General features: G+C 44.7%; 51 protein-coding genes (1 of these 51 running past the window's edge). 26 read left to right on the forward strand and 25 right to left on the reverse strand.

The window, feature by feature from the left end; all coding sequences use genetic code 11:
• Window positions 1–495: 495 nt before the first annotated feature.
• A complete protein-coding gene (locus BTW00_RS04315; protein ID WP_256714002.1) occupies window positions 496–1,182 on the reverse strand; it encodes a DNA glycosylase in 687 nt (228 codons plus the stop codon).
• Window positions 1,183–1,546: 364 nt separating this feature from the next.
• Between BTW00_RS04315 and upp the strand changes: the two genes are divergently transcribed.
• Window positions 1,547–2,206 (forward strand): uracil phosphoribosyltransferase, encoded by a 660-nt coding sequence (gene upp / locus BTW00_RS04320; protein ID WP_058023728.1) that lies wholly within the window; start codon window positions 1,547–1,549, stop codon window positions 2,204–2,206.
• Window positions 2,207–2,279: 73 nt separating this feature from the next.
• Entirely contained in the window at window positions 2,280–3,032 is a 753-nt protein-coding gene (locus BTW00_RS04325) for an SDR family NAD(P)-dependent oxidoreductase (protein WP_075106399.1), read from the forward strand.
• A gap of 19 nt (window positions 3,033–3,051) precedes the next feature.
• On the opposite strand, the gene BTW00_RS04330 is transcribed toward BTW00_RS04325, so the two are convergent.
• Entirely contained in the window at window positions 3,052–3,705 is a 654-nt protein-coding gene (locus BTW00_RS04330) for a hypothetical protein (protein WP_075106400.1), read from the reverse strand.
• 175 nt (window positions 3,706–3,880) lie between these two features.
• Between BTW00_RS04330 and BTW00_RS04335 the strand changes: the two genes are divergently transcribed.
• Window positions 3,881–4,837, forward strand: coding sequence for an alpha/beta fold hydrolase (locus BTW00_RS04335; protein ID WP_075106401.1), 957 nt, complete (start codon window positions 3,881–3,883; stop codon window positions 4,835–4,837).
• A 180-nt stretch (window positions 4,838–5,017) separates the two neighbouring features.
• The gene (locus tag BTW00_RS04340; protein WP_075106402.1) at window positions 5,018–5,854 is read left to right on the forward strand and encodes an alpha/beta fold hydrolase; all 837 of its coding nucleotides are present in this window, start codon (window positions 5,018–5,020) and stop codon (window positions 5,852–5,854) included.
• Window positions 5,855–5,950: 96 nt separating this feature from the next.
• Here the strand turns inward: BTW00_RS04340 and BTW00_RS04345 are convergent, their stop codons facing one another.
• The 3 genes from BTW00_RS04345 to tyrS are packed head-to-tail and all read right to left on the reverse strand — an operon-like array spanning window position 5,951 to window position 8,045.
• Entirely contained in the window at window positions 5,951–6,190 is a 240-nt protein-coding gene (locus BTW00_RS04345) for a DUF1653 domain-containing protein (RefSeq protein ID WP_075106403.1), read from the reverse strand.
• Window positions 6,191–6,213: 23 nt separating this feature from the next.
• Window positions 6,214–6,792, reverse strand: coding sequence for a GNAT family N-acetyltransferase (locus BTW00_RS04350; protein ID WP_075106404.1), 579 nt, complete (start codon window positions 6,790–6,792; stop codon window positions 6,214–6,216).
• Window positions 6,793–6,830: 38 nt separating this feature from the next.
• Window positions 6,831–8,045, reverse strand: a complete 1,215-nt coding sequence (tyrS, locus tag BTW00_RS04355) for a tyrosine--tRNA ligase (protein WP_075106405.1) — start codon at window positions 8,043–8,045, stop codon at window positions 6,831–6,833.
• Between the two features lie 143 nt (window positions 8,046–8,188).
• Here tyrS and BTW00_RS04360 point away from each other — a divergent pair, with 143 nt between their 5' ends.
• From BTW00_RS04360 to BTW00_RS04370, 3 genes are all read left to right on the forward strand, one after another.
• Complete coding sequence (locus BTW00_RS04360; protein ID WP_075106406.1) at window positions 8,189–9,565, forward strand: anhydro-N-acetylmuramic acid kinase; 1,377 nt, start codon at window positions 8,189–8,191, stop codon at window positions 9,563–9,565.
• 153 nt (window positions 9,566–9,718) lie between these two features.
• On the forward strand, window positions 9,719–11,053 hold the full coding sequence (gene fabF / locus BTW00_RS04365; protein ID WP_075106524.1) for a beta-ketoacyl-ACP synthase II: 1,335 nt from the start codon (window positions 9,719–9,721) through the stop codon (window positions 11,051–11,053).
• Between the two features lie 200 nt (window positions 11,054–11,253).
• Window positions 11,254–12,039 (forward strand): hypothetical protein, encoded by a 786-nt coding sequence (locus BTW00_RS04370; RefSeq protein WP_075106407.1) that lies wholly within the window; start codon window positions 11,254–11,256, stop codon window positions 12,037–12,039.
• A gap of 213 nt (window positions 12,040–12,252) precedes the next feature.
• Here BTW00_RS04370 and BTW00_RS04375 read toward each other — a convergent pair whose 3' ends face one another.
• From BTW00_RS04375 to BTW00_RS04395, 5 genes are all read right to left on the reverse strand, one after another.
• Window positions 12,253–14,070, reverse strand: coding sequence for an aminopeptidase P family protein (locus tag BTW00_RS04375; RefSeq protein WP_075106408.1), 1,818 nt, complete (start codon window positions 14,068–14,070; stop codon window positions 12,253–12,255).
• A 272-nt stretch (window positions 14,071–14,342) separates the two neighbouring features.
• Window positions 14,343–15,845 (reverse strand): peptide MFS transporter, encoded by a 1,503-nt coding sequence (locus BTW00_RS04380; protein ID WP_178379256.1) that lies wholly within the window; start codon window positions 15,843–15,845, stop codon window positions 14,343–14,345.
• Window positions 15,846–16,200: 355 nt separating this feature from the next.
• The gene (locus tag BTW00_RS04385) at window positions 16,201–16,650 is read right to left on the reverse strand and encodes a hypothetical protein (RefSeq protein WP_075106410.1); all 450 of its coding nucleotides are present in this window, start codon (window positions 16,648–16,650) and stop codon (window positions 16,201–16,203) included.
• Between the two features lie 136 nt (window positions 16,651–16,786).
• Complete coding sequence (gene lnt / locus BTW00_RS04390) at window positions 16,787–18,361, reverse strand: apolipoprotein N-acyltransferase (RefSeq protein ID WP_075106411.1); 1,575 nt, start codon at window positions 18,359–18,361, stop codon at window positions 16,787–16,789.
• A gap of 277 nt (window positions 18,362–18,638) precedes the next feature.
• The gene (locus BTW00_RS04395) at window positions 18,639–19,538 is read right to left on the reverse strand and encodes a CBS domain-containing protein (protein ID WP_075106412.1); all 900 of its coding nucleotides are present in this window, start codon (window positions 19,536–19,538) and stop codon (window positions 18,639–18,641) included.
• A gap of 263 nt (window positions 19,539–19,801) precedes the next feature.
• Between BTW00_RS04395 and BTW00_RS04400 the strand changes: the two genes are divergently transcribed.
• The gene (locus BTW00_RS04400) at window positions 19,802–21,100 is read left to right on the forward strand and encodes a DUF4105 domain-containing protein (protein ID WP_075106413.1); all 1,299 of its coding nucleotides are present in this window, start codon (window positions 19,802–19,804) and stop codon (window positions 21,098–21,100) included.
• A gap of 30 nt (window positions 21,101–21,130) precedes the next feature.
• Here BTW00_RS04400 and BTW00_RS04405 read toward each other — a convergent pair whose 3' ends face one another.
• Together BTW00_RS04405 and BTW00_RS04410 are read right to left on the reverse strand one after the other, a co-directional pair.
• Window positions 21,131–21,928, reverse strand: coding sequence for a hypothetical protein (locus BTW00_RS04405; RefSeq protein WP_075106414.1), 798 nt, complete (start codon window positions 21,926–21,928; stop codon window positions 21,131–21,133).
• 45 nt (window positions 21,929–21,973) lie between these two features.
• On the reverse strand, window positions 21,974–22,567 hold the full coding sequence (locus BTW00_RS04410) for a YcgN family cysteine cluster protein (protein ID WP_071002844.1): 594 nt from the start codon (window positions 22,565–22,567) through the stop codon (window positions 21,974–21,976).
• 160 nt (window positions 22,568–22,727) lie between these two features.
• On the opposite strand from BTW00_RS04410, the gene BTW00_RS04415 reads away from it, so the two are divergent.
• The 6 genes from BTW00_RS04415 to BTW00_RS04440 all read left to right on the forward strand — a co-directional run bounded on the left by BTW00_RS04415 (window position 22,728) and on the right by BTW00_RS04440 (window position 31,494).
• A complete protein-coding gene (locus BTW00_RS04415) occupies window positions 22,728–23,465 on the forward strand; it encodes a dienelactone hydrolase family protein (protein ID WP_075106415.1) in 738 nt (245 codons plus the stop codon).
• A gap of 186 nt (window positions 23,466–23,651) precedes the next feature.
• On the forward strand, window positions 23,652–26,747 hold the full coding sequence (locus BTW00_RS04420) for a DUF2339 domain-containing protein (RefSeq protein WP_256714003.1): 3,096 nt from the start codon (window positions 23,652–23,654) through the stop codon (window positions 26,745–26,747).
• A gap of 150 nt (window positions 26,748–26,897) precedes the next feature.
• Window positions 26,898–27,854, forward strand: a complete 957-nt coding sequence (gene ylqF / locus BTW00_RS04425) for a ribosome biogenesis GTPase YlqF (RefSeq protein WP_058023551.1) — start codon at window positions 26,898–26,900, stop codon at window positions 27,852–27,854.
• Between the two features lie 23 nt (window positions 27,855–27,877).
• Window positions 27,878–28,807: a GIY-YIG nuclease family protein gene (locus tag BTW00_RS04430; RefSeq protein WP_075106417.1), complete on the forward strand. Its 930-nt coding sequence runs from the start codon at window positions 27,878–27,880 to the stop codon at window positions 28,805–28,807.
• A gap of 91 nt (window positions 28,808–28,898) precedes the next feature.
• On the forward strand, window positions 28,899–30,167 hold the full coding sequence (gene mutY, locus BTW00_RS04435) for an A/G-specific adenine glycosylase (protein ID WP_075106418.1): 1,269 nt from the start codon (window positions 28,899–28,901) through the stop codon (window positions 30,165–30,167).
• A 46-nt stretch (window positions 30,168–30,213) separates the two neighbouring features.
• Window positions 30,214–31,494: a hypothetical protein gene (locus BTW00_RS04440; RefSeq protein WP_075106419.1), complete on the forward strand. Its 1,281-nt coding sequence runs from the start codon at window positions 30,214–30,216 to the stop codon at window positions 31,492–31,494.
• Between the two features lie 68 nt (window positions 31,495–31,562).
• Here the strand turns inward: BTW00_RS04440 and BTW00_RS04445 are convergent, their stop codons facing one another.
• Together BTW00_RS04445 and rapA are read right to left on the reverse strand one after the other, a co-directional pair.
• On the reverse strand, window positions 31,563–32,465 hold the full coding sequence (locus BTW00_RS04445) for an acyl-CoA thioesterase II (RefSeq protein WP_075106420.1): 903 nt from the start codon (window positions 32,463–32,465) through the stop codon (window positions 31,563–31,565).
• A 373-nt stretch (window positions 32,466–32,838) separates the two neighbouring features.
• Window positions 32,839–35,742, reverse strand: a complete 2,904-nt coding sequence (gene rapA, locus BTW00_RS04450; RefSeq protein WP_178379253.1) for an RNA polymerase-associated protein RapA — start codon at window positions 35,740–35,742, stop codon at window positions 32,839–32,841.
• Window positions 35,743–36,177: 435 nt separating this feature from the next.
• On the opposite strand from rapA, the gene BTW00_RS04455 reads away from it, so the two are divergent.
• Entirely contained in the window at window positions 36,178–37,134 is a 957-nt protein-coding gene (locus BTW00_RS04455) for an NAD(P)-dependent oxidoreductase (RefSeq protein WP_075106421.1), read from the forward strand.
• Here BTW00_RS04455 and BTW00_RS04460 read toward each other — a convergent pair.
• Window positions 37,124–38,749, reverse strand: coding sequence for an NAD(P)/FAD-dependent oxidoreductase (locus BTW00_RS04460; RefSeq protein WP_075106422.1), 1,626 nt, complete (start codon window positions 38,747–38,749; stop codon window positions 37,124–37,126). The genes BTW00_RS04455 and BTW00_RS04460 overlap by 11 nt on opposite strands.
• 83 nt (window positions 38,750–38,832) lie before the next feature.
• Window positions 38,833–39,546, reverse strand: a complete 714-nt coding sequence (locus BTW00_RS04465; protein WP_075106423.1) for an RluA family pseudouridine synthase — start codon at window positions 39,544–39,546, stop codon at window positions 38,833–38,835.
• 393 nt (window positions 39,547–39,939) lie between these two features.
• Between BTW00_RS04465 and trxA the strand changes: the two genes are divergently transcribed.
• The 3 genes from trxA to BTW00_RS04480 all read left to right on the forward strand — a co-directional run bounded on the left by trxA (window position 39,940) and on the right by BTW00_RS04480 (window position 42,640).
• Window positions 39,940–40,266 (forward strand): thioredoxin, encoded by a 327-nt coding sequence (gene trxA, locus BTW00_RS04470; protein ID WP_058023544.1) that lies wholly within the window; start codon window positions 39,940–39,942, stop codon window positions 40,264–40,266.
• Window positions 40,267–40,790: 524 nt separating this feature from the next.
• Window positions 40,791–42,059, forward strand: a complete 1,269-nt coding sequence (rho, locus tag BTW00_RS04475; protein ID WP_058023543.1) for a transcription termination factor Rho — start codon at window positions 40,791–40,793, stop codon at window positions 42,057–42,059.
• A gap of 353 nt (window positions 42,060–42,412) precedes the next feature.
• Window positions 42,413–42,640, forward strand: a complete 228-nt coding sequence (locus tag BTW00_RS04480; RefSeq protein WP_058023542.1) for a glycine zipper 2TM domain-containing protein — start codon at window positions 42,413–42,415, stop codon at window positions 42,638–42,640.
• Window positions 42,641–42,809: 169 nt separating this feature from the next.
• On the opposite strand, the gene BTW00_RS04485 is transcribed toward BTW00_RS04480, so the two are convergent.
• On the reverse strand, window positions 42,810–43,700 hold the full coding sequence (locus BTW00_RS04485) for a neutral zinc metallopeptidase (protein ID WP_075106424.1): 891 nt from the start codon (window positions 43,698–43,700) through the stop codon (window positions 42,810–42,812).
• Window positions 43,701–44,230: 530 nt separating this feature from the next.
• On the opposite strand from BTW00_RS04485, the gene BTW00_RS04490 reads away from it, so the two are divergent.
• Entirely contained in the window at window positions 44,231–44,608 is a 378-nt protein-coding gene (locus BTW00_RS04490) for a hypothetical protein (protein ID WP_075106425.1), read from the forward strand.
• 238 nt (window positions 44,609–44,846) lie between these two features.
• On the opposite strand, the gene BTW00_RS04495 is transcribed toward BTW00_RS04490, so the two are convergent.
• From BTW00_RS04495 to rpmI, 5 genes are all read right to left on the reverse strand, one after another.
• Window positions 44,847–45,146 carry an integration host factor subunit alpha gene (locus tag BTW00_RS04495; RefSeq protein WP_058023539.1) on the reverse strand — a complete coding sequence of 100 codons (300 nt, stop codon included), beginning with the start codon at window positions 45,144–45,146 and terminating at the stop codon, window positions 44,847–44,849.
• A 247-nt stretch (window positions 45,147–45,393) separates the two neighbouring features.
• Window positions 45,394–47,799: a phenylalanine--tRNA ligase subunit beta gene (gene pheT / locus BTW00_RS04500; protein WP_075106426.1), complete on the reverse strand. Its 2,406-nt coding sequence runs from the start codon at window positions 47,797–47,799 to the stop codon at window positions 45,394–45,396.
• Between the two features lie 102 nt (window positions 47,800–47,901).
• Complete coding sequence (pheS, locus tag BTW00_RS04505; RefSeq protein ID WP_058023537.1) at window positions 47,902–48,957, reverse strand: phenylalanine--tRNA ligase subunit alpha; 1,056 nt, start codon at window positions 48,955–48,957, stop codon at window positions 47,902–47,904.
• A 346-nt stretch (window positions 48,958–49,303) separates the two neighbouring features.
• Window positions 49,304–49,660, reverse strand: a complete 357-nt coding sequence (rplT, locus tag BTW00_RS04510) for a 50S ribosomal protein L20 (RefSeq protein WP_011281252.1) — start codon at window positions 49,658–49,660, stop codon at window positions 49,304–49,306.
• Between the two features lie 135 nt (window positions 49,661–49,795).
• Complete coding sequence (gene rpmI / locus BTW00_RS04515; RefSeq protein WP_058023536.1) at window positions 49,796–49,993, reverse strand: 50S ribosomal protein L35; 198 nt, start codon at window positions 49,991–49,993, stop codon at window positions 49,796–49,798.
• A 434-nt stretch (window positions 49,994–50,427) separates the two neighbouring features.
• Between rpmI and BTW00_RS04520 the strand changes: the two genes are divergently transcribed.
• From BTW00_RS04520 to BTW00_RS04545, 6 genes are all read left to right on the forward strand, one after another.
• A complete protein-coding gene (locus BTW00_RS04520; RefSeq protein ID WP_075106427.1) occupies window positions 50,428–50,871 on the forward strand; it encodes a thioesterase family protein in 444 nt (147 codons plus the stop codon).
• Between the two features lie 175 nt (window positions 50,872–51,046).
• Window positions 51,047–51,883 carry a bifunctional phosphoribosyl-AMP cyclohydrolase/phosphoribosyl-ATP diphosphatase HisIE gene (hisIE, locus tag BTW00_RS04525; protein WP_075106428.1) on the forward strand — a complete coding sequence of 279 codons (837 nt, stop codon included), beginning with the start codon at window positions 51,047–51,049 and terminating at the stop codon, window positions 51,881–51,883.
• Between the two features lie 237 nt (window positions 51,884–52,120).
• Complete coding sequence (tatA, locus tag BTW00_RS04530; RefSeq protein WP_075106429.1) at window positions 52,121–52,363, forward strand: Sec-independent protein translocase subunit TatA; 243 nt, start codon at window positions 52,121–52,123, stop codon at window positions 52,361–52,363.
• A gap of 26 nt (window positions 52,364–52,389) precedes the next feature.
• On the forward strand, window positions 52,390–53,049 hold the full coding sequence (gene tatB / locus BTW00_RS04535; RefSeq protein ID WP_075106430.1) for a Sec-independent protein translocase protein TatB: 660 nt from the start codon (window positions 52,390–52,392) through the stop codon (window positions 53,047–53,049).
• A complete protein-coding gene (tatC, locus tag BTW00_RS04540) occupies window positions 53,049–53,936 on the forward strand; it encodes a twin-arginine translocase subunit TatC (RefSeq protein ID WP_075106431.1) in 888 nt (295 codons plus the stop codon). The genes tatB and tatC overlap by 1 nt, the downstream gene beginning before the upstream one ends.
• A gap of 162 nt (window positions 53,937–54,098) precedes the next feature.
• On the forward strand, window positions 54,099–55,595 hold the full coding sequence (locus BTW00_RS04545) for a UvrD-helicase domain-containing protein (RefSeq protein ID WP_075106432.1): 1,497 nt from the start codon (window positions 54,099–54,101) through the stop codon (window positions 55,593–55,595).
• Between the two features lie 28 nt (window positions 55,596–55,623).
• On the opposite strand, the gene BTW00_RS04550 is transcribed toward BTW00_RS04545, so the two are convergent.
• Window positions 55,624–56,019, reverse strand: a complete 396-nt coding sequence (locus tag BTW00_RS04550) for a hypothetical protein (protein ID WP_143506531.1) — start codon at window positions 56,017–56,019, stop codon at window positions 55,624–55,626.
• Window positions 56,020–56,154: 135 nt separating this feature from the next.
• Between BTW00_RS04550 and BTW00_RS04555 the strand changes: the two genes are divergently transcribed.
• Window positions 56,155–57,156, forward strand: coding sequence for a tRNA-dihydrouridine synthase (locus BTW00_RS04555; RefSeq protein WP_075106434.1), 1,002 nt, complete (start codon window positions 56,155–56,157; stop codon window positions 57,154–57,156).
• A gap of 49 nt (window positions 57,157–57,205) precedes the next feature.
• On the opposite strand, the gene BTW00_RS04560 is transcribed toward BTW00_RS04555, so the two are convergent.
• Together BTW00_RS04560 and BTW00_RS04565 are read right to left on the reverse strand one after the other, a co-directional pair.
• On the reverse strand, window positions 57,206–57,634 hold the full coding sequence (locus BTW00_RS04560; RefSeq protein ID WP_075106435.1) for an MAPEG family protein: 429 nt from the start codon (window positions 57,632–57,634) through the stop codon (window positions 57,206–57,208).
• An 11-nt stretch (window positions 57,635–57,645) separates the two neighbouring features.
• Window positions 57,646–57,671, reverse strand: the 3' end of a protein-coding gene (locus BTW00_RS04565; protein ID WP_075106436.1) for an OsmC family protein. It continues 388 nt past the right edge of the window; the window shows 26 of its 414 coding nt (coding positions 389–414); its start codon lies off the right edge, out of view; it ends in the stop codon at window positions 57,646–57,648.

The raw sequence follows: 57,671 nt of genomic DNA on the forward strand, positions 1-57,671 counted from the left end.
TCCACACAAGTTGTTCTTTAGTTATGCTTTTAAATAGTCTCAATCACTGTCGTCCAGTCATCGATATATAGGGTATTTCTTCTGCTATATAACCAATCCGTCTCCGGTTAAGCTATCTAGCGAGCCGACTATCTTATCATAATGATTTGAATTGTCAAGACTTTTTATAATTTGTTTCACCAGGTTAACCGCGTTATTAATGTGTAATTGACACATCTCTCACTGCCAGTCCGTCTGATGAGGGCGTATTATATACGGTTTAACTTTTGTGTCAACCTGTTTTATTAATGTTTTTGGACTTATTTTAGCAGAATATAAAAATGGTAGTTTTTTCAATGGGTTGGAGTTGGTTATTTTTGATGCACTAGAGATGAGTAGATATGTGCTCTTGATTATGTTTTATCCTAGCAAAAATATTTAGTTCCAGTAGATAGATGCGTTTTACTACCTTTTAGCTTCATTCTATATTGGAACAGTCCTCTCTATAGTTATACTTTATAACTTACCCATCCTCTCAAAAAACGCCTTATATGCAGCGACTTTCTTATCCAACGATAGCGGATAAGCGCGCGAGGTCGAAGGCAGCCTATATAAAGTTAAGTCATTAACCATATTGGTTTGGTTGCTGTCTTGCCACTGATAAGGGTAATCCATACTTTGATTGGTTTTTGGATGTTTTGATTTGGCAATTGGCTCATCTAATAACCCAAGTAGCACTTCGGTCGCCTTGCCTCCTGTCGTGAACAATGTCGCTACCTTTGGCACTTGCGGCAAGATACTATCCAAATCAACTGGCGTCACCACGGTTAGGTTTTTATCCGAAGCATTGCCAGTCTCTCGAATAGCCTGCTTGACTGTCGGGCAAGACGCTATACCACGCTCGAACATAAAATTGCGTATGCGCTCAGGATCAAAGCGCTTCTCATCGCCGACTCTAAAATAGTCAACATCATCAAAAAATACCCGGCCATAGATACGCCACATATCATTATAAAAATTGGGATAATGAAAGCTCATTGCCCATTTATCGCTAGTCGGCGGAAACGTACCCATCATCATGATAGTCGCATTTGGTGGTAAAACAGGCGCAAAAGGATGATTTTCAATTTCTCCTGATGAGCTCTCGGTTGCTACTATCTCGTTATTAGCGTCTTCTTGGGTGTTTGATGGTTTTATAGTCATGATATTCTTCATCAGAAAAGCGGTTTTTTTGGTATCATAGCAAGCCTAAACACTACTGCACTTATGATAATTTTATACAGTCAAACTTAGTCGATTCAAATAGTGCGACAATATAATATATAGTCGCTTAGCCTGAGCGGTTTAGGCTTGGCTGCTAATTGTGAGTGTCTAACTGAGCACTTTTGGTGACATTACACTCTTATACAAGTAGCACGTTTATTTGATTTGCATGGTCATTGAGGTTTTTATTTTACTATCAATGAGACCAAACAGAGTTAAAGTGGGGTAAGTGTTTGTATCTTTTTATATTAATAGCAACCGCAATGACTGCGCACGCATCAGACAAAAAACCAAGAGAATACTTATGAGTGATTTAAACAACGATTTAAACATTACGGTCATTGATCATCCATTGGTCCGTCATAAACTCAGCCTCATGCGCGAAAAAGACTGTAGTACTTATAAATTTCGTACATTGACCAAAGAGCTTGCACGCTTGATGGCTTATGAAGCAAGCCGTGATTTTGAAATTGAGACCTTCCCAATGCAGGGCTGGTGTGGCGAAATCACGGGTGAGCAAATTATTGGTAAGACTGCGACGATCGTGCCGATTTTGCGTGCAGGTATTGGCATGCTTGATGGCGTGCTCGATCTAATTCCTACTGCTAAGATTTCTGTGGTCGGTCTACAACGTGATGAAGAAACGCTGCAGCCAGTACCATTCTTTGAAAAATTTGTCAGTCACATGGACAAGCGTCCTGCGCTAATCATTGATCCAATGCTAGCTACGGGTGGCTCAATGGTTGCGACCATCGAGATGCTAAAGAAAAATGGCTGTACTAATATCAAAGCATTGGTATTGGTAGCTGCACCTGAAGGCGTCCGCTTAGTCAATGAAGCACATCCTGACGTGACTATCTATACCGCTGCGTTAGACAGCCATTTGGATGAGCACGGTTACATCATCCCAGGTCTAGGCGATGCGGGTGATAAAATCTTTGGTAAGCAATTATCAAATAGATAAGTCTCATTAGGGTAAATAAAGCCGTCATCAAGGTTATGATAGAAACATGCAGCATCAATAATAAGGATAGATCATGAACGTATTGATTACAGGAGCGAGCGCGGGTTTTGGCAAAGCGTTGGCAGAGCGTTTGGTGGCTAATGGTCATCGCGTGATTGGTTGCGCTAGACGTATCGATAAGCTGAATGCTTTAGCAGAGATTTTAGGTGAGAACTTTTTACCTGTGGTGATGGATGTAAGCGATACGGATTCTATTCCGCAAATCATTGCTGACTTGCCTGATGACTTTAAACACATTGATGTCTTGGTTAATAATGCAGGATTGGCGCTGGGTACAGAGCCTGCTCACAAAGCCAGCCTCGATGATTGGATGCGCATGACCGATACCAATGTTAAAGGTCTAATGTCATTGACTCATGCAGTCTTGCCAGTCATGGTCGAGCGCGATAGCGGATATATCATCAATGTCGGCTCGATTGCTGGTAGCTGGCCATACTTTGGTGGCAACGTGTACGGCGCAACTAAAGCGTTTGTCAAACAATTTAGCCTAAATCTACGTGCTGACCTTGTCGGTACGCAGGTGCGTGTGACCAATATCGAACCGGGCGTAGTCGCGGGTACTGAGTTTTCAAACGTGCGCTACCATGGTGATGACGATAAAGCAGCTAAAGTCTACGATGGCTTTAAGACCATGACAGGTGAAGATATCGGCGATATATTACTGTGGTTGATTGAGTCGCCTGCGCATATCAATGTCAATCGTTTGGAAGTGATGCCAGTCGCGCAAACCTATAACGGTCTAACGGTGGCTAAAAAAGACCGTTAAAAGCGCATCTATTCAATAATCAACGTAACTCGTAAGACCGAAGCAATATAGATGACTCTATATTGCTTTTTTTTATGTCCTCAATTGTTACCTCATTTACCAAGCGTAAATCCTGAAAGTCCATAATCAATACTTCATTACGCAGGCGCTCGCTGGTGCGTTTATTATGACGTATGGGAAACCCTAATACTTGCTTACTGACGATGGTGATTTGATTAACGATTACCTTTGAATGAGAAACCTGATGAGTTGCCATTTTTTGTGCGTTAATGATTGCCGTGGCTGGATTGACGGTGGTGGTGAGTAGCTTTGTTTGTCGTACCACTTTGGACATCTCTCCTGCAAAAAATAATACCTGACCTAATGGCATATATTGCGCATGGCGGGTCAGCTCTTGACGAAACAAGGCGGGCATTTCTACATTAAAACTGTCTTCTGTTTGTTGATAAAACGCGGTAAAGTTGCGATGCAAATACCGTCCAAATACTGTGGTATTGATCCATTCTTGATAAATATCGTTCGCCAGTAGTCGTTTGGTAAAAGTATTGGCATCTATCGTGACCTCATTATTCAACATCGACAATAAAAGCGCCTGTGGACTGGTAAATGTCTGCTGCTCCCAAACTTGTGGATACAAGCTACTATCCAATGACGACAATATCGATTTGCTCATACCCTTCTACCCTTATCAGTTATCGCTACTGCTTTTACCGTTAGCCAAATTCTATGCTATGGTCAGATGACTGCTTCAATATAACAGTCTTTTATTCGCGGTATGAATACGTTTGTAAAAATACATCTTGACCACTCAACCAAGATGGCTTGATAACCAAAAGTGATGTCATTCTATGAAAAACCCCCTTTTTTCTCTACCCGCATCATATCGATTACGAACAATCAATATAAAGACAGCTGATGGTACGGCGCTACCCATATCTGTCATTGGGAATGGTAAACCCGTCATGATGATGCATGCTTATGGTATGGATGCGCGTGAATTTTTACCTTTTATACTGCCACTGATTGGTAAATATGAATTTTACTTGCCGCATTTTCGAGGTTTTGGTGCGGCAAAAGATATTGAGTTGACGCAGTTTGATTTCGTGCATCAGTATGCTGAGGATATTGATACAGTGATTGAGCACATCTGCCTGAGGAGTCACGTAGAGTCATTGCCCGTTGCCGCGATTTCAATGGGGGCGCTCGTCATGTGGTCTTATTTTGAGCGTTTTGGTACAGCCAGAGTCAGTCGCTATCTGAACATTGATCAAAGCCCTGTGATTCACAATCAACCAGATTGGCGAGGCGGATTGTTTGGGGATCGCCAACCAGAGATGTTTGCCGTGTTTCAAGAAATTGTCGATAGGACACTACCGTATGCGCACGTTGAACACTTTACGCACTTGCCGTTTTCTCTCAAGCGCCGCGTGACCGATGTTGAAAGATTGTTTTCTTTACTCTCTGTCAGCCGTCCACGCTCAAAGGCCGTCGTGCAAGCACTTACTTATCAAAACGATCATAAGCTGGCATTTTATAATCACCAAACATGGCAACACAAAATGCGCTGCCTGCAGGCGTATCTCGCCATACCTTATGATTTTCGGGCAGGTATAGAGAACGTCTCCATCCCAGTGGTCAGTCTCATTGGTGGTCAATCAAAACTCTATGATCCCAATTGGCAGCAAGAAATCACACGTATGCTACCCAATGCTCGTGACGTCATCCTACCGCGCTCAGGACATGCCGTCCCTATGGATGAGCCATGGCAATTTCATAAGATACTAAAAGAATTTCTACAAGATTGACTAGTATTTTACACAACCGCTTTATAATCACTACTATAACCTTACAACCTGTCATAGTAATTAGCCTGAGCTGATTCTACACTGAAAAACTGATGGCAATCGCTACTATTACCAATGATAGTCCTTGATAAGCATCGACATAAAAATATACGAATATAATAATACCAAAAGGATCAGATCATGCCCTACGCTACTGTTGCAACTCAAGACGATCAACCGGTCGAACTCTATTACGAAACCCAAGGTACTGGCAAACCTGTCGTACTCATTCATGGGTGGCCACTCAGTGGTCGCGCTTGGGAAGCACAGCTGCCTGCGCTAGTCGAAGCAGGCTATCAAGTGATTACCTATGACCGCCGCGGCTTTGGTCAATCGTCCAAACCATGGAACGGCTACGACTACGATACCCTAGCCCAAGATTTGAAAGGCCTTATGGAGGCGCTCGATCTTCAAGACGCGACCATCGTTGGTTTCTCTATGGGCGGCGGCGAGGTGGCGCGCTATCTGGGTAAATATGGCTCAGAACGTGTCAGCAAAGCGGTACTTGCCTCTGCTGTTCCGCCGTATCTGTTTAAGGCAGATGATAACCCTGATGGCGGTCTTGAAGAGTCAGATATCCAAGGATTCTTGGATGGTGTGAGCGATGATCGTATTGCCTTTTTAAACGACTTTACCAAGAATTTCTTTACGCCAAAAGACGGTAAATTATTGGTCAGTAAACCAATGCGCCTATATAACCGTGATATTGCAGCGTTTGCTTCTGCCAAAGCAACCTTTGATTGCGTGAAATCTTTTAGCTATACGGACTTCCGCGATGATTTAAAAGCGTTTGATGTACCAACGTTAGTCATACATGGTGATGCCGATCAAATCGTCCCGTTTGAAGCAAGTGGTGAACGCTCTTATGAGATGATTGCAGACAGTAAACTGCATGTCGTTGAAGGCGGCCCACATGGTATCAACGTAACGCATAGTGAAGAGTTCAATAAAACATTGATTGCATTTTTAAATAGCTAATTGACTGTCTAGATAAAACATAGATATAGAATAAAAAAACGACCTCAACGGGTCGTTTTTTATTTTATGAAATTAATGTTTGATCGTTATTAAGCACTAACCGCTTAAGCACTGAATCAATTCAAATCTTGGAATCTCTTTACCATCAACGGTGACCGTCTCAGCAAACATGGTAAGCGGGCGTACCCACACGCCATACTCACCGTACAGACAACGATATACCACGAGCGACTCTTCGGTCTCTGAGTGCTGCGCGGTATGCAGCACTTGATAAAGGTTACCTTTATAATGGCGGTAAATGCCTTGGGCTACCGAATTTTGATTTTTTTGAGACATAAACCACTCATTTATATTGATAATTAAAAGATGCTTTGTACTTTTGCTGCAAGCTTGGGTTTTATACCCGCCCATTCAGAATAGACCATACTATACATCACGGTATCTGAAATAACGCCGTCACGGCGTACTCGATTGCCACGAATCACACCATCCTTTTTGGCACCTAAGCGCTCGATGGCTTGTTGTGAGCGATGATTATCGACATCTGTACGCCAGCCTACAGTTTGATATTGTAGCGCTTCAAATATATAAGTGAGCAGTATGAGCTTACAGGTTGTGTTGACATGCGTGCGCCAGTAAGATTTGGCATACCAAGTATAGCCAATCTCTAATCTTTTGGTAGTCGGCAAAATGTCATGGAAGCTGGTTGAGCCAATCGCTTTACCAGTACGCTCATCAATGACGGCAAAAGCTTGCCTATCCGTCATTGAATCTGCAACATTAATATAATCCATAACCTTGTCTGGCTCAGGTACAGACGTCTCGTTTATCTGCCACAGCGCACCATCTTGGCAAGCTTCAATCAAGTCAGTGGCATGAGCGAGCGTTAATGGCTCAAGGGTAATCCCATTGCTTGATAAGGTAACCCGTTCTAGCATTTATCTCTCCTCAAGCCATTATTGATGTGAGCAAGCGCTTAAGCAACCGTCACTTTTGCATAAGCCTTTTTACCTGCTTGAATCACAACTGTTTGACCTGAGGTTAAGCTAAAGCCAGCATTGACCACCTCACCATCGACTTTGACTGCATTGCGCTTGATCATGTCTTTTGCCGCTGCACTATTTTTAGTCAAACCTGCTTGGTTTAATATCTGTGTGATAAACAAGGCCTCTTGACCCTCTTCAAGCGTCAATGTCACTTCTGGCAAATCCACTGGCAACTCACCATCTGCTAGGACATTGCCCGCTGATTTATGCGCATTGGCAGCGGCATCCGCATCATGGAAACGCTCAATTAGCTCTTCGGCTAGGATACGTTTGATTTCTTGTGGATTCCGACCAGCTTCCATTTCCGCCATCAAGCCTTCGATTTCGTCCATTGGCTTAAAGCTCAAAAACTCAAAATAGCGTTGGATTAAGGTATCTGGCATCGATAGGATTTTTTGGTACATGGTGCCTGGTGCATCATAGATAGCAACATAGTTGCCGAGCGACTTGGACATTTTATTGACACCGTCCAAACCTTCTAAGATCGGCACCGTAATACACACTTGCGGCTCTTGACCGTAACGGCCTTGCAACGTACGACCCATCAATAAGTTAAAGGTCTGATCCGTACCGCCTAACTCAACATCCGCTTTTAGTGCGATAGAGTCATAACCTTGTACCAATGGGTAGAGAAACTCATGAATTGAGATAGGCGTCTGTGATGCATAGCGCTTTGAGAAGTCATCGCGCTCAAGCATACGCGAGACCGTCTGCTGGCTCGCAAGCTGAATCATATCAGCGGCGCTCATGTCACTGAACCACTCAGAGTTGAAGACCACGCGGGTTTTTTCTTTGTCCAAGATTTTGAATACTTGCTCAGCGTAGGTCGTAGCATTGGCTTTGATTTGCTCATCAGTCAATGGCGGACGCGTGCTTTTTTTGCCAGAAGGATCACCAATTTTAGCGGTGTAATCACCGATTAGAAAATAAATCTCATGACCCAAATCTTGAAAATGCTTGAGTTTATTGATCAGTACCGTATGACCTAAATGCAAATCAGGCGCGGTAGGATCAAAGCCTGCCTTGATACGTAACGGACGGTTGAGCTTTAGCTTAGCCACTAAGTCGTCTTCAGATAATATCTCTTGCGTACCGCGCTGAATTAGGGCCAGTTGTTCTTCTAGGGTGTAGGTTTGATCGGTCATGATGCTCTCTATATATCGCTTGAATTGGGATTTTTAGGAATATTGGTTACTGGCGCAACCCCTTATGACGTTTAGAAGCTCAAAAGGGCCAAAAAAATGCTAGAATTTGACGGATATACTAGCGTTTTTTAAGGTAAATTGCCATGACCAACCCTGCATCCATTGCTGACACTGAACACAATGCTATCGCCGACTTACTTATGAATAATGGTTTGGATAGTAGTTCAAACGATATTGATGATTTGACCGATGATAATTCGAACTATGCCACACTGACCGATGCCCTTGAGCAAACGGTGTTTGAAAGCTTCGATGATGGCTTATATATCGGCATGATGTCAGGCACCAGTTTGGATGGTATGGACGCGGTTATCTGTCAGTTTAATCATGACATGGGCGATACAGAAAATCCCAGTGATGAAGGCAGTAGCCAACCGCCAATGCAGCTGCTGGCGACGTATAGTCAAGATTTTCCACCACGATTGCGTGAGGTCCTACTGGCATTATGTCAGCCCAATGGTGTGAATCAACTCGTACCAGAGGCCGATGAGCCAAATAGCGAGCTTGACTGGTTTGGTTGGGCAAGTCGCGAATATGCGGAATTTGCCAGCGAAGTGGTCAATACCTTATTACAGCAAGCAGATATCGATGCTGAATCAGTACTGGCGATTGGCTGTCATGGGCAAACGGTACGCCATCGCCCGCAGATGGGTTTTAGCTTGCAATTGGTCGATGCCAATATCATCGCTGAGCGTACAGGTATTAGCGTCGTCAGTGACTTTCGTCGCCGTGACATGGCAGTTGGTGGTCAAGGTGCGCCTTTGGTGCCTGCTTTCCATCAAGCACTGTTTGGCACATCCGATGACACACGCGTGATATTAAATTTGGGTGGTATTGCTAATATAACCGTCTTGCCTGCTGATGGAAAAGATCAGGTTGTTGGCTACGATACGGGACCTGCCAATTTATTGTTGGATGCGTGGACAGCCTTGTATACTGATAATAGCTATGATGCGAGCGGTGCTTGGGCGCAGTCTGGGAAAATTATCGAGCCGCTACTCGAGCAGCTGTTGGCACATCCGTTCTTTACTCAGTCTCATCCCAAAAGCACTGGCCGCGAAGATTTCAACTTAGCTTGGCTACAAGATGAGCTACAAACATTCGATCAGGCTTCTGTCTATACCCACTACTCATCTGCAGATGTACAAGCCACTTTGACTGAGCTAACTGCTATCAGTGCGAGCACGCAAATCAATATGTTTATCAATGCTAAAGAAAACAGCTCGGTGTCTGTCTGCGGTGGCGGTGCATTAAATGACTATTTGATGACGCGTCTGCAAGCCCATCTACCCCACTCTACAGTGATGACCACAGATCATTTAGGGCTGGCACCAACATGGGTAGAGGCAGTCGCTTTTGCATGGTTAGCCCGACAAACATTGATGGGTGAAACTGGTAATCTACCCGCTGTAACTGGTGCCAATAAAGGCGTGGTATTGGGGCAAGTTTGCTTTGCCTGACCAGTTAGATTTTAGTTTACATACGTGCACCAATGTGTTTTATAATAACTTTAAAAACGCCATCCTCTTAGGACCCGTAAGTATAGGACATATCGCATGAGCCAACACAGCACTTCACCTATCGACCAAGCCACCAATGATGACACAAATAATATGACCGCAGCTCCTGTATACAAATCGCGTCAAAAACCCCCTCATTATGAGCGCCCTGATGATACGCGTGTGGTGGTGACTGGTATGGGTGCCATCACCCCGCTTGGTCTAGACGTGGATAGCTCATGGACCAAATTGCTCAATGGCGACAGCGGTATCTCACCGATCACCCATTTTGATGCGACTGGCTACCGCGCACAAATCGCAGGTGTGGTCAAAGATTTCGATGCCAAGCAGTACATGAGCGCCAAAGATGCGCGCCGCTATGATGAGTTTATACATTATGGGATTGCAGCGTCTTCTATGGCATTGAAGAATGCTGGGTTTATCGATGAAGTCAGTGCCGCTGATGCACCCGTACAAGGGGTTGACCAAGATCGCTTTGGTATTATATTGGGTTCAGGTATTGGTGGTATCCAAACCATCGAAAACAGTCGCGATACCCTACACGAAAAAGGGGCTGCCAAAGTCTCACCCTTTATCATCCCAGGCTCTATCGTCAATATGGCAGCGGGATTGGTCGCGATTAAACACAATTTAAAAGGGCCAAATCTTGCGACATCAACGGCTTGTACCACTGCGACTCATGCCATGGGTTTGGCAGCGCGTTTGATTGCTTATGGTGATGCTGATGTCATGTTGGCTGGTGGTAGTGAAAAAGGCTCAAGCCCGCTTGGTATAGCAGGCTTTAGTGCCATGCATGCCCTCTCCACACGTAACGATGAGCCAACCAAAGCATCACGTCCGTTTGATAAAGGCCGTGACGGTTTTGTACTGGGTGACGGTGCTGGCATGGTCGTCTTAGAAAGCCTTGCTCACGCCAAAGCGCGCGGTGCTACCATACTGGCAGAGCTGGTCGGGTTTGGCATGAGCGATGACGCGAGCCATATTACCGCACCACCAGAAGACGGTAGCGGCGCTGCAAAAGCCATGCGTAATGCCCTCAATGATGCTGGGATTAAACCCGCAAGCGTCGGTTATGTCAATGCGCACGGCACCAGTACACCTGCAGGTGATGTTGCTGAATCTTTAGCGATTGAGTCGGTATTTTCGCCAGTGAAAGACAGCATTTTGGTGAGCTCAACCAAATCTATGACAGGACACCTACTTGGTGCAGCGGGCGGCGTAGAAGCCATATTTACGGTGCTTGCCCTACAGCATCAGCACGTACCACCGACGATTAACCTAGAAGAGGTAGAAGACAACTGCAATCTCGATTACGTGGCCAACCAATCACGTAAAGTCGATAACCTGCAATATGCTGTATCCAACAGCTTCGGCTTTGGCGGTACCAATGGATCTTTGATATTTGCACGCTGGCCTGTCAATCAATAACTCGTAGCCAAAAGCATATCGTGCGATACGATACCGCTTTATCGTATGATCACTTTGTCACTTTGTCACTTTGTCACTTTGTCACTTTGTCACTTCGCTACTTTGCCACGTTGTAACGTTGGTGTCAGTTTGGCTACGTTTGTCCACTTGCAGCCCCTTATCGTACTTGCGTATGATAAGGGGTAATTTTTGGAACATTTATGGAAGATACCATGTCAAGCTACTCATTTTCCCATCAGTTTTATCAACATTGGACGTGTGCACCTGAGACCGTACGCGCAGCCATTACCCAAGAGCTAAAAGACATCACGACCCTACTACAAGCAGAGACTGTATTTGAGAGCTTTGAGTTCAATACACATGATTTGGATGCGTATGTGGATGAGCTGTATGACAACTATAATGCCGAGCAAGCCATTGCCAAAGCGATCATAGACAAACAAGAACAAGAACGCGCGGCGGCTGAAAAGCAGCAGTTGGAAGAAGCCCAGAAGAAAGAGGCCGAAGAGACGGCGCGCAAAGCAGAAGCAGCTCAAAAAGAACAAGAAAAAAATGAGGAGCTGGCTGCAAATAAAACCCATAATAAAAAAGACAATCTAACCGAACAAGAGGCTGTAGACGATGCGGTGGATCACCTAAAAACTGAGAAAGTCAGCACGGGCGCAGCAAGTGATGAGAATAACAACAGCACTGACAGTCAGACGATTAGCAAACAGGATGCTACCCTGAGTGATAAACCCATCAAGAATATACCAGACAACGCCAATACCACGATCAACTTGGTACTAGAAGACAGTGAGCTGGATGCGACGGATCGGACACTGATTCGTGAGCTTGAAAACCAAATCGACGACTACTTGAGTGAGCAAATGATGCTGATGTCTGAAAACCTAAAATCTTGGCTACGTGCCGAGATGACACAGCATTTCAGTGAGCAAAACGCGCCTGCTCCTACTGAAAACACCTCTACAAAAAACATTCACTAACGGTAATGCACTATCTGTCCTGAAAAATCAGGCAGCATAAACCGCGAAAAGCCCCATAAATCATTTATGGGGCTTTTTAATGTTTGCTTGAAAATTATTGATCTGACTTTATAGCATTTTTAAAAATCTAAGTAGCGACGCCAATGAGCGAAAGACAACGTTTAGTAAACGAAGCGATATTGTCACCGCTCATTATGTTTTTTTAGAGTAGTATTAGATCGCTTTGGTACGTTCAGTCAGCCACTCAAGGGCAGCGCCTTCCACTCGATCATTCAGCTCAGCATACACTTGGCTATGATAGTCATTGAGCCAATCGATCTCGGTTTGATCCAGTAGTGATGGCTCAATCAGACGCGTGTCGATTGGGCAATAAGTGATGGTTTCGAAGTGTAAGAATTGACCAAACTCTGTCTCAGTAGGGCTAGGAACTGGTGTATTCACAACCAAGTTTTCGATACGGATACCCCATTTGCCCTCGCGATACAAACCTGGCTCATTACTTGAAATCATACCGACTTTCATCGCACGCTCTTTTGGTGTGCTGGCGCTATAAGCAATGACTTGCGGGCCTTCATGCACGTTTAAGAAATAACCAACACCGTGACCAGTACCATGACCATAGTCCATCTGAGCTTGCCACAATGGTGCGCGGCAAATCGCATCAATCAATGGGGAGGCAATGCCATCAGGGAAGTGAGCACGAGCGAGCGCAATATGGGCTTTGAGTACGGTCGTAAAGTCACGTTTGTGCTCAGCGGTAACTTGGCCAATACCGACCACGCGAGTGATATCTGTCGTACCGTTTTGGTACTGAGCACCTGAGTCAATGAGTAGTAAACCACCTTCACCCTCAGCCACATCAAGATAACTGAATTTCTCTGGCGTTGCGCGGTAATGCGGTAATGCCCCATTTTCATTGAAACCCGCGATGGTTGGAAAGCTTGGCGATACATAATGCGGCTGACGGCTACGCACCTCTATCAGCATACTATCTACATCCAGCTCACTCAGGCGCTCGCCTGCTGCTAGACGCTGTTCAAACTCAGAAAAGAATTCAGCTAAAGCCGCGCCGTCTTGACGCATTGCCTCACGCACATGATCGATATCTGAGTCAGACTTGACAGATTTGAGCAGTGTACTCGGTGCCATCTGCTCAACAAAGCCAACATCATCTGCCATTTTGGACAAGGTACCTACTGCGACTTTACTTGGGTCTAACAGTAATAAATCTTCTGGTGTTAATGAGCTTAATGCATCCTGTACAGCAGAGTAATCAGCCAATGTGATACCGCTATCTTTTAGACTTTGTGCAATATCTTCGCTCACTTTATCGGTATCAACAAATAACGTTGCGCTGTCTGTATCAATCAGCATATGTGCTAAGAACACTGGGTTGTAATCAACATCAGCACCGCGCAAGTTCGTCAACCAAGCGATATCGTCTAAGCTTGAAAGTAAATGATGGGTCGCACCTACTTTTGCCATGCCTGCACGTACTGCCGCAAGTTTTGAAGTCGCAGACTGCGCAAGAAACTGCTCATCATGTGCATACAACTTAGCATTTGGCAGTGCTGGACGATCTGTCCAAACGCTCGTCAATACATCACGTTCAGTGATCAAGGTAATATCATTGGCATCAAATGCCTTCAATAGTCGATCTTGCTCAGCGATAGAAAGCACATTACCATCAACTGCCACGCTATCTCCTTCTTGCAAATGATCGGCTAGCCAGTCGATATGATTTGGTTGACCAGGTTCCAGCTTCTCCAAAGTGATACCCGTACCCTCTAGCTGCTCAGCGGCATGTACCCAATAACGACTATCCGTCCATAGACCGGCAAAATCAGCCGTCACGACAAGCGTCCCTACTGAACCCGTAAATCCTGATAGCCACTGACGGGTTTGCCAATACTCTGGCAAATACTCAGACAGATGTGGATCGGCAGAGGGTATGATGATCGCAGTGAGGTCTTGAGCCACTAGCGTTTTGCGTAGCGTATCGATACGCGCTTGGATGATTTGTTTGTTCATTGAATGTGTCCTTATTTATTTTAGATAAATTATTTAGAAATCGAGAGGTGAGTAGCAACTATGAATAGTCGTCTTATTAGATGCTGCTTGATAGTATTGCAGTAGAACATAACTAGATGTTTGGGCAGAATGTAGGCTTTCAATAGCCTAAAAAATATCTCACTGATTGAAATAATAAAACGTGCTGCCAGTTATGGTAACACGTCTTATCATGAGTTATGGACTGATTCTAAGGGCATGATAGAGGATTTGTATACACCAGTTATCTGTCTTTATTGGCTTACCTCATCAGCATGCTCACTTTTTTGCAGCATATTATTGATAGGCTTGGCCAATACCAACAGTATCACGGCAGAGACTACCAAGAAAATCGTCATAGTGGTAAATAAAGTCGGCAAACCTTCGATTTTGTCCGCTGAAACATGACCACCAAAGAATGCCGCAACCAAGTTACCCATCGCAATAGAAGCAAAGAAAAGCCCCATCATCTGACCTTGCATGCCTTTTGGTGCAAGCTTGGTCATTGATGACAGACCTACCGGGCTAAGCGCAAGCTCGCCAAGGGTCAATAGCAGCAGACTTCCCACCAACCATAAAGGTGATGCTAAGCCAGCACCAGGCGCTAAGATGCTTTTTGAGGCAAAAATCATGAGAGCAAAACCAGCGGCAGCAAGTAGCATACCGAGTGCAAATTTCGCCATGCTGCTCGGCTCAAGACCTCGGTTACCCAGCTTGACCCAGATAATACTAACGATAGGCGCCAATATTAAAATAAATAATGGGTTCAGCGACTGAAACCAAATGCTTGGTATTTCAAACCCCATAACATTTAGATCCGTATAACGATCGGCAAATAAGTTAAAAGAGGTTGGCTGCTGCTCAAAACTTGACCAAAACAGCGTCGAGCCAATGATTAAAATAAAGCAGATCAGCAAGCGCAGTTTGTCCGTCTTATCCAACCGCGGTGAAATAAACATAATGGCAAAGTAAAGGATAACGACGGCAGCAATGATATAGGTCATATACTCCGCCACCATCTCAGGGTTGAATGACACCATACCTGTAGAGATTAACAGCACCGCAGCGACCAACAATGCAACAAAACCACCCACCCAACGGCCAATGTTTTTGTATTGATCATTGGATTGCTCCCATTCAGCATCGACACCTTTGGCCTGCGCATAACGCGTCAAGTTCTTGCGGGCGACAAAACGATAGATAAGCAAAGACACTAGCATCCCCAAACCACCGACGCCAAAGCCGACGTGCCACATACCTTTTTCTTTAAACACGCCGACGATAAGTGCAGCCAATAGCGCGCCAATGTTGATACCCATATAAAACAAGGTGAAGCCGCCATCACGGCGAGAGTCACCCTTAGGATACAAAGCGCCAACCATCACTGAGATACAGGTCTTAAATAGCCCTGACCCCAAAACGATACATATCAATCCAACGAAAAATAACGCCATCCCGAACACAGCGGAGAGTGCAATACATAAGTGACCAAGGGCAATCACAATACTACCCCACCACAGTGCACGCTCTTGACCCAGCCAGTTATCTGCTAGCCAACCGCCCGGTACGGCTGCCAAATATAATGAACCGGCAAAAATACCATAGATAGCAGACGCCGTGACTTCATCAAACCCAAAACCACCACTACTCACTGTTGCTACCATAAATAGCACGAGTAGCGGACGGATACTATAGTAAGAGAAACGTTCCCACATCTCAGTAAAAAACAACGAGCGTAATGGCGCAGGGTGTCCCATAAAGCCATTGTCTAGTGCTTGCAGCTCAGCCGCACTAGCTTCTGATTTTGATTGTGTACTCACAACTTTATTCCTTTAAAGGTTATTTTGGTAATGACCAAATGCCTAATTATTCCGATAAGCGGTCATATAGGCGGAACATTGTTTCACTTGGTTATACCCAAGTAAAGAAAAAGTTGGCTAAAACTTACACAAACACCCACAAAAAAGCTCGCTCTCAATCGCTGAGAACGAGCTTTTTTGTGGTCTTCAATGCAGTCCTACCGTATTGATATTACTGCTAGTAGAGACTTTGATAGCCACTCATTTAAGAGTCGTTTTTTGCTATATAAACAATCGATCGTAATGTCAAAAATTACTGTGCTGCTGTCTCATCAGCGGCGGTGCCAGCATCCCCAGCATCTAAGTCACCATCCGCTTGCTCAGCAGTTAAGTCAGCATCGGCAACTGCCGCTTGGCTTACTGTACCAGAAGCGGTCGCTGTACCTGCTTCTGCAGTGACGACTGCACTATCCGCCGCATCAGGTGCTGGCGTCACAGTGGCATCTGCAGCTGCATCGGGCGCCGCGGCTTCTGCGATTGCAACATCCGTATCTGCTTCAATAGCCGTGTCTTCAGTCGCCACGACTTCTGCCTCATCAGCCGCTTCTGATGCTTCCGTTGGCGTCGCCGTGATGTGCTCGCCTGCTGGACGCAAAAACGCAGAAATACCAATAAGTAAGACAATGCCTAAAAACAAGGCAATGCCGCCTAAAGCATATAACAGCTCTTTTTTTGGATTGTTATTGACGATACCTTCTGACATACCTTATCCACCTTGCACAAAATATTTGAAATATTGACCTATTATATCGCAATTTATACTGATTTGTGAAAACCCTTAAGTATTTAAAGGGATTATTATCGACAATTTTACTATTCGCTTTTAGCGTTGATGACAGTTATTTACCCAAACGTACTAATTTCTTAGGACGCTTACCCAAGTAACTCAGTATCAGCAGTAGCGCCATAATAAACAAAATAGGATATTGGCCAAAACGCATAAACGGCGTATTACCAACGCGCGCCTGTATATTACCGCGTAGTACGGTGCGCTCAAACTGCGGAGCACGCGCTACGATGCGACCTTTATGGTCGATGATAGCTGTCACCCCCGTGTTGGTCGCACGCATAAACCAGCGACCATTTTCGAGCGCGCGCATCTGTACCATTTGCAAATGCTGTAGCGGGCCTGCCGACGTACCGAACCACGCATCGTTTGAGATGGTCAATAAAAAGTCTGTGCCAATCGCGTTTTTGCGCGTGGTATCTGGATACGCGACTTCATAGCAGATAGCTGCACCCAAGTTATGGCCTCGTACACGCAGCGGTGACTGATGATCACTACCGCGGCTATAGCTCATGATATCTTGGCTACCTGCCAGATTTGGCAGGATATCAAGCACACCTTCAAACGGAATATATTCACCAAAGGGTACCAGACGCTGTTTTTTATACAAGCCATCTGCCTGAGCCCCTAGCGCCACCACACTATTATAAAACGGCGCATATTTATCTTTACTGGCATCAAACGCGGCTTCGTCCTTATAAGGGATGCCCGTCACCCATGTCGTGTCCGTCTCTTTGGCCATTTTTACCATTTCATTGATAAAACCAACCGCTTCTGTCTGAAACATCGGAATCGATGACTCAGGCCACAGCACAATGTCACGCCCCCACTCGTCACGAGTCAAGGTTGCGTAGATTTTTAGGGTTTCTATTTGATACTCAGTAAGCCATTTTAGATCTTGCGGGATATTGCCTTGAATCAAAGACACTGATAGATCAGGCGTGCCTTTTGGTTTGGTCCACTGCGGATTGATCAACCATAGCGAGCAGCTAACAACCAACAAGGCTATCGACGGAATCATATAGCCTGCGCGGCGACGCAACAGCTCAACGAGACTGGCAGCCAGTAGCACCGCCACAAAAGAAATCGCGAAGACACCCGCAACAGGCGCTAGCGACGACAACCAATATTGCTCAGTAAACGCATAACCGACGAATAGCCAAGGAAAGCCAGTGAATAGCCACGTTTTCATCCACTCTTGGAGTATCCAAAGCGCAGCAAAAGATAATGGCTGTTTGCCAACCACTCGATTAAAGATGAGCGCCAAAAAGCCATGGAACAACCCCATGCCGAGACCCATCAGCGCAATCATAATCAGCGCAAGCCATACGGGCGTCGAACCATAGACATGGATAGATGTGTACAGCCAAAACGCACCCACACACCAAAGCCCCGTACCGTATGCCTGACCAATGAGGAAGGCGCGGCGACCTGTCATCTCCGGCATCAATAGCGCATACAAAATAGCGGGCGATACCAACGCAACTGGCCAAATCCCGTAAGGCGCGAGCGCAAGTGTGAAAGCGCCTCCTGCCAGCAAAGCGATCAGTACCGTCAGTCCCAGATGTAAGCCTTTTGGCTGTTCAGGGTTCAGGCGTTTTTGTAAATCAACAGTAGACAGACGCATAGCAGTTATCCAAGACCATATTTTTTCAAAATTTTACAGCTCAGCACTGAGACAAAACCCAAGCAAAAACTGACTGCATAATGCTTTATGCAGGACCACACATAAAATCCACCCATGATACCAGTCAAAACCGATTAATGGGTAAATTTGCGTAGCGAAAATCTCATACCAAAATACAAAAGGCAGAAAGCAAAAAACACGATGGTTCATCGTGTTTTTTATTGGACTTGCTAAGAATGTTTTATCACTAATTACTGATTATGAGAATACAAGCAAATCAATGGCTACCTATCAGTATCTGCTGGTCCCCATTGGTTTTGGTCAGCTCTAGATTTTGGATAAATCGTCCCTCCACATCAGTGATGGTGATTTGCCAATCATCTATCACCACGCTCTCGCCCTCCAAATCACCAACAAAACCGAGTGCTTGCATGACCAGACCGCCCATCGTGTCGACGTCGGTATCATCAAAACGACTGCCAAGCTCATCGTTACAGTCCTCAATCACTGTAGATGCTTGGACACGCCATGTGTTTGGCTTTTCGGGATCAGCAACGATATTATTAATATCGCTGTCTTCATCAAAGTCATCATGCTCATCCACGATGTCACCGACGATTTCCTCTAACAAATCTTCCATGGTGACCACACCACCAAAGTTGCCAAACTCATCGACGACGATCGCCATATGCACTTGCGTGCGCTGCAATGAGCGCAGCAGGGTATCAGAACGAGCCGTTTCACTGATATATAATGGCTGGCGCACCAAGTCTTTTAGACGTTTGCTATCGATTTTGTCTTCTTGGTTGCGTACCATATGCACCAGAATAGGAATCAAATCTTTTGCCAATAGGATGCCAATAACGGCATCATCATCTTGACTATCAAAAACAGGATAGCGCGAGTGCGTCGTATCAAGAATGATGTCCATCACTTCGTCAAGGCTAGTGCTTTCGTGCAGACCAATCACTTGTGGCCTTGGCGTCATGATTTCGCGCACTTGTGTCGCCGGCAGATCGAGCACGCCTTCTAACATATCGACCGTATCGGGCTCTAAAAACTGGCGCGAGTCTTGTACCAGACGAATCAATTCATCACGGGTTTCGGGGGCGGTCGATAGCCAGCGTTTTAAGCCGCGCATCGACCAACTACTCGGGCTGGGAGTGTCGTCAGACATGGTGGTGTGATTTAACCTCTTTAGTTAATGGCAATTAGAATAACCGTTCATAAGATAAGTAGAGCCTAGATGGGGACAAAAGCGCCAAATAAAACAGCGCGCTTATCATTATCTGTGTAACAAACAACAGACATACCAGCACAATTTAGCTTCACTTTATCGCAAGGCTCACCGACATTCAACGACAAATTCACTCAAATTGTATTGTCAGTGTGTTATAAACTTTGCTATGGTCAAAGCCATTATTTAGCAAAACAAACTTTATGTCGCTACGCTCCGTTTTTTCCCGCTTATTATCGTCGCGTTCACGCAGCCAGCTTGCAGATAGCCATTCTGTCAGTCGCGATTTGGACAACAGATCAGCAGATAACAAACCACCAAGACCGACATGGCGACATCGTCTTGTTATTTTTTTGATTGCTATCACAATATTGCTATCAGCAATATGGTTGCTATTAGCGATTTGGTATCAGTACGGGATAAGCTCTGTACTCACTTGGCTTGCAACACTCATCATCGTGGGTATATTAGCTGCGCTGCTAAGTATGCGTTATTGGCATACAGTCACAAAGATACTGCTCAGTGACTCATTGTCTAATAAAAAATCAATTCATAAAAACACAGCGACTAGATACCTCATTGGCTTATATGGAGTAACTTGGCTCATAGGTCTAGGCTGGTTTTTTTCTATCGAACCCCAGCAAGATCGCGACTGGATGGCTGAGGTCGACCAGCAAGTGGCTTATGAGCGCGATGCAACCAACCCTGATTTGATTACCTTAACCAATGTCCGTAATTTTGATTGGCGCACAGACGAGGACGCCACAGAGCATTGGGAGACGCGCACGATTGATTTATCTAAACTCTCTGGCGTTGATGTGACCAACTCTTACTGGATGGGTCCACTGATTGCTCATACCTTGGTCAGCTTTCGCTTTGAAGACGATAGACCACTTGCCTTCTCATTTGAGATTCGTAAAGAAAATGGCGAGTCGTTTTCGGCACTGGCGGGATTTTTTAGACGGTATGAGCTGAGCCTGATTGCCGCCGAAGAGCGCGATATTATCTATACGCGCAGCAACGCGCGCGGTGAGCAAGTCTATCTGTTTCCTATCAGCAATTTGCAGCAACATGAGGTGAGATCGTTGTTTGAATCTTACCTAACGGCAATGGATGAGCTCAATACCAAACCCTCTTGGTACAACACATTGACGAGTAACTGTACTAATATTATCTTTTATATGGCGCGTATCGTCAGTGGTGATCGCCTGCCGTGGGATTATCGAATTTGGGTGTCTGGTTGGTTACCAAACTATCTATACGACGTCGGTATGCTCGATGCGGCGCCAACAAAAGACAACCAACCGTGGTCGATGGATACGTGGTATGAGCGCACCCATATTAATCCAAAATCTATGGGCTTCAATAACCTGCACTCTATTGCCAATAGCCGTGAGTTCTCTCGACAAATTCGTCAAGATATTCCAATCCCTTTACTAGCCGACTCCCAATCTAGTGCTGAAGCACAGGCCAAATCAGCGGCTCAGAGCTCTCATGAATAGTATTGATAACATATTAAATAGCCCTGACCATTAAACCGTGGTTATGCGATTTTTGGTAAACTCAACCATCACACGATAGCCAACGAGCTCAGTCAACTCATTTTCTATGCGTTGGCGCTCGGTTTCGTTGGGGGTTGGGCGGTAAATTGTCACATTAATAGTATTGGTCATTGGGCTAAAACCAATACTTTGAGCGTCAGGATAACGCTTTAATATCTCAGGCCACGCTTTTTCTTGCAATGCAACAATCTGCTGATGCGTTTTATCACTAGTGGCTTGGATATAAATAGGAAAAGAGTAGTTTTCAAATTCCTTTTGTTTAAAGTGATACACGTATTTTGGTGGGACGGCTTTAACTTTAGTTAGTGTCGTCACTTTAATAGAAAACTCATCAGGGTCATTATTATCATAATAAACGGCGGCAACATTTGCGCCTAAATGCTCTGTGATTGAGTTAATCAGCGGCGAGCTAATTCCTTGCAATAATAATCGACGCTGTGCCTCTTCAATAGAAACATTAAAATCTTGTGCATAAAACCAAGGCGCACCATTCCTTTCTTCCTCGGATAAAATATTCAGATAATAGTCAGACAATGGCTCGTCTTCATATTTTTTATCTGCGGCTGCCTCTATCTTTTGCCAATCCACCACAACTGGCGCGTCTAATGTAGGCGCACTCACAGATGTTAATACACCTTTTACAGGTATAGCTTGCGCCGTTTGAGAAGTAGGAGAATTGGTCTCAGACAAATGAGCAATATTTGAGCAGCCGATTGACAAAAAAGCAGCACTGAATATCAAACTTGTTGTACGGCAAATTTTATTCATATTCCAATCCTTAGATCATAACCCTTTATATCAGCAAATAATAAACTATGGATTCACCCAATTAACCACGCGCGTTTCCATTTCTTCATCAGACATACCAATCTCCGACACACAGCGGCCAGCGACACCCACATTGGCTGCACGCATCTCGTGCTGGGTGACTACCGCATCCTGAGTCAATAACAGATGCCAGCTTGGCAAATTCTGTCCTTTATACAACCGCTTGTAGGCGCAATGCGATGGCAGCCACATCATGTTGGGCAAGTTGTCCATGGTCAGCTGAATACAATCTGGTACATGCTCTTGGCGCGTCGCATAATGTTGGCAATAGCCTGTCGCACAGTCCATGAGCTGGCACGTCACATCGGTATACTCGACCAGCTCTTCGTCATCATCATTATCGATGTATTTGATTAAGCAGCAGCTGCCGCAGCCATCACACAACGCTTCCCATTCGCTATGATTTAGCTCGTTTAAGGCAAATCGCGACCAAAACTGCGGGCGTAGTGGCTCAGACCTAGAATCAGTGTCAGCATTATCAGGAAATAAACTTACCGACTGCGCAAGCTTAGCATCTGGATTGACGCCTGAATGCAAGCCTGATTGTTCATCATTTTTGTTTAAGAAATTTATAGTCATAGGGTCGCAGTAGCATTTTGATAAAGAGCGTTACACTATTATAGCTGTTTTTGCTAGATATGAGCGTTAAGGTAGTACGAGTTAGAAAACTAACCATCACAATGACAAATAATCAAAACGACGAATAATTAAAAATCATAACATAAAAAAGGACAATCATATGTCAGTTAAGACTTTCGAGTTAATCAGTACCACCGAAAATGGTGTTGAACTTATCAGCTATGTGGCACTACCAGACAACGCTTCTGATGATAACCCAGTATCAGGTATCTTGGTCGCACCAGAATGGTGGGGCGTGGTCGATCATCCAAAATCAGTAGTAGAGCGTTTGGCAGAAGCAGGCTACGCAGCGGTCGCAATGGACGTCTATGGCGAAGGCAAACTCACCACCGATGCGGCGCAAGCCAATATGTGGATGGAGCAAGTACTTGCTGATCAAGACATGCTAATGGCACGTTGCCGCTTGATTTTGAATGACTTTAGCGATCAGTTATCAGTTGACGGTGACAATCTAGGCGCAATCGGTTACTGCTTCGGCGGCAAAGTCGTCCTAGACATGGCTCGCGAAGGCATGCCGTTAAAAGCGGTTGCTACCTTCCATGGTAACCCAACGCCAAAACAACCAGCAGACAAAAACTTCACTGCAAAAGTACTGGTCGCGCATGGCCGTGATGATTCAATGGTATCAATGGACGCCATCGAGGGCCTAAAATCAGAGCTAGATGCCGCTGACGTGGACTACACTATCGATGTCTATGACAATGCTAAGCATGGCTTTACCAATCCACATGCTGATGAGCGCGCGGCAAACAATGATGTGGATCTTGGCTATAACGAAGCCGCTGCTAAGCAAAGTTGGGAAAATATGCTTGAGTTTATGAAAACCAATTTGGCATAAAAAAGATCTGGTATAAAACTCATAAAGAAGGGCAGCTTAACTATTAAGCTGCCTTTTTATTTTCAGTCTTATTTTATCAACGACCTTTTGGGTAAGTAATCAGAGCGGTCTTGTGCTTCTTAGCAAATCACGTCATTATCACATTACTATCAATTGGATTGAGCGACGAAGATGTTATACCTATGGATGACCCAGTTAGGTTGGCTGGCTTTTACAGTTTTATTGATTGTAGTAGTCGCTTTATACACCAAAATAAAGCGAGAAATCACGTATTTGCGCCGCGATGTGACAAAACTACAGGCTGAACTTGAGCAGCAAAAAAATCGCAGTATAAACGCTTCATCTACCCATTTGGCTGATGAGCGTGTTTATACGCGCGCGAGCGCTAGTGAAGGCAATACTACTAAAAATGATGCTGCTAAGCATGCAATTTTTGATTCACAACAGCGGTCTATAGATAATCTTTCAACCCTGTCATCTACATCATTGCCACCACCACTGCCTGTTACTACTCCAACTCCGACCAAAAATAAAATAGCAAATGCGCCGATTGAGCCTGATGAACGCTCATTGCCTATTGTGACCTCACTGATTCATTCAATCAAAAACTGGTTTTTCGGTGGCAATCTCGTCGTTCGGGTCGGCGTATTGGTGCTGCTAGTAGGCGTGGTGCTACTGCTGCGATTGCTTAGCGAATATATCGAAATTTCAATTACCACAAAGCTCGTAGCAATTGGCATCGCGGGGCTTGCGTTGGCAGCACTGGGGTTCAAGCTCACCGCAAAACGCTTTTCATATGGGATTACGCTACAGGGCGCAGGCTTAGCGATTACATATTTGAGTACCTTTTTTGCTTATAGTGTTTATGAAATCATTCCGAGTATTCCAAGCTTTATTGGGCTTGGATTATTGTCTGCTGTGACCATTGCCCTTGCTGTACGCCAAAACGCTTTTCCGCTCGCGTTGTTAGCGTTGTCTGGTGGATTTTTTGCGCCGATTTTGACCAGTGAAGATACTGGTAGCTTAGTCGCCTTATTCAGCTACTACCTATTATTGAATGTCACGATTGCTGTGATTGCTCATTATCGTCCGTGGAAAATATTGAATCTATTTGGCGTGGTTGTCACGTTTGGATTGGCTTATTATTGGGGCAGCACGCAGAATCTTGATCCAATTATTGAGACGCAGCTTTGGCCATTGGTTTTGCTTATTACATTGCATTGGTTGCTTTACTTGTTTGTGGTCATTCGTTACGCGCAGCAAGTTATTGCCTACAACGCACTTAGCGAAAAAGCCCTTAGCCATATCGATAGTACAAATAATATACAGCGTTTAGATAAAGCTACCGTAGGCAACAATGCCTATTTATTTCCCATCGATACTGGCTTACTGTTTTCAGTACCGCTTCTGTCTTTCGGCTTACTTTCTGCTTTACTTGATAAGATTCCTAATGCCTTGACCATCAATAGCGCGATTTTGGCGACTGTCTACCTTGGGCTGGGCTGGTTGTTTATCCAGCGCAGTGAGCGCTATGCCTTAATCACTGAAGGCATGCTGGCTTTAGGATTTGGGTTTTTGGCGCTGGTGATTCCGCTGGCGCTAGATGCGGAATGGATTGCTTTTGGTTGGTCAGTACAGGGACTTGCTCTGGTTTGGTTTGGCAGGCGTTCATTGCGGTCGTGGTCAGTGTTATTCGGCTTACTATTACAGCTCGTCAGCATTGGCATGCTAATGACAACAGCGATATTCTCTAGCAAAGACTATCCCGTTTTAGCCTTTAGTATTTCAGCAACTGCTTATCTGGCGACCGTTTTTATCTTACGCGCTAGCAACTCCCCTACGATATTAATGAATAAGCTAGATAACAGTAATAAGCAAAATCGTGACGCTATAACGCCTTCTACCACAAAGGCACAAAAGCGTGATAACCCATCAGATACGATGACCAATTATGCTCATGCACTGGGTATCAATGATCAAGCGGCACAGCAATGGCTGGACGCTATCAGTCATCAAAGCCATGCGTTCAAACTCGTTTGGCACAGTCCTAGATTAATAAAGTTTTTAACATTGACGGCGATAGCGTGGATGCTACAAGTGCTGATACTTGATTTGCATCATTGGTTTGATAGTTGGCAATCAGATACGACAGTCATTGCGCTGTCAGCACTCATCAGCCTGGCCGCCTATTGGGTCATCAACCGTTATCGTCCGTGGGCAGAGGTTAGACAGCTGAGTCGTGGATTATTGTTATTGTTTTATTTCATGCTAATACTGCAACTGCCACAAAAATTCGAGCGAAATCTAACATGGGTAACAACGGAATGGCTGGTATTCATAGGTTTGATAATTGGCTGGTTACTGATAGGCCAGCTATGGCTAAAAACTTGGTCTGATAATAAAAACATGGCACGTTATACTGAGGTAAGCTGGCTCGGTACAGGGCTGTTACTGATTGCTGCCGCGGCGCATTATGGCCTACCAGACTCTGATGGCGTGATGGCTATCTTGTTTTCAGCGGTACTCATACTATTTGGGTTATGGCTCAATCATCGTTATCTTAGTCAAAATGAAGAAAGCACCTCGACTGATAAAACTTCAGAACAAGGTCTGCTGTATTGGTTTAACTGGCAACAGGCATTATTAGGTTGCGCTGCCATTTTTGCTCCCATTGCCCTACTTTGGGTTGTTCTTACGAATTGGTATTATGACGGTATAATTTGGGGACTGCCCTATTTTCCGTTAGTGAACCTATACGACATCACCTCTTGGCTGACGCTATCGGTTGGTTTTAGTCTGTATTACATCAATCAATGCCGTCACAATGAAACCGTTATCCAGTCGGGTACAACTGCCAAATCTAAGCGCATATTTACCGCTGAGAATTTGCTAATCATATTGGGACTGATCAGTTTTTGGTTAATCTCCAGCATGTTGGTCAGAACGCTACACGCCTTTATCGGCACGCCACTTTGGAATGATTATCAAGGCGGCGCATGGCAGAGCGAGCAAGTACAAACAGGACTGACAATTTTATGGACGCTCTTAGCCTTGGTCGCCACTATCCTTGCCAGCCGCTATTGGCAGCGCGCGCTTTGGTTTATGGGTATTGGTCTACTCGGCATCGTTGTGATTAAACTGGTCTTAGTCGATCTGTCACAGACCGAGGCGATTTGGCGCGTGATCTCGTTCATTGGTGCCGGCAGCTTAATACTATTGATTGGGTATCTTGCGCCGTTGCCGCCAGCCAACGAAGAGATAGGAAATCCCCCTCAATCGTAACGGCGCATCTGGTCAGGTAAGTAGGTCAGGTGAAATTGTCCCATGGATACATCGGGTTTGTAGTAAACTGGATCCCATGACAACAGACAATGCCAACATAGCGCCATGTCTTTTGCGCGACATTTATGAATAACAAGGTTATAAAAGCAGATGGATAAGAGAGCAAGTATTCAGTGGTTCCCTGGGCATATGAACAAAGCCCGCAACGAAATAAAAGAAATCATGCCGCAGATGGATGTGGTCATCGAGGTCATCGATGCGCGTATCCCCTATAGTAGCGAAAACCCAATGGTCGCAGCCCTACGCGGCGAAAAACCTGTGATTAAAATCCTGAATAAAGCCGATCTTGCCGATCCTGAATTGACCCAAATCTGGATGGATCATCTTGAGCAGCAAAGCCAAGTCAAAGCCATTGCCTGCGATACTGAAAAAGCCAATGACGTAAAACGCATCATCGCCATCTGTAAGCATCTCGTACCCAATAAAGTCGGTACTGGTCGTCAAATCAAAGCGATGATTATGGGTATTCCAAATGTGGGTAAATCAACGCTGATCAATACGCTAGCAGGACGCGCTGTGGCAAAGACAGGTGACGAGCCAGCTGTAACCAAGTCGCAGCAGCTGATTAAGCTCGACGATGACATCATGCTCTATGACACGCCCGGTATGCTATGGCCGAAAGTTGAAAATGAAAACTCTGGCTATCGTCTAGCAGCGACAGGCGGTATCCGTGATACGGCATTTGATTTCGCTGATGTCGCCAGCTATACCGCTGAGTATTTGATGCACGCCTATCCTGAACTGCTAAAAACTCGCTACAAAATTGAAGATCTGCCAAAGACCGATTGGGAGTTTTTTGAAGTGGCGGGTCGTAATCGCGGCTGTGTGCGTTCGGGCAATCAAGTTGACACCTACCGCATGTCTGAGATTCTCATCAATGAGCTGCGTAGCGCGAAGATCGGGCGTATCACGCTTGAAACACCCGCTATGATTGAGGCAGAAGAAATCGTCGTCGCAGAACAGCGACTCGCTGCTGAAGAGAAGAAGAAAGCAAAAGAGGAAGAAAAACGCTTACGTCGTTTGAAAACACGGAAGAATCGTAAGTAGATTTACCAATAATATAAGTTACTATGAATCCATTAACACCCTCAGCAAAAACCATTCAAATCTACCTACCCACGGGTAACCCTCGTGGGTTGCGTGTTGCTGAAATGACCACGCGTACTGTGCGTCTGATTGAAGTGCCGCGCATTCATATTGCAGATTTTTTAAGTATGCCCGACGCCAAGCAAGTAGGCTTATACTTTCTAATTGGTGATACCGATAGCACGGACAAACCTCTACTCTATATTGGGCAAACAGGCGATTTAACCCAGCGCCTGAAAAGCCATCATAATGGTAAAGATTTTTGGACAAGGGTGTTTGTCATGCTCTCTACCAACAACACCATTACCCAGACGCATGCGCTGTATATGGAACATAAAGCCATTCAAATTGCCACAGATGTCGGGCGTTACGATTTGCAAAATGGCAATAATGGCAGCAAGCCGCATACGCCAGCACCGCTGCAAGCAGACTGCGAAGAGCTGTTTCACACATTAGATATTTTACTGTCTACCCTCGGGCAGCCAGTTTTTGAAGCAATCGGTATTGAGACTCCTAATAATAAAGCCTACCAGCCACTGATACCAGATACCCGCCAGTCTCCCCAAGACACACCAGCAGTCGTACCTGACAAGCAACCAATGCTGTTTTATTGCAAAGCCAAAGACTGTGATGCTCAAGGCTACTACGATAATGACGGTTTTGTTTTGTTAAAAGGCTCGCTCATCCGTAAAATTCATACACCATCATTTAGTAAATGGGGCATCAATAAAAAACGTGAAATGTTAGCAAACAAAATATTAATCGAACACGATGACAACACTTACAAAGTGGTCAAAAACCACTTGCTGACAACACCTAGTGGTGCAGGACAAATTGCAACAGGACGTAATGCAAATGGGTGGCTAGTCTGGAAAAACAAAGCTGGCCAGACGCTTAGCGATATTTATCGCTAGTAAATCAACCAGATAATCACCATATAGGATAAACGCTTTGCTTAAGTGTAATCAAAGCGCCCTTTACTTATTGCCAATTTTATAAGAGCCTATGACCCAATCTACCGCCATACCCGATGCTCCCTTTTCTCAACCCACTGACGCATTAGACTCTTTCGCCCCCCGCCTACTTGATTGGTTTGCCGAAAATGGTCGCCATGATTTACCTTGGCAACAGCACCACACTGATACGCCCAATCCTTATATCGTGTGGCTATCTGAAGTCATGCTCCAGCAAACGCAAGTCACCACCGTGCTGCCCTACTTTGCGCGTTTTATGGACACCTTTCCAACCGTACAAGATTTGGCCGCCGCAGAATGGGACTTGGTCGCCGAGCATTGGGCGGGGCTTGGCTATTATGCGCGCGCGCGTAATTTGCATAAAGGCGCGAAGCAGCTGGTTGCAGTAATCGAGGAGACTGGCGAGTTCCCGCAGACGCTCGCAGGTTGGGAGGCGATTTCTGGCGTTGGCCCATCGACTGCTGGGGCGATTATGGCGTTGGGCTTGCACAAGTATGGCGTCATCTGTGATGGCAATGTCAAACGCGTACTGACACGCTGGGCGGCTATTGAGGGCGATATCACCAAGTCTGCCACCACCAAGACGCTATGGGCGTTGGCAGAGCGTTTAACACCGACAGAGAACTCAGGACTGTTCGCACAAGCCATGATGGATATGGGTGCGACATTATGTACCCGTAGCAAACCTGCTTGTCTATTATGTCCGCTCCAAGCCGATTGTTTGGCACATGCTGAGGGACGCGAAACCGATTATCCCGTCAAAGCGAAAAAACAGCCCAAACCGAGTAAGTTTAGCGATGCATTGCTGATAGAAAATGAAAACGGTGAAATATTGTGGCTACAACGCCCTGATAATGGCATTTGGGGCGGATTATGGAGCTTGCCATTACAGTTCGTGGAAAAGGTTGATTGTAAAGTAAATGGCAAAGCTGCTGTTAAAAAATCGGACAAGAGTGATGATAAATCGTCAAATATGACAAGCGATGTCCGCAGTAATGAAAAAATATACGAGACAGAGTTCACCACGGCTGAGCAAATTATCAACGAATGGCTAATAAAGAATGAACTGGTAACCGAATCAGTTAGAAATACCTTATTAGATGACGCCCCTATCAAGCACTCATTGACGCATTTCCACTGGTATTTAACCCCGCGTAAATTAACCGTCGACACCTCGCAAATGCTAGAGCTCAACGAGAAGTTAGCAGCAGCTGCGATTGATTTTAAATGGCTGACCGAACAAACAGCGCAAGACAGTCTAGGATTGCCTCGTGCGATGGAAAAAGTTATTGAGCGTTAAATAGTTCTATCCAAAGATATTTTACATCTATATATGGAAGTCATCTATGAGCAAGCCTAGAAAGATTAAAGACAATCCGTCGTTTGTTAAAGTAACAAATCAAATAAAAGGTATAGAAGCTCTATACAAGATTTCTCCACTTTTAAAAGTATTCTCTCCAAAGATCAGTAAAGCCTTTGAGAGCTTCCCTGAAATTAAAGAGCAATCTAAAATCTTTGAAATACCTGATAATTTTAACGAGCGATTTTCAGAATTGGGCTGGGTTGCTTATGAATCGATGAGCTTAGAAATTATGAAGGAAGCTATTGCTAAATATGATACTGAAGGCGTAAAAGTCGCTGAGCAGTTTCTTACTGATTCATATGATGCCGATTGTCTAAAATGGGGGATACTTAGGTTTCAAGGTAATCAAGAGTTTCGACGTCGTATCCGCCTTATTGAACTTGCAAAAGAAGATTACTTAGCAAAACGCTATTATGCCTGTATTCCTCTACTACTTAGCTTACTTGACGGTATCGTGAATGATATCTCAAAGCATGTAGGTTTTTTTGCCGATTCAGCAGATATGACAGTGTGGGACTCTATGGCTGCTCATGAGACAGGATTACAAGTAGTAGCGTCTTTATTTACTAAAAGCAGAAGTAAAACTAATGAAGAAGCTCTTACTATTCCTTATCGACATGGAATTCTACACGGTAGAGAGTTAGCTTTTGATAACAAGTTAGTAGCAGCTAAGGTATGGGCAGCATTGTTTGCAACTAAAGATTGGGCAGACGCACGGATAAGCGAGAAAAACTCTGAACCAGAAGAAGAAAAGAGCTGGAGAAAAGTTTTAAAAAGCTTTTCAGACACCCAACGACAAAAAAAGCTAATAGAAAACTGGACACCACGCTCAAGCGAGAATATCACTTATCTTCCTTTTGTAGGTAAAGCAGAAGAGTTACCTTTAAACACTCCAGAACGAGCCGTAGCCGAATTCATCGAAAACTGGATAACTAGGAGGTATGGGTTACTATCAGAATCGCTTGTATATTTTGTTGATAAGCATAAAGGAAAAAAAGCAGGGTTAGCCAAAAAGGATTTTGGAAATCACATACCTTCATCATATAAGCTAATTTCTATCGAAGATAGAGCAGCAGCCATAACCCTTGTAACAGTTGAATTAAAGTTTGAAGACAACAATCAAAGGATTAGTAAAATAGTTAATGTATCCACTAATTATCTAGATAGCGAAAATAATGTCCAAGTAAGAACAGAAGATAATGGTGAGTGGAAGATCATGCAAAACTCTTTTACAAGTATCTTATACGCCTTTCACCTTCAATAGAGAAATAATAAATCTGTCTTAATGTTTACAATAAAGACAGATTTATTATTCAAAAAGAGAGCTAAGACTTAAGACTTTGGTACACGCAAACGCATTAGGCCTTCTTGCTGCACGGTGGCGACCAGTTTGCCATCTTGCCAAAACTGCCCATGGTTCAGCCCTTTTGCATTGGACGTGGTATCACTCCACATGTCATAGAGCAGCCAGTCATTCAAATCAAACTCACGGTGGAAGTGCATCGAGTGATCAATACTAGCCGCTTGCAGCCCACTGGTCATAAAGCTCACGCCATGTGACATCAGTCCAGTACCAACCAAGTAAAAATCAGACGAAAACGCCAAAAGCGCTTGCTGAATAGCCACTGGCTGATTGCCAAGCTTATGGATGCGTAGCCAGTTGGCTTGCTTAGGTTTCATCGGTTCTGGATTGATCGGATTGCGCGGTTTGACGGGCTTTATCTCGACATGACGGCGGCGCATAAACCGTGCTTTGAGCGCATCTGGTACTTTGCCCACGTACTCTTCTTTTAAATCTTGCTCTGTCAATAGATCTTCTGGCGGTGGATAGACAGGCATATCTTCTTGATACGCAAGGCCATCCTCCATCGGTGAAAACGACGCAATCATCGAAAATATCACTTGCTCAATCGGTGGCTTACCACGCACTTCTTTGTACTGAATAGCCGTCACTTCACGCGCAGATAAACTGCGACCATCACGTAGACGGCGCACTTGATAGATCACTGGTTGATTGATATCACCGCCACGCAAAAAATACCCATGTAACGAGTGACAAGGCTTGTCTTGATCTAATGTATGCGCTGCTGCCATGATCGCTTGGGCCAGTACTTGCCCGCCAAATATACGACTGCCCACATAATCATGGCTCTTACCCTCAAAGACATCGGGGGTAACCTCAATAAGCGCGATTGTAGCTAGCAGCTCATCAATCAGTTGTGAATTATCGGACATGACAATATGTTTCCTTATTTTTATCAAACACGCTCAGCATCCAAAAGTAAGCATCTAACAGTCTCGATGCCATATAGACGCTGCGCTTGAATTTAAAATAATATGAGATCGCTTGCGGAAATACACAAGAGAGACTTTAGAACAAACACACAGCCATAGCTCATCAGGCCATAGCTATCTGTTCATTTTCGATAGAAAAGGTAAATATCTTACCCAATATTGTTGGCTTTGACTAGTTACTGTCAGCTTACTCATAAGTATTGCTTAACGATTTGCGATAAAAAATCGCATCTACTTTACTCGTCCAAGCAATCTCATTCATAAAAAAACGAGATGTCTAACAACATCTCGTTTTTGACTATCATCTAAAAGTTTATGGCTTCACTGCTACCAGTACGCGAATAGAGTCCGGCACTAGCGATAAATTACCAAGCGCTTGCTCTCCTTGAGCCTTGAGCTGCTCTAGGCGCTCAATCTCTTCGGGGCGTACATTTGGATTGATGGTTTGCAAGTGCTTGAGACGTTTGATCTCACGTGACCACTGCTGACTAAAGCGCGCACTTGCTTGTTCACCAATCTCCGCGATTTGCTCACGTGCGATGTCTTCAGCCTCGTAATACCGCTGCTCGATCACATCGCCGCGCACTTTGATCACCTGACGAGCACGGTTTTTATCCAAGCGTTCCACATGCGGCATGATCATATCAGCACTGATACGAGCCGACAAGTCACTGCCCTGCTCACTGATAAAGACACGGATATTTTGCGTGGTCAATGTCGCTGGCAGATTGAGCACTTTTGGTGCGATGGCTTCGACACGGAAGTTTACTTCTAGCAATACCATCCCTTGCGGCACAGCGGCGCTTTTTAGCATAGCCACTGTGGTATTCCCAAAGGTGCTGGTACTGGCCAGCTCATAGATAGCGCGCATTAATGGATGCTCGTGCGTGATAAAATCGATATCTTCACGCTGAAGCGCTTGCTCACGCTCAAAAGTCAACGTCATACCGTCTTCATCACCAAGCGGCAAGCCATCGATATAGTCGCTGATCTCAGTGCTATCGATCGGAGCGATGACCCACGAGCCATCACGCTGGATATTATGGTCGATATTGGCAGAGGCAAAGAAGCGCTCAATGAAATGCGGCAACAAATTATTGCCATCAAAGTCACGCATGGCATCCGCAATACGTCCAGCGACACGCGGACGACACGAGTTGTACTCTAGCAGACGATCACGGCCCGCTTGTAGCTGCGCCTCTAGGCCCAAACGCGTCTGTAGCGCCTCATCAATGATGTCTTGTAAGATGGCATTGTTATCCGCAGTATCCGCGCCTTCAAGTACAGGCTTGAGCTCTTGGATATACTGCTCTTGCACGCTTTGTGCCGTTGGTGATATTTGGTTAAACATATTCAGCGCATCGTTATACCAATGGTAAAGACGCTCTTGCGCCGTGCCCTGTACGTAAGGCACATGCAGCATGATCTGCTGTGTCTGACCGATACGATCTAGACGTCCAATACGCTGCTCCAAAGTATCTGGATTGGCCGGTAAATCCCAGAGTATCAGCTGGCTTGCAAACTGGAAGTTACGACCTTCCGAGCCAATCTCTGAGCATAATAATATTTGTGCGCCTTCACTATCCGCGAAAAATGCTGCTGCTTGGTCACGCTCAAGCAGGGTCATCTGCTCAGTAAATATAGCGGTTTTGATACCTGCATGCAGACGCAATACGGCTTCTAAGCTCTCTACCGTCGCGCCACTGCGAGCGATTAATAGCACTTTTTGTTGCTTAAGCTCACCGCGTAAGATATCAACCAACCAAGAGACGCGTGGATCATCTTCTAGCCAGCCACCATCAGGTTGGTTTTCTTCGCCCCATAGCTGCTCACGCAATTTGCCATTGGTTTGATAGCTGTCTTTCCATGCGTCAGGGAGTGGCAGTGGATGCGGTTGGCTGCTACGACCATAGAACCCTTTGACACTCTCACGCGTATTGCGGAACAAAATACGACCGGTACCGTGACGATCTAATAGCTCGTTGAGCGCATAGGTACGCAGCTTGTCGTCTTCATTAATCGTGGACAGCTCATCCATACTGATGTCTAATAAATTGCTCAATGCGGTGATTTGACCGTTATTGAGCGGCTTATCCTCTATTAATACACCAGCGACTGCTGCCGTCTCCGCAAACGCTTCTTGACCATCAATGAACTCATCTAAATCATCGAAGCGATCTGGATCAAGCAGACGCAAACGGGCAAAGTGACTTTGCGCGCCAATCTGCTCTGGCGTTGCTGTCAATAGCATCACGCCTGGCGTCTCTTCTGCAAAGTCTGCCACCAGATCATATTTATCATTGCCGCCCTGCTCTTCATCCCAGTGCAGATGATGCGCCTCGTCCACAACCAATAGGTCAAATCCTGCCTCCATCGCTTGATCATACAAATCAGGATGGTCAATCAACAAGTCCATACCGGCGATGATGCACTGCTCAGTGGCAAAGACGTTTTGCTCAGGATCATGTTCTTTGATCGCAGCTGTGCGCACCAAGTCAAACAATGCAAAATTCAGATTAAAACGACGACGCAGCTCAATCATCCATTGATACTGCAAGCTGTCTGGCACCAAAATTAAAACACGCTCAGCTTTACTCGTTAGTAGCTGCTGATGGATAATCATGCCCGCTTCGATGGTTTTACCAAGGCCCACTTCATCAGCCAATAGCACACGCGGCGCGATACGCTTACCGACTTCGTGTGCGATATAGAGCTGATGCTCGATGATATCAACACGCGCACCCATCAACCCTTTGAGTGGATGGCCTGCCAACGCTGATTGCATACGCAAGATATCTTGGCGCAGCTCGTACCAATCGCCGCGCTCGATACGACCAGCGAGCAAGCGCTCAAGTGGCTTGGCTAGCGTGATATTGGCAGCAAGGCGCGTCTCCATTATTCCTTTAGAAGCAGTGCCGCCCTCGTGCTCATCGACGCCATATTTGAGCACACCCATGACTTCATCGACAGCATTGACTGTATAGCTTTTGCCATCTTGGTCATAGATCGTATCGCCAACCTTAAACACCACGCGCGATAGTGGCGCAGAGTTTTTTGCGTAGACGCGCGTCTCTTCACTTTGTGGAAATAAAATATGCACACATCGATCATCGACATCGATCACCACACCTAAGCCAAGCTCAGACTCCGTATCAGATAAATAACGTTGGCCAACGGCGAATTCAGTACTGTGCAATGAAGCAATAGAGATAGTCATAAGGCGATGTCTTTTGTACTCAGATAATTAAAAATTAGATAGCAATGGTGGCTTGTGATACTAACCAAATTAACAATGATGCAAATCATCAATAGATGCAAATCATCAATAGATGCAAACGCGATGCCATAATGTTAGTGAAACCAATAGCCAAGCCTTACCATTATATAACGTTAGCGGCTAGATGAGTGCGTTAAGTTCAATTTTCAAGAGGTGGCTTATGATACCCATGACTTTATAAGGTCTTTGGGCCCAATCATGCTCAGTAAATCCGCTCATGATATAAATTACTTTGTTTTTAAACGCTTATCACTACTTAGCCAATATTTAATGGATTCGTTTTTGACTAAAAACCCCAACGTGCTACATTAAGCCGATAACGATTCATTTGACAACTATTTCTATCTATAGGACAACAATAAATAAGGAATCATGATGCAAGCCATTTTTTTGGATAAAGGCACTTTTTCTGATGGCATTGATTTGCCCGCACCAGCAGGCATAAGCGATTACGTCACTTATAACGATACGCCAAAAAACACAGACCTCATTATTGAGCGCTGTAAAGATGCCGATATTATCATCACTAATAAAGTGCAAATTGGCGCGGAGGTGATCGCAGGCCTACCTAAGCTAAAATTGATTCAACTGACCGCCACTGGCATGAATAACGTCGATCAAGCCGCTTGCGATAAACATGGCGTAGCACTTTATAATGTGGCGGGATATGCGGTAAAAAGTGTGCCTGAGCATACCTTTATGCTCATGCTGACTGCGATGCGTGCCGGTATTCATTACCATCAAAAAGTCGCTGATGGCACATGGCTAGCAAACGGGAATTTTTGTCTGCTGGATATTCCGCTGATAGATTTGGAAGACAAGACGCTAGGCATCATTGGTATTGGCACCATTGGCAAGCGCGTGACCGAAATCGCGCGTGCATTTGGTATGACAGTTCTATGGGCGGAGCATCAAGGACGCACGCCTCGCAACGACGATTATACGGCATTTGATGAGGTGTTAGCTCGTGCAGATGTCCTCAGTTTGCATTGCCCATTGACTGAACAAACCGAGCACCTCATTAATAAAGACACATTGGCAAAAATGAGCAAGCAACCGCTCATCGTCAATGTCGCTCGTGGCGGTGTCGTCGACAGCCAAGCAGTGACCGATGCGATTAACAACGAGCAAATCATCGGTTATGCCAGTGACGTGTTTGAACAAGAACCTATCGCTGACAATGACCCACTGCTCAGTCTCAGCGATCATCCGCGCGTCATATTTAGTCCACACAATGCCTGGGGCAGCAAAAGCGCCCAAGAGACCTTGTGGCAGATATTAAGCAAGCAAGTGGCTGACTTTATCGATAACCCGCAAACGACTAACGACTGAACCGCAACCAGTCGTCTTTTATTTTGCGGTATTTGAGCATCACACGGTCGCTAAGATAGTTGTTGGTCACGTACCACGGGTAGCGATCGCCTTGCTTCGGCAGTCTGTCTTGGGCACGCCTGACATATCCAGACGATAGCGAGCCCATCACCGTATCTGCTTGGGCGTAGGCGGTAGCATTCGCCGCCTGTGCCTGTGGCAGCGCGACTTGGTAGCGATTTTTGTGCATATAACTCAACAGCCGCACCACATATTGACAAGCCAGATCAATCTTTAGCGTCCATGAGGCATTGGTATAGCCAAATAAGGCCGCCATGTTAGGCACGCCTTCGATCATGACTGCCTTATACGTCATGCGCGTACCGATATCAATGGCCTGCCCGTCGATATATACCGCTGCTCCGCCTAGCATTTGCAGCTTCAATCCGGTTGCTGTGACGATGATATTAGCCTCAAGATGCTCGCCTGATTGCAGCATAATACCGGTTTCGGTGAAGTGGTCGATCTGATCGGTGACCACTGCTGCACGATCACCGTGCAAAGACTTAAATAAGTCACTGTCTGGCACAGCGCATACGCGTTGATCCCACGGATTGTAGTCGGGCATAAAGTGCTCGACATCAACGCCGCTACCTTTTAACTCTTTTATCACGCCGCCTTTTAGCACAGCTTTCATCAGCTTGGGCGCGTGAGTAGCTAATTTATACAGCCCTTGCTGCCGCAACACGTTGCGCGCTCGCAGTACCGTATAGGCCTGCTCTTTTGATAAAGGTGAAAACTTGCCTGATAGCCAGTCGATAGCATGATCATCGCCCGGTACGCTTGCCACATAAGTGGGTGTCCGCTGTAGCATCGTGACGTGACGCGCACACTGCTCGCTGCTTTCATCTACCAGTGCCGGCAATAGCGTCATTGCAGTGGCACCGCTGCCAATAATGACCACTTTTTTGTCATTATAATCTAAATTACCCCAATGCTGCGGATGGACAATACGACCGCGGAAATCTTCTTCTCCCGCAAAATGAGGTCGATAGCCTTGCTCATAGTCGTAGTAGCCCGTAGCACCGACCACGAACTTTGCCGTCTTAACGAACACTTCTCCGCTGGTATGGTTTTTTATGGTTGCTGTCCATAACTGATCCATACTCGACCATGATATTTGCTGAACTTCATGCTCATAGCGAATATGCTCAGTAATACCAAACTCGCGCGCCGTATCAGCGATATAACGCTTGATATCGCCACCTGCTGCCAGCATTCTATAATCTAGCCACGGTCTAAAGTTATAGCCAAAGGTTAAGGCATCAGAATCAGAGCGGATACCAGGATAGGTAAATAAATCCCACGTACCGCCCAGATCGGCACGCTTTTCTAATATGGCAAAGCGCTGCGAGCCTCTTTTGTTGTTAACTGATTTGTTCTGCCTTTGTTTTTTTACACCTTTATGACCAAATAAATTTTTATGCTGTAGTTGCTGTAAGCGGCACGCCATACCGATACCCGCAATGCCCGCACCAATAATCAGCACTTCATAATCAGCAGGCTTATCCCTTTGCGAGTGTCTACGTGTGAGGCGACTTTTGATCGCCTGTTTGGTAGTAGCGATATCAAGCATATTCTCATCCTTGTGTTTGCATGATTGGCGATAGCGCTTCTATTAATCGCGAGCTTCGACTCCATATTCAGGCAGCTAATGCATCAAAATGAGCATGGACTTTCCCAGTCCATCCAAGCACCCAATACTGGATGCTTTAAGCGCAATTGCTGCGCATGTAGGTTCAGCCTTGGCGCAATCTTGAGTGCCGCGCCCTCAGCATAAATCGGGTCGCCAATCATCACGTGACCTGCATGCACCATATGTACGCGTAGTTGATGGCTGCGACCTGTCACTGGTTTTAGCATTACTCGAGTGACGGTTTGACCATTACATTGTTCGTGGGCTAATATTTCATATAGTGTTAAAGCATGCTTTGACCAGTCGTGATCGACGATGTGACGCGGCTTGGTCGTCGGCTCATAGCGTACTGGCACGGATATTTTACCCGTTGCGCCCACCTGCTCCCATTCTCCAAAGACTCTGGCTTGGTACTTTTTCTGCGGTAAGCGTTCAATAAACTGTTTACTGATATTGGTTTGGGCGGCGGCATTTTTTGCAAAAATAATTAGCCCTGACGTGTCCATGTCCAGTCGATGAATCAGTTTTACCGCTGGATTGGCACGCTCAAGCCGAGCAAGCAGACTCACTTTGAGGGTCTTGCCATCGACGCTTAACAGCCCTGCCGGTTTATCCACTACCCAAATATCATCGTCTTCGTAAACGGTAATCTCTTGCGCAAAATCCTTGAAAAACTCAAGCGGATAGGCATTTTCTTGCGCGTTGAGAGCGTCGACTTCTTCATCAGTAAAAGGCATAAACTTAACTACTTATATAAATTAAACGTAATATGGGGCTTTGGCGGCTGTTATTTTGGCACAGTAGCGCCCTATTTATTGAGAGTAAAAGTGGGATGATTCAATGTAAAAACAGACGGCTAAAAGTGCTCAAAAAGTATGTTCTAGCAAAGCAATGATCACACGTAACAGAGAAAACCCAACCTGTGTCATTCTGTTTCGATTTATTGTGCTAATCGTAATTGTTAAACAATTTAACCAGCCTGAATCTGTCAAGACTGAGCAAACATGTTAATATAATGGCACATTTTCACCATTTCTAAACGATTCTTTGACCACTTATCAGCTTATTATTAGACCAATATGACTGCTTGCTCGTGGTGACAGAATAAATAAAACAAGAGAGATAAAATTATGTCAGACCTTATTGTTAATACTACCGACACCAACTTTGACCAAGACGTGCTAGAATCAGATCTTCCTGTATTGGTAGATTTTTGGGCAACTTGGTGTGGTCCTTGTAAAGCGATTGCGCCTATTTTAGAAGATTTAGCGACTGAGTACCAAGGTAAAGTTAAGATCGTTAAAGTTGACGTGGATAACAACCCACAAGCAGCGAGCCGTTTTGGTATCCGCAACATCCCAACTTTATTTGTCTTCAAAGACGGCGAAAAAGTAGATTCAGTGATGGGTCTACAGCCAAAAGCTGAATTGGCCAAAGTATTGGACAAGCATTTATAAGCTGAATGTTCTCATTTCAAAGTTTTTTTAATCAATGAGCTAAAGCGATAAAGAAAGCCATTATCTGATAACGATAATGGCTTTTTGCTTGTTTTTTGTGCAAAAAACTTGATTATACGAATTTTTTGGCAAAATTTATTGACAACGCTATTGTGAAGACCGTATAGTCTGCTGACAAGAGAAAACCATCTGTTTTCCTAGTATCTTGTCGCTATTCTCCTCGTGTTTATCAACAAAAACACAATCGTCATTATAAACACCATTGCTAAACGAAATGACTAAACGCAATGACTGATATTGAGTTTTTGACGCAGACTCTTATGTAGCCTTTTTTATTCCTAATTCTTATGACCTTGCATCCAGCGATAGCAATGCGTCTATAAGCAGACATGCAATACCAACACTACATAAGCCATTGCGCTGTACAAATACCTTCTATCATCGTATTACTGTCGTTTTACTCACTGTCGTGACTTGTGCTGCTAATGGCATCTCTCATCTGATCAATTGCTAATGACCTATCTATGAATCTAACTGAATTAAAGAAAAAATCAATCTCTGAGCTGTTGGCTATTGCCAAGGAAATGGGTCTTGATAACATGGCGCGTAGCCGTAAACAAGACATTATCTTTGCTATCTTAAAAACCCATGCCCGCAACGGTGAAGCCATCTATGGTGACGGTGTGCTTGAGGTTCTCCCTGATGGTTTTGGCTTTTTACGCTCATCAGAAGGCTCTTATCTAGCAGGTCCTGATGACATCTATGTCAGCCCTAGCCAAATTCGCCGCTTCAGCTTAAAAACGGGCGACAGTATCGCTGGTACGATTCGCCCACCAAAAGATTCTGAGCGTTATTTTGCGCTACTAAAAGTTGGTGAAATCAACTTTGATACGCCAGATCGCTCACGTCATAAGCTGATTTTTGAGAACCTAACACCCCTATTCCCTACTGAGCAGCTAAAGCTTGAGCTTGGTAATGGTACTACTGAAGATCTGACAGGGCGTATCATTGATTTGATCGCACCAATTGGTAAAGGTCAGCGCTCTATTATTGTCGCACCGCCAAAAGCGGGTAAAACGATGTTATTGCAATCTATTGCCCAGTCCATCACTCGCAATAATCCTGAATGCTACTTAATCGTCCTGTTGATTGATGAGCGTCCAGAGGAAGTCACCGAGATGGAGCGTACCGTGCGCGGTGAAGTCGTTGCCTCTACCTTTGATGAGCCACCTCAGCGTCACGTACAAGTGGCTGAGATGGTCATCGAAAAAGCCAAACGTCTGGTCGAGCATAAGCAAGATGTGGTGATTTTATTAGACTCGATCACTCGTCTGGCACGTGCCTATAACACCGTTATACCATCATCAGGCAAAGTATTGACCGGTGGTTTGGATGCCAATGCGCTTGAGCGTCCAAAGCGTTTCTTTGGTGCTGCGCGTAATGTTGAAGAAGGTGGCAGTTTGACGATTATTGCCAGTGCGCTGATTGATACTGGTAGTAAGATGGACAGCGTGATCTTTGAGGAATTCAAAGGAACGGGCAACCAAGAAATCACCCTTGAGCGCGACTTGGCCGAAAAACGTGTCTTCCCTGCAATCAATATCAAAAAATCAGGCACACGCCGCGAAGAGCGCTTGTTGGACGAAGATAAACTACGTAAAGTCTGGATTTTACGTAAACTGCTGCAGCCGATGGATGGCGTCCAAGCTACTGAATTCTTGTTAGATCGTCTCAAAGAAGCGAAAACCAATGACGAGTTCTTTGAGCAAATGAAACGCAAATCACAGAACTAATTTACGCATATTTTTTACAAGCATGCCATTGTTTGCTTGATATAAAGACTGCCGATCGGTGGTCTTTTTTATTTCCGATTGCCAAAATACTCGCCTACCTATTTTTGCGCTAAGTACCTCATATAAGCAAGTACCTCATATAAGCAAGTACCTCATATAAGCAAGTACCCGTTTTATGATACAGTGCGGCAACATCAATTACATGTCGTTTGCAAAGTTTAGCGTTTTTACTACGACTAACTATCTACTAACCCACTATTATGGCAGGCAGTAGGAATACATTTGAAAATATCATGGACATTGTTTTTTTAAAGGTATTATATTTCAAACTTGACGAATAAATAGGTGATAATATGAAATTTGCTAAGACGATCGCAATGACAGCAATTACTAGCTCAGCACTAATCATGACTGGTTGTAATTCATATGGTGGTATGAGCAATACCGCTAAAGGCGCAACAGCAGGTGCCGCAGCTGGCGCACTTATCAGAAGTAAAGGCGACAGCAAAGACATCGCTCGTGGTGCATTGGCTGGTGCAGCTATTGGCGGCGCTGGTGGTTATGTGCTTGATAACAACTAAAAACTTCTACACTGATATTTCTCCATTATTAAATTGAGTGATATCAACCAGAAAATAATAAAAAAGCCTGCAATTGATTGCAGGCTTTTTTATGTCAAATTTTTGCGTGGTTCGTGGTTATTGTTGTACTCATAACCCATAGGCGGAGTTGCAAAAAATAATCTTACTTTTAAAGCGCACCACTAAAGGTATCGCAAGATTGTACATTACCGCTCTCTAAGCCCCGAGTGAACCACTCAACACGCTGCTGGCTAGTACCGTGAGTGAAGTTATCAGGCGCAACCGCTCTACCACTCGCCTGTGCCAATCGATCATCGCCGATCTGACCGGCAGCATTAATAGCCTCATCAATATCGCCCGCTTCTAAAAACTGTACACGCTCTTGGTTACGCTGCGCCCAAACGCCAGCAAAGCAATCTGCCTGCAGCTCTTGTAACACTGATAACTTATTGGACTGTGCTTGGGTCACTTGCCGACGGGCTTCATTGACCTGCTGACTAATACCTAGTAGCGTCTGAACATGATGACCCACCTCATGTGCGATAACATAAGCCTGGGCAAAATCCCCCGCTTTACCTTGGTTTTCCTGAGTCCCAGAGCCTTGCTGATCCCCTGCGATACCCAGATTTTGACGCATCTCCACAAAAAAAGATGTATCTAAATAAACCGTCTGATCCCCTGGGCAGTAAAAAGGCCCTGTTGCAGCGCTAGCACCGCCACAAGCTGAATTCACCTGACCATTAAACAGAATCAATGAAGGCTCTTTATAAGTACTACCCGCTTCGTTAAATATCTGATGCCAGACCTCTTCAGTATCCGCCAGCACAACTTTGACAAACTGGGTATCTCGATCGTCACTTATCGCAGGTTCGCTGGAAGTTCCATTACTACCACCACCAGCGATTACCTGACCTGTTTGCAGCGCAGTCATAGGATTTACCCCAAATACCAGCCATAAAATACCTGCGATGATGATACCGCCGATACCACCACCTATCATTTTGCCGCCGCCCGTACTAGAGCGAACATTAGAACTGCCTCGTCTGCCTTGCCATTTCATAGTTTATTCCTCAAATATACGAGATATAGTCACTCGTATTGTTCATTATTCATGTTGTACAGTATGCCGCTCAATACGTTGATTTGATTTTTGGTTTGCTCACTCACAAGCAATTTTTCTTAATATAAATAGCGCTAATTATCATGGCCTACTTGTCCCATACTAATGGCGTACTTGTGCCTCATTAGACGAGACAATCGGCTCTAATTTTACTTAACCAAACACCATAAATACGTTAAATTACAGCCAAAAGTAGGACTGCATATTGTTCCGTAACAGTCTGATGTCATTGATTATACGTCGATTAATCGGGTTTGTTGTATTAAAAATACTATCGAACAGATGAAGTAAAATATTATTTTAAATATTATTGTTACTTAATTGTACAACCCTATTTCCATTTTCATATAAAACATATAGAATGCGTGGAAGCTGAGTAGCTGTGACTAAGACTAATTGAATTCTGAGGAACCTCGGAATTCGTCCTTTGTTGCTGCTACTGCTCATTTCATTTTTCCGGAGAAAACCTTATGAAACTTAAATTACTTGCTCTAGCTGGTATCATGACTGCAACTATGGGCCTAACTGCCTGTGACAGCAACAAAGAAAACGCTGCTGAAGATCTATCTGACGCGCAAGAAGAAGTGCAAGATGCACAAGAAGAGCTAGCTGAAGGCGCTGCTGACGGTGAAGCTATCCCTGCTGATGCTGACGCTGCTGTTGCTGACGCTGAAGCTGACATCGCTGACGCTCAAGTGGCAACTGCTACTGACGAAATGGACGCTGAAGTTCCTGTAGACGGTACTACTACTAGCGTTGACGTAGCTAGCGAAACTGATACTGCTACTGCTGATACTGCTGCTGTTGACGCTTCTGACGAAGTTGTTGTTGAAGAGCCAGCTCAGTAATTTATTGTTCATACAATAAATAAACGGTAATAAAAAAAAGAGAGCCTATGCTCTCTTTTTTTTATGCCTGCAATTTATGACAGCTAGTTACCTATAACCATACTTGGTATTTATTGGCTATACAAGATACATGCAGCGCAAGATATAGAGAATCATAATCGCAGTCACGCGCAAACATATATCAATAGTTTTACAAGGTTATAGCGAAAGCAAGCAGGCTGTCATATTCAATAACGCATTAAGTATCGAATAAACGCTCATCAACTTTCTGACGAAATTTTTGTCCTGTCTTGAAAGTCACGACGCGGCGTGCCGATACGGCGACAGGCTCTCCTGTCTTTGGATTGCGGCCTGGACGGCTGTTTTTGTCTTTAAGCTCAAAGTTGCCAAAGCCTGAAAGCTTGACCTCTTTGCCATCAATCAAACTATCTGACAGCTCATCAAAAAAGTTCTCCACCAGACAGCGACCTTCTTGGCGTGTCAGATTTAGATGACTCATTAAGTGCTCAATCATGTCAGATTTAGTTAAGGTGCTCACAGTACGACTCCTATGCTATGTCGTGATGTCGAATATCATGGTTTAGCGGTATGAGGGTTAAGTCTAATTATTATAAAGGTTTTTTGAGTAGTTTTTAATAAACTATACATTAAAATCCTTTATTAATAATGACTTAACTTATTTTACAAATAAAATGGTTATAAATAATAGTTTTTACGAATAGCAATGCTCCATAGCCTCATAACTGAAGAGGCTATAGAGCATTGGGTATTTTAAAGACTAAATATTAGCTGTCACGTAACTGGACTGCATGTTGATCCGTTAATGCCTGTACAACCTTATCAGTGGCAGTTTTTACAGCTTCATCCGATAGGGTTTGTGTAGCATCTTGCCATACAAGCGCAAACGCCAATGAGCGCTGACCAGTCGGTACTTTATCGCCTTGATACACATCAAATAGCCACAGATCAGTCAACAAATCACCTGCCGCAGCTCGTACCGTTGACTCTAAAGTCTGCAAACTGATATCACTGTCTACTAAAATAGCAATATCACGGCGCACTTGTGGGAACTTGCTAGGCGTCGTAATCGAATGCTGCTCACGAGCAAGCGTGAGTAACGGTGCCAGTGACAATTGGGCAACCCATGTCGTTGGCAGATCCAACTGCTTAGCAGTATTTGGATGTAGCTGACCCAACCAACCAACATAGATATCATCGATATATAACTCAGCGCTTTGTCCTGGATGCAGGAAGCTCAGCGCACTACACTCATAGCGAATACGGGCGCTATCGATCTGCGCTGGTAATAACTGTTCAATATCATGTTTGAGATCATAAAAATCTAGCGCACGATTTTGATAAGCCTGCTCACTCCATACATCACCCACTGCGACCAATGCAATGCTTGGGGTTTGCACCAAATCACTGATACTTTGTCCAACAAAGCTAAGACCCGTCTCAAAGAAACGTACGCGTGGCTGCTGACGATTCAAGTTATATTGCACGCAAGGCAGTAAACTTGACAGCAAGGTACGACGCATGACCGCCAAATCACTAGAGATAGGGTTTGCCAGTGCCAACACCTCTCCTAGCGCTTCATCATCAAGCAATGCTTCTAATTTTGCATCACTAAAGCTAAAGCTGATGGCTTCCATATAACCGTTATCAACCAGTGCTAGCTTCATCCCATGAGTCAAATCTGCAGTATCGTCATAATCCATGCTGACTTGCAAATATGGCAATACGCTTGGAATATTGTCATAGCCATAGATACGGGCAATTTCTTCGATGAGATCCTCGCGGATACTCATATCAAAACGGTAAGACGGCGGCTTACAAATCAATGCGTCGTTTTGCTGCTCTACCTCAAAACCTAATTGAGTTAAGATACGCACCATCTCTGATGGATTGATATCAATACCAATAACATCACGTACTTTCGCGATTGGCAATGTAATCGGTTCGCGTGCTGGCAGATGCTCAAGGTTTTCGGCCGTGACTATTTGTCCTGCTTCGCCGCCCGTGATGCTTGTGATCAAGTCACAAGCTCGTGCCAAGGCAAGTTCCGGCAATTCAAAATCGACCCCACGCTCAAAACGCTGTGATGCATCCGTATGCAATCCAAAACGGCGTGCGCGCGCAGCGATAGCCAGTGGATTAAAGAAAGCGCTTTCTACCACGATATTGGTCGTACTATCGGTGACACTGCTACGCTGACCACCCATAATGCCAGCCAGTGCCAAGGCACCTTTGTCATCAGCAATCACAAGCTCATCACCGGTTAGCGTAACTGTTTGCTCATTGAGCAAAGTAATGGTTTCATCAGGCTGTGCCAAACGCACAACGATATCACCTTCGATGGTATCGGCATCAAAAGCGTGTAGCGGTTGCCCCAATTCCATCAACACATAATTGGTCACATCGACCAAGAAGTTGTGTGAACGTAGTCCTGACTGTACCAATGCATCTTGCATCCATTTTGGAGTATCGATGCTACGATCAATATTGCTAATCGATTGCAACAGATAGCGAGGGCACGCCTCTACCGCATCAACAGTTACAGCGGGCGTTGCACCATTATCAGAAGCGACTACATTGTCAGGAATCTCTGGCAACTGTACAGGCAAGTCATTGATGACTGAAATCTCGCGAGCGATACCGCGAACGCTAAAGCAATCACCACGGTTTGGGGTGATAGAGATATCTAATATCTGATTATCTAGACCTAAATACTCACGGATATCGGTACCAACTGGTGCATCTTCAGGCAACTCAAGCAGTCCATCTATATCATCTACCAAGTCAATTTCAGAGGCGCCGCATAGCATGCCGTTTGAGGCAACACCGCGTAGCTTGCTTTTCTTAATCTTAAAACCTTTTGCCTCATCGCTTGGTAGTATCGCACCAACGGTAGCAACCGGTGCTTTCATACCGACGGTCACATTAGGTGCGCCGCAGACAATTTGCAGCGGCTCAGCGTCGCCAATATTTACCTGCGTGACACGCAGTTTGTCTGCATCAGGATGCTGCTCAACGCTGATAACTTCACCGATGACCACACCGCTAAATGCACGGGCAACTGCGTAACGGTCATCAATCTCAAGCCCTGCCATCGTCAGCTGTTCAGCCAACTGTTCGCTGGTATTTTGGGGATTTACCCATTGACGTAGCCACTGTTCGCTAATTTTCATAAATATCTCGGATCAGAATTTTATAATAAAGATGTTGGAGTAAAGCTTGGCAAATTAACTTGTTGTATTAACAAGGAGCACTTTTATATCAACAAAAGCACGTTAGCCAAATTGCTTTAAGAAGCGCACGTCATTTTGGAAAAACAAACGTAAGTCATCAATACCGTAATACAACATCGCAAAGCGCTCGATACCCATCCCAAATGCAAAGCCTGTGTATTTGTCGCTATCAATACCGCAATTGGTCAATACTTGTGGATGTACCATACCGCAGCCCATCACTTCAAGCCATTTGCCGTTATCATCTAAGATATCTACTTCTGCAGACGGCTCAGTGAATGGGAAAAATGAAGGACGGAAACGTACGGTCAGCTCTTTGGCAAAAAATGCTTCTAGAAACTCACTAATCAGACCTTTTAGCTCAGCAAAAGTGCTCGACTCTGTGACCATAAGGCCTTCTAGCTGATGGAACATCGGTGAGTGGGTTTGGTCTGAGTCGTTACGATAAACACGGCCTGGGCAAATGATGCGAATCGGTGGCTCGTTCTTTTCCATGGTACGAATCTGGACAGGACTGGTATGCGTACGCAGTAGATAATGCGCATCGAAATAGAATGTATCATGCATCGCGCGCGCAGGATGGTGCGACGGGATATTCAACGCTTCAAAGTTATAGTAATCGCTCTCAACTTCAGGGCCGGTGGCAACATTGAAGCCCGCTTGAATAAAGTACTGCTGCATACGCTGAGTAATCATCGTTACTGGATGCAGATGACCTTTTTGACCACCGCGAGCAGGAAGAGTAATATCAATGCTCTCTGCTTCTAGCTTGGCGTTGAGCGCGGCGACTTCTAACTGCTGCTGTTGATCGCTCAGCGCTTGCTGAATGCGGCTACGCACCTCGTGCAACCAGCCGCCGTAGGTTTTTTTATCATCAGCATCGAGTTTGCCCATCTGCTTTGACCAGCCCGTCAATGGGCTCTTTTTGCCAGTCAATTGCACACGCAAGTCTTGCAAGGTACGCGCATCAGTTACTTGTAGAATCAAAGCTTCAGCAGCACTCGCAAAGTCGGTAAGCTGAGCTTCATTGAGCTCGTTTAGCTCTGAAGACAAGGTCGGTAGCGCCGACAAGTCGTTGGTAGCAGCAGGGTTAGTCATAAGACGCATTATTCCTGATTTGAACGGACTATTAAGTAAGTATAGTGCTTGGTAATTGTAGGGGTTTGACCAAATATTGCAAACCATTTATCCAGTTATGTTTATATAAAAATTGATATAAATACTGTTTATAAGAATGGCTTGAGTATTTAGTCGATGACAAACGTATGTCGTATCGACAAAGCCTCGACGTCGAACAGGCGTAGAATAATTTCATATAAAAAAAGCCACCGACCAGCGGTAGCTTTTATTAATATCGTACTATTAATCAATATTAGTTCTATTCGTTTAGATGCTTACTTAGATAAATTTTATATCTACTTAATCTCTAAAGAGTAGTTAATATTTATGCTAGTTCCGCTTTTGCTTTTTCGACCAATGCTGTGAAAGTCGCTGCATCATGCATAGCGATGTCTGCTAGAACGCGACGATCGATTGCGATGTTTGCTTTTTTCATGCCATTGATAAAGCGGCTATAGCTCAAACCATTTAAGCGTGCACCAGCATTGATACGTGCGATCCAAAGACGACGGAAAGTACGTTTTTTGTTGCGACGGTCACGATAAGCATATTGACCAGCTTTGGTCACTGCCTGTACCGCTACGCGGTAAACACGTGAACGGGCACCGTAGTAGCCTTTTGCGCGTTTTAAGATTTTTTTGTGACGGCGATTTGCCTGTACACCACGTTTTACACGGGCCATAATTTACTCCAAGATTTTGTAATCACTGTTAAGCGAGTGATGATGCTGTCAAATAACAAACATCATTGTCAGATTGCAAAGTCAACTATCATTTCATCAGATAGTTTTCAATCAAAGATAGATGACAGTAGGCTATTAGATGTATGGGCACATACGACGAATGGCTGCTTCGTCAGACTTATGTACCAACTTAAGACCACGCAACTGGCGAATACGCTTAGGTGATTTCTTGGTCAAAATATGGCTTTTGAATGCTTGCTTACGTTTAAAGCCGTTTGCTGTTTTTTTGAAGCGTTTAGCGGCACCGCTTCTGGTTTTCATCTTAACTTTCATGATGATTTGCCTCTTTTTCTGTTTTAGAACCTGGTCGTCAAATAGTCATACCGAATAATCGCTATATAAATAACAACTAAACCTCTATTTGCCTCGAGGTGGGAGGCGGTATTTTAGCAGATAGTGCCTTGTTTTGCCAAGTAAAGTTTTGGTTAAGCTTTACTTGGCAATAAAGACCGTTAGCCAGCATGAGTAGCGCTACAGCGCAGCTCTTAAAAACCTCATAAAAATGGTCAATTTTCATCCAAATAGATTGAATGTCAGCTGAAGCTGTGCTTAAGTAGATACTTAAGTTACATCATAATATGAGTGTCATGAAAGCACACTCATTTATTAAGTGTATACAGCCTTTTATTTGTTCATCATTATTATGATTCTGCCAACCTATCGCATGATAAGTAGCATAATTGTTTGCCACCACTTTAGGAGATAGTGTGTCAAAGCAAGAGTTGGTATTTGAGGATTATTTATTTGTTTTTGAGACAGTGATGCGCGTGCGTCATACCGAAATCGACTTGGGACAGCATGTGACCATCGAATCTCTGACCGCCCTTCTGTCCGAAGCGCGACTAAGGTTTCTACAGGCTAAAGGTATTAAAGAAATCAATTCAGATAAACAGGGCTTGATTATTGATACATTGCAGTTGGTTATTTTGAGTCGTATACGAGTATGCGAAGAGCTTTTGTTTGAAGTCGGTGTTGAGCCAATATATGATAATGGCGGTAATATAGTGATAAAAGTTACCCGTATGCACACGGGCGAAACGGTCGTAAAAGCACGGCAGCATTTTAGAAATTATGATTTTAATCTCAATAAAGTGATTAAGCTCGATAACACGACCAAAGAGGCTCTATATCCTCATTTATTTAGGCTGTAAAATAGCGAGTCAATATCACCTTTCTCATTTTAATGCTCGCGCAGCTTTCATATGACATCATATTTCAGAGCATTTTAGACAATCTCCTCGCTCTCATCATAACTCGCTCCAATCATAAGTAGTATAATTACTTATTGATATTTTTACTCTCTAACTATAAGACGACACATACATTATGACTCTACCTGCTTGGCTGACTTCCATAACTTTTAATGCTGATGGTTTGATTCCTGCAATTGCTCAAGATCACAAGTCAGGCCGTATTTTGATGATGGCTTGGATGAATGCAGACGCATTACAGCTCACCGCACAAACGCAGACCGCGGTTTATTTTTCGCGTTCGCGTGGCAAATTGTGGCACAAAGGCGAATCATCAGGTCATACGCAAACCGTCCACGACATTCGTCTAGACTGTGACGCAGACGTGATTGTGCTAAGCGTGACTCAAGCGGGCGGTATTGCTTGTCATACAGGCCGTGAGTCTTGTTTTTATCAGCGTTTAGATCTATCAGGCCAAACACCTGAATGGCAGACAGTCGATAAAGTATTGAAAGACCCTGCGGATATTTATCATTCTGATAAATCTGCTAGCACCAATGCTGAAAACGAAAATGCTAGCGCGACCATCGACTCTAATAACACTCAAGCGCAAGTCGATAAAGGCTCTGTGCTACAACAGCTCGATCAGGTATTGGCAGAGCGCAAACAAGCCGATGCCGACAGCTCTTATGTCGCCAGCCTATACGCCAAAGGCTTGAATAAAATATTAGAAAAAGTCGGTGAAGAGAGTACAGAGAGCATCATTGCTGCCAAAGATTTTGCTCACTGTGATGAAAATAAAGACAAAGCTGCTTTTGAGGCGGCGCGCCACGAGCTGATCTATGAAGTGGCAGATGTCTGGTTCCATACTTTAGTCGGACTGGCATGGTTTGACATAGAGTCAGACGCTGTACTAAATGAGCTAGGTAGACGGTTTGGCTTATCAGGTATCGACGAAAAAGCGGCTAGATAGTTATTAAGATACAAAAAAAAGCATCGACCCTGTTTGATTATTGTTGATTTCACCTATTTGTAATAACTGCGGGTTATAATATAGCTCTGTTTTATCTCGCATTATATGTGATGCTTTTTTTGATACATAAACCTTTTATCAACGCAAAGCTGGCTTTATCAACACAAAGCAGACATATAAAGACTGAAAACCAAATCACAAAAACAGGTCACAAAACCAAGTCACAAGGATACCATTATGGGTAGTTTTTCTATTACGCATTGGCTGATACTATTGGTCGTCGTCGTTGTCGTGTTTGGCACTGCAAAACTAAAAAACGCTGGCAAAGATTTGGGCGGTGCGGTTAAAGGCTTTAAAGAAGCGGTCAAAGATGAAAATACAGAGCATGCCAAAAAACGCGTGGTGCTTGACCATGATGGCACGGCCCATACCGACGAGCGCCCAGCAACCACTAAGGTTGATGACAAGCATAATGTATAGCATCTAGACAGTGACATCGGACCATTATGTTTGATATCGGGTTTTCTGAACTACTTCTCTTTGGCGTAATCGCCCTAATCGTCTTGGGCCCAGAAAAACTGCCACAGGCAGCGCGTACGGCTGGGCAATGGTATGCCAAAATTCGCCGCACCGTCTCCACATTACAGTCTGAAATAGAGGCCGAGCTAGACTTGGCTGAGACACGCCAACAAATGCAAAAAGAACTTGCCAAAATTCGTCAAACCGAAGCCGATATGAGGCGCGAGATGGCAGAGATGCGCGGCAATATGAAAGCCTTTGAAAGCTCACAAAACCATTCTCTAAAAGCATCAAATGAAGCGGTCGCGAATGATAGAGATAACAAAGCTGACGACACAAAAAATCATCAGCAATCAGCCATACCAAAAGCATTCGACTACTCTTACGCAACTGACGAGCCACAAGATACTTTAGAGAAAGGTCAGTTATCAAAGCGCGGTAACAGCAACGATGATAGCGATATGGCCGCGCCCGTTACTCAAATCCTTAATACCCGACCGTGGGAAAATATGTGGTTCCGTTTGGGTGCTTACGATAAAGCACGTCGCCTCCCAATGCCACCTTATCTACCGAACTATAAAGCCGATACCTTACTAAATAGCTCGGTAAGTACGCAGACTTCTGATAATAAGCAGGGGACTGACTGATGCAACTACTCAAACGAAAAAAAAGCCGCCAAGAAAAACTCACTGATTCAGATATTCCTGCTTTAAATGGCATTAATCAAGACGATAAAGCAACAACTGATAGCACTCAAAATGAATCATCAGAGGATGTTTTAAGCGCATTGGGCGACATGCCTATCACTGAGCATTTGATTGAGCTACGCCGCCATTTAATTAAAATATGCGTGGCTGTCTTGATCATCTTTTTGGGTTTGGTCGGTTACTCACGTGAGCTGTATAACTTTTTATCAGATCCGTTGGTGGCGCAATTACCTGCTAATTCGACCATGATTGCCACAGATATCACCTCGAACTTTATGGCACCGATACGTCTGACGGTCTTCGTCGCCGCCTTTTTGGCGATGCCTTATATTCTGTATCAGATATGGTCGTTTGTCGCACCAGGGTTATATAAAAAAGAAAAGAAAATCGCTATCCCAGTGCTGCTGTCTTCTATATTTTTGTTTTATGCAGGTGTGGCTTTTTCTTACTTTATTGTGCTCAAAGGGGTCTTAAAATTCTTTATTATGTTTGCCCCGCAAAACGTACTACCCATGACGGATATCGACAGCTATCTCAGTTTTGCCTTAAAATTATTTATGGTATTCGGCTTAACGTTTGAGATTCCAGTTGTTACTTTACTATTGATATTGGCAGGTATTGTCTCCATTCAGAGTCTAGAAGAAAAGCGTCGTTATATTATTGTGGGCTGTTTTGCTGTGGCTGCTGTGGTCACGCCGCCCGATGGCGTATCGATGCTCATGCTAGCGATTCCGATGTGGTTGTTGTTTGAGCTTGGTTTGTTTTTGGCGAAGATTTTAATCAAAGAAGAACCTAGCACTGACCTGATACCAACCGTCAAAGAATAAAGCATTTACCCGTCTGACTTATCTTGTTTTCTTCTTGCCCCGCGCGTAAGCTTAGTGCTTATTGTCACGATTGAGTACCACCATCTATAAGCCATTGTTGATCCAGTGGCTTTTTTTGCCCCTTGTGTTTTTAATCACTTTTTGTATTTAGGTAGCTTTATTATGTCCGCATCGATGCCAGCTTATATGAGCGATCCCACTGACGAGCAGCTCGCCGCGCTGAATATGGCGATGGATCACAAATCATTTAAAGTGGTGGCGTATGCAGGCGCCGGTAAGACCACGACACTCAAGCTAATCGGTGAGCGCTTGCGGGGTCGCGGACTGTATCTGGCTTTTAACAAAGCGATTGCCAATGATGCACGGCAGAAGTTTCCGCCGCATGTAGAGTGCCGTACTTTTCATTCACTTGCGTACCGTCATGTGGCTCGTGATATCACTGCCAAGCTGTCGCTGCCGCGCTTTTCACCTAAGCGTCTCGGTGATGATTTGGGCTTGCAGCCTGTACAAGTGCGTCGGCAAATGGATGGGGTTAATAAATACATTACGCTGACACCAGCACGGTTGTCTCGATTCGTCAGTGACGCAGTGAGTAATTTTTGTAGTACACATGCCAGCTACCCTGCGCCAAGGCACATCCTGTTTCCAAGCTGGCTCGATGATTCAGACGCCGAGCAATTACGCGAGATGCTCTACCCTGCCGTTGAGCAGCGCTGGCTACAGTCGATCGATGCGCGTCATCCTGCGGGCATCGGGCATGATATTTATCTCAAGCTGTGGGCATTGTCCAAGCCGAGCATCCCTGCGGACTTTATTTTGTTCGACGAAGCGCAAGATGCTGATCCATTGATGATGGGTATCTTGACCCAGCAGTCGAAACAAGTCATCTATGTGGGCGATGCGCACCAGCAGATTTATGAATGGCGCGGCGCCGTAAACGCGATGAAAAAGCTGCCGCTACCGCAGACGTTATTAACGCAGTCTTTTCGCTTTGGTGAACCGATTGCAGAAGTGGCCAATACTCTATTAAAAGCACTACAAGAAGACGTGCCACTAAAAGGCAATCCGAATAAGCAGTCCTCTACCGATAAGGGAATGGTACATAGTAAAAAAGATGCTATTCTCTGCCGTACCAATGCCGCCGCCATGTCGCAATTATTGACAGGGTTAAAGCACGGGCATCGCGTAGCGCTACAAGCAGATACTGATCGCATGCTCAAATTCTGCCAAGCAGCGGAGAACTTAAAAAATGGCAGATCGGCTTACGGGGTGCCCGAGCTGGCTTATTTCTATAATTGGGGTGATGTACAAGAGTATGCTGAAACCAACGAGGGTAGCGATCTCAAAACACTAGTCAAACTGGTCGATGATCATGGGACTAATGTATTAAGCCAAGCGGTCAACAGTCTTACCAGTATCGAAAATGCGGATTACGTTATCTCTACCGCTCATAAAGCCAAAGGGCTTGAGTGGGGTAAAGTACAACTAGATGATGATTTTTACTACGATGTGACGACCAATGCGGTCAAGATAAGTCCAGAAGAGCTGCGCTTGCTTTATGTTGCTTGTACCCGTGCCCAGAGTAATCTAGATATCCACAATATTAAAGACTTGATTTCTGGATTACAGACAGGGAAAAAAGTGATTTTTGGGTCTTAGCAATGAGTATTAACTTCATAAATTTTACTCAATGCGAATACTTACTTAAAAAGCTGTTTTGATTATTCATTATTTCCATTTTTGTCCAAATCTTGTCGCTATTATCATCAACTACGAAATTAAAACCTTCTAGCTTTACCATAATTAATATCTTAGTGATATTAAAAGCTTCGTTCTGATAAAGGCGTCTAATTTCAACGCAAAATGAAAATTCCGGCTCACTGCCTAAGTGACTCGCAACTTCTAGCTTTTCAGAACTATCATATTCTTTAAGGTAGCCTTCGTAAGGATAAATCTGAATTAAATAACCGTTCTTTGATGGCACGTAATAAGTGTTCCCAATAACTTCTGAAAATTCCATAAAAGCTTTTTCAACTTTATCAATTTCTGTGTTAGCAAAATGTAAAACAATACTTTCAGCCATAATCTGTATACTCATAACATTTTAATTTAAGCAAAATTTCTATCCATTACCCTTTCAAAACACTGACTCAAACCAACATAAATAAATTAAGATACGCTATCATATACCTTACTAATTTATACCTATATGCCCTTAATGTCTCCTTCAAAAAACTTATTCCAAAATCCAGTCCGACTCCTCGCCCCGATGGAAGGCTTAACCGATCCTTTGATGCGCCAGATCTTAACGCAGATTGCGACGGATTTAGGGCGTCCTTATGATTGGTCAGTGAGCGAGTTTATTCGTATCACTCAGCATGTCTTGCCAGCCCATGTGTTTTATAAATACGTACCCGAGCTACATCATGATGCCAAAACGGCTTCTGGTACGCCCATTCATGTGCAGCTTTTGGGTAGCGACGCGCAGCTGATGGCAGAAAACGCCACTTATGCTTGCGAGCTTGGCGCGCCTGCCATTGATATCAATTTTGGCTGTCCTGCTAAGACAGTTAATAGCCATCGCGGCGGCTCGGTGCTACTTGATGAACCCGAAACCATGTATCAGATTATCAGTGCGGTACGTAAAGCGGTACCCGCGCATACTCCTGTGTCGGCCAAGATTCGCTTGGGCTATACCAACACCTCACGGATGGATGACATTCGCGGTGCAATTGCTGCAAGTGGCGCTGACTGGTTGACCATCCATGCACGCACCAAAACCCAAGGCTATAAGCCGCCTGCTTATTGGGACAAAATTCAAAGCTTTAATGCACTTGATATTCCTGTGATTGCCAATGGAGAAATATGGACAGCAGCGCAAGCAAGTGACTGTATGACGCAATCAGCAACGCATCATTTGATGCTTGGGCGCGGCGCAGTGACACGACCTGATTTGGTTGCACAAGTTGACAATGACACTGAAAACAGTACTGACAGCGTAGAGAATACGGCAACCTTGTTATGGCAAGACTTGATTGCGCATCAAATTAAGTTTTTGGAAGGTGAGGCAAAGAACGATGTGGTATTGGTTGGGCGTTATAAGCAGTGGCTGGGTATGCTCACCAAAGGCTATGCTGAGGCGCAAACAGTGTGGGAGAGTATCAAGCGAGAGAAAAACAAAGCGGTGATCATCAATGCACTACAAGCAAGCGTACAATAATAATCACCTGATCATATGTGGTCTACTTGGTAAATATAGACGGGTAACGCTATACACTGACTCGTATCGCCAGATAAAACAGCATCAGACAGCATGCCATGGATAGCACCCAGAGAATAGAGCGAAACGTCGATAAGTTGGTGATATAAGCGGTGCAATAACCAATTCGAATGATCACATACAGCCATGCCAACACATTAATGATCGATTGTGGTACAAAGAACAGCATGGCCACCAACACGGCCGCCAAAAACACTGGCAGAGTTTCATAGCTATTTTGCTGCGCAGCATTGGCACGTGCAGCCATTCCAGTTGTGTGCTGAAAAAAATCGCGAGGATGTGCATTATTTCTGACCCTAAAGCCGCCAGATACTTTTGCCACTATTGATACCGCCCATGGCAGTAAGCTCGCTACCACCATCGCCCAGATGGCAGACGCAACTTTATCAGAAACCAAGTCAAAAAATGCACTGATCATCGTATAAATCCTTAGCCTGCAATCACTTCAAAATCAT

Origin of the sequence: Psychrobacter sp. C 20.9 (assembly GCF_001921765.1) — a bacterium.
In the GTDB taxonomy this organism is placed as follows: Bacteria; Pseudomonadota; Gammaproteobacteria; order Pseudomonadales; family Moraxellaceae; genus Psychrobacter; species Psychrobacter piscatorii_B.

Bases quoted from the DNA above. Each gene is read 5' to 3' on its own strand.
- BTW00_RS04315 (WP_256714002.1), bottom strand. From the start codon at position 1,182: ATGACTATAAAACCATCAAACACCCAAGAAGACGCTAATAACGAGATA.
- upp (WP_058023728.1), top strand. From the start codon at position 1,547: ATGAGTGATTTAAACAACGATTTAAACATTACGGTCATTGATCATCCA.
- BTW00_RS04325 (WP_075106399.1), top strand. From the start codon at position 2,280: ATGAACGTATTGATTACAGGAGCGAGCGCGGGTTTTGGCAAAGCGTTG.
- BTW00_RS04330 (WP_075106400.1), bottom strand. From the start codon at position 3,705: ATGAGCAAATCGATATTGTCGTCATTGGATAGTAGCTTGTATCCACAA.
- BTW00_RS04335 (WP_075106401.1), top strand. From the start codon at position 3,881: ATGAAAAACCCCCTTTTTTCTCTACCCGCATCATATCGATTACGAACA.
- BTW00_RS04340 (WP_075106402.1), top strand. From the start codon at position 5,018: ATGCCCTACGCTACTGTTGCAACTCAAGACGATCAACCGGTCGAACTC.
- BTW00_RS04345 (WP_075106403.1), bottom strand. From the start codon at position 6,190: ATGTCTCAAAAAAATCAAAATTCGGTAGCCCAAGGCATTTACCGCCAT.
- BTW00_RS04350 (WP_075106404.1), bottom strand. From the start codon at position 6,792: ATGCTAGAACGGGTTACCTTATCAAGCAATGGGATTACCCTTGAGCCA.
- tyrS (WP_075106405.1), bottom strand. From the start codon at position 8,045: ATGACCGATCAAACCTACACCCTAGAAGAACAACTGGCCCTAATTCAG.
- BTW00_RS04360 (WP_075106406.1), top strand. From the start codon at position 8,189: ATGACCAACCCTGCATCCATTGCTGACACTGAACACAATGCTATCGCC.
- fabF (WP_075106524.1), top strand. From the start codon at position 9,719: ATGACCGCAGCTCCTGTATACAAATCGCGTCAAAAACCCCCTCATTAT.
- BTW00_RS04370 (WP_075106407.1), top strand. From the start codon at position 11,254: ATGGAAGATACCATGTCAAGCTACTCATTTTCCCATCAGTTTTATCAA.
- BTW00_RS04375 (WP_075106408.1), bottom strand. From the start codon at position 14,070: ATGAACAAACAAATCATCCAAGCGCGTATCGATACGCTACGCAAAACG.
- BTW00_RS04380 (WP_178379256.1), bottom strand. From the start codon at position 15,845: ATGGGACACCCTGCGCCATTACGCTCGTTGTTTTTTACTGAGATGTGG.
- BTW00_RS04385 (WP_075106410.1), bottom strand. From the start codon at position 16,650: ATGTCAGAAGGTATCGTCAATAACAATCCAAAAAAAGAGCTGTTATAT.
- lnt (WP_075106411.1), bottom strand. From the start codon at position 18,361: ATGCGTCTGTCTACTGTTGATTTACAAAAACGCCTGAACCCTGAACAG.
- BTW00_RS04395 (WP_075106412.1), bottom strand. From the start codon at position 19,538: ATGTCTGACGACACTCCCAGCCCGAGTAGTTGGTCGATGCGCGGCTTA.
- BTW00_RS04400 (WP_075106413.1), top strand. From the start codon at position 19,802: ATGTCGCTACGCTCCGTTTTTTCCCGCTTATTATCGTCGCGTTCACGC.
- BTW00_RS04405 (WP_075106414.1), bottom strand. From the start codon at position 21,928: ATGAATAAAATTTGCCGTACAACAAGTTTGATATTCAGTGCTGCTTTT.
- BTW00_RS04410 (WP_071002844.1), bottom strand. From the start codon at position 22,567: ATGACTATAAATTTCTTAAACAAAAATGATGAACAATCAGGCTTGCAT.
- BTW00_RS04415 (WP_075106415.1), top strand. From the start codon at position 22,728: ATGTCAGTTAAGACTTTCGAGTTAATCAGTACCACCGAAAATGGTGTT.
- BTW00_RS04420 (WP_256714003.1), top strand. From the start codon at position 23,652: ATGACCCAGTTAGGTTGGCTGGCTTTTACAGTTTTATTGATTGTAGTA.
- ylqF (WP_058023551.1), top strand. From the start codon at position 26,898: ATGGATAAGAGAGCAAGTATTCAGTGGTTCCCTGGGCATATGAACAAA.
- BTW00_RS04430 (WP_075106417.1), top strand. From the start codon at position 27,878: ATGAATCCATTAACACCCTCAGCAAAAACCATTCAAATCTACCTACCC.
- mutY (WP_075106418.1), top strand. From the start codon at position 28,899: ATGACCCAATCTACCGCCATACCCGATGCTCCCTTTTCTCAACCCACT.
- BTW00_RS04440 (WP_075106419.1), top strand. From the start codon at position 30,214: ATGAGCAAGCCTAGAAAGATTAAAGACAATCCGTCGTTTGTTAAAGTA.
- BTW00_RS04445 (WP_075106420.1), bottom strand. From the start codon at position 32,465: ATGTCCGATAATTCACAACTGATTGATGAGCTGCTAGCTACAATCGCG.
- rapA (WP_178379253.1), bottom strand. From the start codon at position 35,742: ATGACTATCTCTATTGCTTCATTGCACAGTACTGAATTCGCCGTTGGC.
- BTW00_RS04455 (WP_075106421.1), top strand. From the start codon at position 36,178: ATGCAAGCCATTTTTTTGGATAAAGGCACTTTTTCTGATGGCATTGAT.
- BTW00_RS04460 (WP_075106422.1), bottom strand. From the start codon at position 38,749: ATGCTTGATATCGCTACTACCAAACAGGCGATCAAAAGTCGCCTCACA.
- BTW00_RS04465 (WP_075106423.1), bottom strand. From the start codon at position 39,546: ATGCCTTTTACTGATGAAGAAGTCGACGCTCTCAACGCGCAAGAAAAT.
- trxA (WP_058023544.1), top strand. From the start codon at position 39,940: ATGTCAGACCTTATTGTTAATACTACCGACACCAACTTTGACCAAGAC.
- rho (WP_058023543.1), top strand. From the start codon at position 40,791: ATGAATCTAACTGAATTAAAGAAAAAATCAATCTCTGAGCTGTTGGCT.
- BTW00_RS04480 (WP_058023542.1), top strand. From the start codon at position 42,413: ATGAAATTTGCTAAGACGATCGCAATGACAGCAATTACTAGCTCAGCA.
- BTW00_RS04485 (WP_075106424.1), bottom strand. From the start codon at position 43,700: ATGAAATGGCAAGGCAGACGAGGCAGTTCTAATGTTCGCTCTAGTACG.
- BTW00_RS04490 (WP_075106425.1), top strand. From the start codon at position 44,231: ATGAAACTTAAATTACTTGCTCTAGCTGGTATCATGACTGCAACTATG.
- pheT (WP_075106426.1), bottom strand. From the start codon at position 47,799: ATGAAAATTAGCGAACAGTGGCTACGTCAATGGGTAAATCCCCAAAAT.
- pheS (WP_058023537.1), bottom strand. From the start codon at position 48,957: ATGACTAACCCTGCTGCTACCAACGACTTGTCGGCGCTACCGACCTTG.
- rplT (WP_011281252.1), bottom strand. From the start codon at position 49,660: ATGGCCCGTGTAAAACGTGGTGTACAGGCAAATCGCCGTCACAAAAAA.
- rpmI (WP_058023536.1), bottom strand. From the start codon at position 49,993: ATGAAAGTTAAGATGAAAACCAGAAGCGGTGCCGCTAAACGCTTCAAA.
- hisIE (WP_075106428.1), top strand. From the start codon at position 51,047: ATGACTCTACCTGCTTGGCTGACTTCCATAACTTTTAATGCTGATGGT.
- tatA (WP_075106429.1), top strand. From the start codon at position 52,121: ATGGGTAGTTTTTCTATTACGCATTGGCTGATACTATTGGTCGTCGTC.
- tatB (WP_075106430.1), top strand. From the start codon at position 52,390: ATGTTTGATATCGGGTTTTCTGAACTACTTCTCTTTGGCGTAATCGCC.
- tatC (WP_075106431.1), top strand. From the start codon at position 53,049: ATGCAACTACTCAAACGAAAAAAAAGCCGCCAAGAAAAACTCACTGAT.
- BTW00_RS04545 (WP_075106432.1), top strand. From the start codon at position 54,099: ATGTCCGCATCGATGCCAGCTTATATGAGCGATCCCACTGACGAGCAG.
- BTW00_RS04550 (WP_143506531.1), bottom strand. From the start codon at position 56,019: ATGGCTGAAAGTATTGTTTTACATTTTGCTAACACAGAAATTGATAAA.
- BTW00_RS04555 (WP_075106434.1), top strand. From the start codon at position 56,155: ATGTCTCCTTCAAAAAACTTATTCCAAAATCCAGTCCGACTCCTCGCC.
- BTW00_RS04560 (WP_075106435.1), bottom strand. From the start codon at position 57,634: ATGATCAGTGCATTTTTTGACTTGGTTTCTGATAAAGTTGCGTCTGCC.